Origin of the sequence: Paenibacillus sp. V4I3, assembly GCF_030817215.1 — a bacterium.
Classification (GTDB): Bacteria; Bacillota; Bacilli; order Paenibacillales; family NBRC-103111; genus Paenibacillus_E.
Window position 1 is genome coordinate 490,858 of record NZ_JAUSZA010000001.1, and the last position, 57,671, is coordinate 548,528.

Annotated in this window: 54 protein-coding genes, 2 pseudogenes and 1 riboswitch (2 of these 57 only partly in view); of the genes and pseudogenes, 25 read left to right on the forward strand and 31 right to left on the reverse strand. The window is 47.0% G+C overall.

Features of this window, described 5'->3' with window-relative positions; translation table 11 throughout:
- From QFZ77_RS02335 to QFZ77_RS02345, 3 genes are all read right to left on the reverse strand, one after another.
- Positions 1–404 carry the 5' portion of a response regulator transcription factor gene (locus QFZ77_RS02335; protein ID WP_047678898.1) on the reverse strand. It extends 280 nt beyond the left edge of the window, so only the first 404 of its 684 coding nucleotides appear in the window; the start codon lies at positions 402–404; its stop codon lies beyond the left edge, outside the window.
- Positions 405–569: 165 nt separating this feature from the next.
- Positions 570–1,466 (reverse strand): glycosyltransferase family 2 protein, encoded by an 897-nt coding sequence (locus tag QFZ77_RS02340; protein ID WP_307435604.1) that lies wholly within the window; start codon positions 1,464–1,466, stop codon positions 570–572.
- 29 nt (positions 1,467–1,495) lie between these two features.
- Positions 1,496–3,532 carry a glycosyltransferase family 39 protein gene (locus QFZ77_RS02345; RefSeq protein ID WP_307435607.1) on the reverse strand — a complete coding sequence of 679 codons (2,037 nt, stop codon included), beginning with the start codon at positions 3,530–3,532 and terminating at the stop codon, positions 1,496–1,498.
- A 259-nt stretch (positions 3,533–3,791) separates the two neighbouring features.
- Here QFZ77_RS02345 and QFZ77_RS02350 point away from each other — a divergent pair, with 259 nt between their 5' ends.
- On the forward strand, positions 3,792–4,688 hold the full coding sequence (locus tag QFZ77_RS02350; protein ID WP_307435609.1) for an FAD:protein FMN transferase: 897 nt from the start codon (positions 3,792–3,794) through the stop codon (positions 4,686–4,688).
- Between the two features lie 330 nt (positions 4,689–5,018).
- Here the strand turns inward: QFZ77_RS02350 and mnmH are convergent, their stop codons facing one another.
- Positions 5,019–6,068, reverse strand: coding sequence for a tRNA 2-selenouridine(34) synthase MnmH (gene mnmH, locus QFZ77_RS02355; RefSeq protein WP_307435612.1), 1,050 nt, complete (start codon positions 6,066–6,068; stop codon positions 5,019–5,021).
- 186 nt (positions 6,069–6,254) lie between these two features.
- On the opposite strand from mnmH, the gene QFZ77_RS02360 reads away from it, so the two are divergent.
- Positions 6,255–7,331, forward strand: coding sequence for a permease (locus QFZ77_RS02360; RefSeq protein ID WP_307435614.1), 1,077 nt, complete (start codon positions 6,255–6,257; stop codon positions 7,329–7,331).
- Positions 7,332–7,385: 54 nt separating this feature from the next.
- Entirely contained in the window at positions 7,386–8,645 is a 1,260-nt protein-coding gene (locus tag QFZ77_RS02365) for a BaiN/RdsA family NAD(P)/FAD-dependent oxidoreductase (RefSeq protein ID WP_307435616.1), read from the forward strand.
- Between the two features lie 53 nt (positions 8,646–8,698).
- Here the strand turns inward: QFZ77_RS02365 and QFZ77_RS02370 are convergent, their stop codons facing one another.
- The 4 genes from QFZ77_RS02370 to QFZ77_RS02385 all read right to left on the reverse strand — a co-directional run bounded on the left by QFZ77_RS02370 (position 8,699) and on the right by QFZ77_RS02385 (position 13,250).
- Positions 8,699–10,054, reverse strand: a complete 1,356-nt coding sequence (locus tag QFZ77_RS02370; RefSeq protein WP_307435619.1) for a dicarboxylate/amino acid:cation symporter — start codon at positions 10,052–10,054, stop codon at positions 8,699–8,701.
- A gap of 177 nt (positions 10,055–10,231) precedes the next feature.
- Positions 10,232–11,020 carry a hypothetical protein gene (locus tag QFZ77_RS02375; RefSeq protein WP_307435622.1) on the reverse strand — a complete coding sequence of 263 codons (789 nt, stop codon included), beginning with the start codon at positions 11,018–11,020 and terminating at the stop codon, positions 10,232–10,234.
- An 875-nt stretch (positions 11,021–11,895) separates the two neighbouring features.
- Positions 11,896–12,378, reverse strand: a complete 483-nt coding sequence (locus QFZ77_RS02380; RefSeq protein WP_307435625.1) for a hypothetical protein — start codon at positions 12,376–12,378, stop codon at positions 11,896–11,898.
- Positions 12,378–13,250: an inositol monophosphatase family protein gene (locus tag QFZ77_RS02385; RefSeq protein WP_307435628.1), complete on the reverse strand. Its 873-nt coding sequence runs from the start codon at positions 13,248–13,250 to the stop codon at positions 12,378–12,380. The genes QFZ77_RS02380 and QFZ77_RS02385 overlap by 1 nt, the downstream gene beginning before the upstream one ends.
- Before the next feature lie 168 nt (positions 13,251–13,418).
- Here QFZ77_RS02385 and QFZ77_RS02390 point away from each other — a divergent pair, with 168 nt between their 5' ends.
- Positions 13,419–14,384 (forward strand): aldolase catalytic domain-containing protein, encoded by a 966-nt coding sequence (locus QFZ77_RS02390; RefSeq protein ID WP_307435631.1) that lies wholly within the window; start codon positions 13,419–13,421, stop codon positions 14,382–14,384.
- 97 nt (positions 14,385–14,481) lie between these two features.
- Here QFZ77_RS02390 and QFZ77_RS02395 read toward each other — a convergent pair whose 3' ends face one another.
- Positions 14,482–14,805, reverse strand: coding sequence for a hypothetical protein (locus tag QFZ77_RS02395; RefSeq protein WP_307435633.1), 324 nt, complete (start codon positions 14,803–14,805; stop codon positions 14,482–14,484).
- 203 nt (positions 14,806–15,008) lie between these two features.
- Between QFZ77_RS02395 and QFZ77_RS02400 the strand changes: the two genes are divergently transcribed.
- The 3 genes from QFZ77_RS02400 to QFZ77_RS02410 all read left to right on the forward strand — a co-directional run bounded on the left by QFZ77_RS02400 (position 15,009) and on the right by QFZ77_RS02410 (position 17,881).
- Complete coding sequence (locus tag QFZ77_RS02400; RefSeq protein WP_307435636.1) at positions 15,009–15,773, forward strand: response regulator transcription factor; 765 nt, start codon at positions 15,009–15,011, stop codon at positions 15,771–15,773.
- On the forward strand, positions 15,770–17,137 hold the full coding sequence (locus QFZ77_RS02405; protein WP_307435639.1) for a sensor histidine kinase: 1,368 nt from the start codon (positions 15,770–15,772) through the stop codon (positions 17,135–17,137). Before QFZ77_RS02400 ends, QFZ77_RS02405 begins: the two co-directional genes overlap by 4 nt.
- Positions 17,138–17,362: 225 nt before the next feature.
- Positions 17,363–17,881: a C40 family peptidase gene (locus QFZ77_RS02410; protein WP_307435642.1), complete on the forward strand. Its 519-nt coding sequence runs from the start codon at positions 17,363–17,365 to the stop codon at positions 17,879–17,881.
- A 95-nt stretch (positions 17,882–17,976) separates the two neighbouring features.
- Here the strand turns inward: QFZ77_RS02410 and QFZ77_RS02415 are convergent, their stop codons facing one another.
- Positions 17,977–18,429 carry an Hsp20/alpha crystallin family protein gene (locus tag QFZ77_RS02415; RefSeq protein ID WP_307435645.1) on the reverse strand — a complete coding sequence of 151 codons (453 nt, stop codon included), beginning with the start codon at positions 18,427–18,429 and terminating at the stop codon, positions 17,977–17,979.
- Positions 18,430–18,559: 130 nt separating this feature from the next.
- Here QFZ77_RS02415 and QFZ77_RS02420 point away from each other — a divergent pair, with 130 nt between their 5' ends.
- From QFZ77_RS02420 to QFZ77_RS02440, 5 genes are all read left to right on the forward strand, one after another.
- On the forward strand, positions 18,560–18,784 hold the full coding sequence (locus QFZ77_RS02420; RefSeq protein WP_307435649.1) for a spore germination protein: 225 nt from the start codon (positions 18,560–18,562) through the stop codon (positions 18,782–18,784).
- Positions 18,785–18,824: 40 nt separating this feature from the next.
- Complete coding sequence (locus QFZ77_RS02425) at positions 18,825–19,034, forward strand: spore germination protein GerPB (RefSeq protein WP_307435652.1); 210 nt, start codon at positions 18,825–18,827, stop codon at positions 19,032–19,034.
- Between the two features lie 68 nt (positions 19,035–19,102).
- On the forward strand, positions 19,103–19,831 hold the full coding sequence (gene gerPC, locus QFZ77_RS02430; RefSeq protein WP_307435656.1) for a spore germination protein GerPC: 729 nt from the start codon (positions 19,103–19,105) through the stop codon (positions 19,829–19,831).
- Between the two features lie 3 nt (positions 19,832–19,834).
- Positions 19,835–20,017, forward strand: coding sequence for a spore gernimation protein GerPD (locus QFZ77_RS02435; protein ID WP_373462555.1), 183 nt, complete (start codon positions 19,835–19,837; stop codon positions 20,015–20,017).
- A gap of 3 nt (positions 20,018–20,020) precedes the next feature.
- Entirely contained in the window at positions 20,021–20,470 is a 450-nt protein-coding gene (locus tag QFZ77_RS02440; RefSeq protein WP_307435658.1) for a spore germination protein GerPE, read from the forward strand.
- A 421-nt stretch (positions 20,471–20,891) separates the two neighbouring features.
- On the opposite strand, the gene QFZ77_RS02445 is transcribed toward QFZ77_RS02440, so the two are convergent.
- Both QFZ77_RS02445 and QFZ77_RS02450 read right to left on the reverse strand, forming a co-directional pair.
- Positions 20,892–22,535 carry an S-layer homology domain-containing protein gene (locus QFZ77_RS02445; protein ID WP_307435661.1) on the reverse strand — a complete coding sequence of 548 codons (1,644 nt, stop codon included), beginning with the start codon at positions 22,533–22,535 and terminating at the stop codon, positions 20,892–20,894.
- Between the two features lie 130 nt (positions 22,536–22,665).
- A complete protein-coding gene (locus QFZ77_RS02450; RefSeq protein ID WP_307435664.1) occupies positions 22,666–23,577 on the reverse strand; it encodes a sensor domain-containing diguanylate cyclase in 912 nt (303 codons plus the stop codon).
- A 321-nt stretch (positions 23,578–23,898) separates the two neighbouring features.
- On the opposite strand from QFZ77_RS02450, the gene QFZ77_RS02455 reads away from it, so the two are divergent.
- The gene (locus tag QFZ77_RS02455; protein WP_056833708.1) at positions 23,899–24,600 is read left to right on the forward strand and encodes a response regulator transcription factor; all 702 of its coding nucleotides are present in this window, start codon (positions 23,899–23,901) and stop codon (positions 24,598–24,600) included.
- On the opposite strand, the gene QFZ77_RS02460 is transcribed toward QFZ77_RS02455, so the two are convergent.
- A complete protein-coding gene (locus tag QFZ77_RS02460; protein ID WP_307435671.1) occupies positions 24,597–25,334 on the reverse strand; it encodes a DUF554 domain-containing protein in 738 nt (245 codons plus the stop codon). The genes QFZ77_RS02455 and QFZ77_RS02460 overlap by 4 nt on opposite strands.
- Positions 25,335–25,457: 123 nt before the next feature.
- On the opposite strand from QFZ77_RS02460, the gene QFZ77_RS02465 reads away from it, so the two are divergent.
- From QFZ77_RS02465 to QFZ77_RS02485, 5 genes are all read left to right on the forward strand, one after another.
- The gene (locus QFZ77_RS02465) at positions 25,458–25,691 is read left to right on the forward strand and encodes a hypothetical protein (RefSeq protein WP_307435674.1); all 234 of its coding nucleotides are present in this window, start codon (positions 25,458–25,460) and stop codon (positions 25,689–25,691) included.
- 90 nt (positions 25,692–25,781) lie between these two features.
- On the forward strand, positions 25,782–26,423 hold the full coding sequence (locus tag QFZ77_RS02470) for a thiamine diphosphokinase (RefSeq protein ID WP_307435677.1): 642 nt from the start codon (positions 25,782–25,784) through the stop codon (positions 26,421–26,423).
- A gap of 107 nt (positions 26,424–26,530) precedes the next feature.
- Positions 26,531–26,803 (forward strand): helix-turn-helix domain-containing protein, encoded by a 273-nt coding sequence (locus tag QFZ77_RS02475; RefSeq protein WP_307435679.1) that lies wholly within the window; start codon positions 26,531–26,533, stop codon positions 26,801–26,803.
- 159 nt (positions 26,804–26,962) lie between these two features.
- Complete coding sequence (locus QFZ77_RS02480; protein ID WP_307435682.1) at positions 26,963–28,036, forward strand: polysaccharide deacetylase family protein; 1,074 nt, start codon at positions 26,963–26,965, stop codon at positions 28,034–28,036.
- Between the two features lie 93 nt (positions 28,037–28,129).
- Positions 28,130–28,579, forward strand: a complete 450-nt coding sequence (locus QFZ77_RS02485) for a PilZ domain-containing protein (RefSeq protein WP_307435685.1) — start codon at positions 28,130–28,132, stop codon at positions 28,577–28,579.
- Here the strand turns inward: QFZ77_RS02485 and QFZ77_RS02490 are convergent.
- The 4 genes and pseudogenes from QFZ77_RS02490 to QFZ77_RS02505 all read right to left on the reverse strand — a co-directional run bounded on the left by QFZ77_RS02490 (position 28,572) and on the right by QFZ77_RS02505 (position 31,434).
- Positions 28,572–29,063 carry a GAF domain-containing protein gene (locus QFZ77_RS02490; protein ID WP_307435688.1) on the reverse strand — a complete coding sequence of 164 codons (492 nt, stop codon included), beginning with the start codon at positions 29,061–29,063 and terminating at the stop codon, positions 28,572–28,574. The genes QFZ77_RS02485 and QFZ77_RS02490 overlap by 8 nt on opposite strands.
- Before the next feature lie 222 nt (positions 29,064–29,285).
- Positions 29,286–29,414 (reverse strand): annotated as a pseudogene (gene araD / locus QFZ77_RS02495) (L-ribulose-5-phosphate 4-epimerase); the annotation flags it as partial.
- 118 nt (positions 29,415–29,532) lie between these two features.
- Complete coding sequence (locus tag QFZ77_RS02500; RefSeq protein ID WP_307435692.1) at positions 29,533–30,762, reverse strand: S-layer homology domain-containing protein; 1,230 nt, start codon at positions 30,760–30,762, stop codon at positions 29,533–29,535.
- 222 nt (positions 30,763–30,984) lie between these two features.
- Positions 30,985–31,434 (reverse strand): hypothetical protein, encoded by a 450-nt coding sequence (locus tag QFZ77_RS02505; RefSeq protein ID WP_307435695.1) that lies wholly within the window; start codon positions 31,432–31,434, stop codon positions 30,985–30,987.
- A 410-nt stretch (positions 31,435–31,844) separates the two neighbouring features.
- On the opposite strand from QFZ77_RS02505, the gene QFZ77_RS02510 reads away from it, so the two are divergent.
- Positions 31,845–32,411, forward strand: coding sequence for an RNA polymerase sigma factor (locus QFZ77_RS02510; protein ID WP_029196193.1), 567 nt, complete (start codon positions 31,845–31,847; stop codon positions 32,409–32,411).
- Positions 32,398–33,720: a hypothetical protein gene (locus QFZ77_RS02515; protein WP_307435698.1), complete on the forward strand. Its 1,323-nt coding sequence runs from the start codon at positions 32,398–32,400 to the stop codon at positions 33,718–33,720. The genes QFZ77_RS02510 and QFZ77_RS02515 overlap by 14 nt, the downstream gene beginning before the upstream one ends.
- 28 nt (positions 33,721–33,748) lie before the next feature.
- On the opposite strand, the gene QFZ77_RS02520 is transcribed toward QFZ77_RS02515, so the two are convergent.
- The 9 genes from QFZ77_RS02520 to QFZ77_RS02560 form a co-directional block, all read right to left on the reverse strand.
- Complete coding sequence (locus QFZ77_RS02520) at positions 33,749–34,276, reverse strand: YfiT family bacillithiol transferase (protein WP_307435701.1); 528 nt, start codon at positions 34,274–34,276, stop codon at positions 33,749–33,751.
- Between the two features lie 192 nt (positions 34,277–34,468).
- Positions 34,469–36,604 (reverse strand): assimilatory nitrate reductase catalytic subunit NasC, encoded by a 2,136-nt coding sequence (gene nasC / locus QFZ77_RS02525; RefSeq protein WP_307435704.1) that lies wholly within the window; start codon positions 36,602–36,604, stop codon positions 34,469–34,471.
- 9 nt (positions 36,605–36,613) lie between these two features.
- Positions 36,614–38,992, reverse strand: coding sequence for a nitrite reductase large subunit NirB (nirB, locus tag QFZ77_RS02530; protein ID WP_307435707.1), 2,379 nt, complete (start codon positions 38,990–38,992; stop codon positions 36,614–36,616).
- 62 nt (positions 38,993–39,054) lie between these two features.
- Positions 39,055–40,233 carry an MFS transporter gene (locus tag QFZ77_RS02535; protein WP_307435710.1) on the reverse strand — a complete coding sequence of 393 codons (1,179 nt, stop codon included), beginning with the start codon at positions 40,231–40,233 and terminating at the stop codon, positions 39,055–39,057.
- Between the two features lie 20 nt (positions 40,234–40,253).
- Positions 40,254–40,586: a nitrite reductase small subunit NirD gene (gene nirD / locus QFZ77_RS02540; RefSeq protein WP_307435713.1), complete on the reverse strand. Its 333-nt coding sequence runs from the start codon at positions 40,584–40,586 to the stop codon at positions 40,254–40,256.
- Between the two features lie 14 nt (positions 40,587–40,600).
- Positions 40,601–43,033 (reverse strand): nitrite reductase large subunit NirB, encoded by a 2,433-nt coding sequence (nirB, locus tag QFZ77_RS02545; RefSeq protein ID WP_307435714.1) that lies wholly within the window; start codon positions 43,031–43,033, stop codon positions 40,601–40,603.
- 627 nt (positions 43,034–43,660) lie between these two features.
- Entirely contained in the window at positions 43,661–45,145 is a 1,485-nt protein-coding gene (locus QFZ77_RS02550) for an HD domain-containing phosphohydrolase (RefSeq protein ID WP_307435716.1), read from the reverse strand.
- A 166-nt stretch (positions 45,146–45,311) separates the two neighbouring features.
- Entirely contained in the window at positions 45,312–46,757 is a 1,446-nt protein-coding gene (locus QFZ77_RS02555; protein ID WP_307435720.1) for a flotillin family protein, read from the reverse strand.
- 37 nt (positions 46,758–46,794) lie between these two features.
- A complete protein-coding gene (locus tag QFZ77_RS02560) occupies positions 46,795–47,313 on the reverse strand; it encodes an NfeD family membrane protein (RefSeq protein WP_307435724.1) in 519 nt (172 codons plus the stop codon).
- A gap of 199 nt (positions 47,314–47,512) precedes the next feature.
- On the opposite strand from QFZ77_RS02560, the gene QFZ77_RS02565 reads away from it, so the two are divergent.
- From QFZ77_RS02565 to QFZ77_RS02575, 3 genes are all read left to right on the forward strand, one after another.
- Complete coding sequence (locus tag QFZ77_RS02565) at positions 47,513–49,078, forward strand: copper amine oxidase N-terminal domain-containing protein (RefSeq protein ID WP_307435726.1); 1,566 nt, start codon at positions 47,513–47,515, stop codon at positions 49,076–49,078.
- 123 nt (positions 49,079–49,201) lie between these two features.
- Positions 49,202–49,543: a hypothetical protein gene (locus QFZ77_RS02570; RefSeq protein ID WP_307435729.1), complete on the forward strand. Its 342-nt coding sequence runs from the start codon at positions 49,202–49,204 to the stop codon at positions 49,541–49,543.
- A gap of 176 nt (positions 49,544–49,719) precedes the next feature.
- Positions 49,720–51,318 (forward strand): copper amine oxidase N-terminal domain-containing protein, encoded by a 1,599-nt coding sequence (locus tag QFZ77_RS02575; RefSeq protein WP_307435733.1) that lies wholly within the window; start codon positions 49,720–49,722, stop codon positions 51,316–51,318.
- Positions 51,319–51,383: 65 nt separating this feature from the next.
- Here QFZ77_RS02575 and QFZ77_RS02580 read toward each other — a convergent pair whose 3' ends face one another.
- Positions 51,384–52,739, reverse strand: coding sequence for an 8-oxoguanine deaminase (locus QFZ77_RS02580; protein WP_307435735.1), 1,356 nt, complete (start codon positions 52,737–52,739; stop codon positions 51,384–51,386).
- Positions 52,740–52,801: 62 nt separating this feature from the next.
- Positions 52,802–52,898: riboswitch (purine riboswitch) on the reverse strand.
- Positions 52,899–53,124: 226 nt separating this feature from the next.
- On the opposite strand from QFZ77_RS02580, the gene QFZ77_RS02585 reads away from it, so the two are divergent.
- Both QFZ77_RS02585 and QFZ77_RS02590 read left to right on the forward strand, forming a co-directional pair.
- Entirely contained in the window at positions 53,125–53,325 is a 201-nt protein-coding gene (locus QFZ77_RS02585; protein ID WP_029196201.1) for a cold-shock protein, read from the forward strand.
- Positions 53,326–53,390: 65 nt separating this feature from the next.
- Positions 53,391–53,591, forward strand: a complete 201-nt coding sequence (locus QFZ77_RS02590) for a cold-shock protein (RefSeq protein ID WP_082562262.1) — start codon at positions 53,391–53,393, stop codon at positions 53,589–53,591.
- A 97-nt stretch (positions 53,592–53,688) separates the two neighbouring features.
- On the opposite strand, the gene QFZ77_RS02595 is transcribed toward QFZ77_RS02590, so the two are convergent.
- From QFZ77_RS02595 to QFZ77_RS02610, 4 genes and pseudogenes are all read right to left on the reverse strand, one after another.
- Positions 53,689–54,537 carry an SDR family oxidoreductase gene (locus tag QFZ77_RS02595; protein ID WP_307435743.1) on the reverse strand — a complete coding sequence of 283 codons (849 nt, stop codon included), beginning with the start codon at positions 54,535–54,537 and terminating at the stop codon, positions 53,689–53,691.
- A pseudogene (gene uxuA / locus QFZ77_RS02600) lies at positions 54,513–55,609 on the reverse strand (mannonate dehydratase). Before uxuA ends, QFZ77_RS02595 begins: the two are co-directional and overlap by 25 nt.
- Positions 55,606–56,637, reverse strand: coding sequence for a zinc-binding alcohol dehydrogenase family protein (locus QFZ77_RS02605; RefSeq protein WP_373462556.1), 1,032 nt, complete (start codon positions 56,635–56,637; stop codon positions 55,606–55,608). Before QFZ77_RS02605 ends, uxuA begins: the two are co-directional and overlap by 4 nt.
- Before the next feature lie 31 nt (positions 56,638–56,668).
- Positions 56,669–57,671: the 3' portion of a TRAP transporter large permease gene (locus QFZ77_RS02610; RefSeq protein WP_307435752.1), read on the reverse strand. 842 nt of this gene lie beyond the right edge of the window; the window shows 1,003 of its 1,845 coding nt (coding positions 843–1,845); its start codon lies off the right edge, out of view; the stop codon is at positions 56,669–56,671.

Genomic DNA, 57,671 nt, shown 5'->3' on the forward strand with positions numbered 1-57,671 from the left:
CCAATGATCACTTCACCGAACAAGTTCGGGAAATGATTACGAATCCGCGCATAGATACGGGCAAGCAGCTCCTCAAAGCTGAACGGCTTAATCATATAATCATCGGCCCCAAGCGTGAGTCCTTTGACCCGGTCATCGACTTCATCCTTAGCCGTCAGCATGATAACAGCGACATTTTCCGTCTTCTTAATCATTCGACAAACCTCGAATCCGTCCATCCCCGGCATCATCACATCCAGAATAGCGATATGCGGCTGAAACTTATTGCATGCTGTAATCGCACTAATCCCGTCCTGTGCCGTCATTACTTCAAACCCTTCATTCGTCAAACCTAACTCCAGAAATTCTAGAATATGAGGCTCGTCATCGACAAGCAGAATTTTGATACCTTTTAATTGGCGCATAGTTTTAGTCCCCCCGAAGTTCATTGTACACGTTTTCTACAGTCAGTATCCCATATCCTCCCTAAAAGCAATCTGAGCGGTTGCTGAAAGGTTGCTGAATGTTCGACTTCCAAACGAATAAGCCGGACCCTGAGCGGACCCGACTTTGTATCCCTGCCTATTTCATTACACGACTCGCCTCCGCAGCAATCCAATGTATTCACCGACTAGACCAAGAATGATCAGGATAAAGCCGCTGAAGAAGAGCTGCATAATGGCAATTCCATTCCAGCCAGCCACAGCGCTTTCTGTGAATAGTTTGAGATAAATGATGACCACTAAGTAAGCAAGCCCCGAAATAGAAAGCATACCTCCAAGATAGTTAGCCAACTTCAATGGTTTGATCGAAAAAGAAGTGATACCGTCCATGGACAGCTTGAGCATTTTCTTTAGTGGATACTTGGTTTCCCCAGCGACGCGCTCATCTCGCACATATTCGATGGCTGTTTGGCGGAAGCCGACCCAAGAAACAAGGCCGCGGACGAAGCGGTTTTTCTCCGTTAACCGGCTCAATTCATCGCAAACTTTGCGATCCATGAGGCGGAAATCGCCTGTATCCACAGGGATGGCAATATCCGTAGATGCCTGTAAGATGCGGTAGAACAAATGCGCCGTCTGCTTCTTGAAGAAGGTCTCACCCTTGCGCTGCGTACGCTTGGCGTAGACGACGTCATAGCCCTCTTTCCATTTCGCAATCATCTCTAGGATGAGTTCTGGCGGATCTTGGAGATCGGCATCAATGACGATGACCGCATTTCCGCTTGCATAATCCATGCCCGCTGTAATGGCGATTTGATGACCGAAGTTACGGGAGAAATTAATGAGTTTTACGCGTTCGTCTGTTTCACTGATGCCTTGGATGATCTCGGCTGTATGGTCGCGACTTCCGTCGTTGACGAACAACAGCTCATATGAAGCGTCGGTTCGATTCATCACTTGCTTCAACCGCTGATACGTTTCTTGAATAACAGCTTCCTCATTGAACACAGGAATGACAACAGAATATCGTACATACTCAGTCATAGTGTTTCCTCCTTCATTTTTGCTTTGAATTATAGGGAATCAACATTGATTTCGTAGAGCGTTCCGGAGCCATTCAAGCCACCGCCCATAGGTCCGCCTTGTCCGTCTCGACCGTCTCGACCATCTTGACCATCTCGGCCTTGCGGCGTTTGTGTAGTCTCCGACTGGTACTCACTCTTCGGAACTTCGGTACTGTGCTCTTTGATCCATGCCGTTAATTCCGAACTGGTACCACCGCCGCCACCAAAACCGCCAGAAGAGATCAGGAAGTATTTAATTTCTTTGTTCTGAACCATTTCTTTCAGCTTATCTACCGTGAGAATGGGGTCGGAGCCTGAAAAGCCGCCCATCGCCATCACCGCTTTGCCGGTTTGTATAATATAAGAAGAAGCTTCTGTCGCTCTAGAGACAGCGAACAAATACTGCTCTCCTGTGTTGTTTTTGGTCACGTAATCTAACAATTGCGTATTCACTTCGCCTGGTCCCCCCATACGGGAACCGCCCATTCCTGAGCCTTGCTTCAAGCTCGGTCCAGCTTCAGGAAGCATGCTGTTTCCGCCATAAAGGAGCGGTGTCGCAGCCCAATACAGAGGCGCTTGAAGCAGGGCCAACAATCCGAGAATTGCTGCCGTATGAGCGAGCTTTTCTTTCTTAGCAGCGAGCACAAGGATCAGGGCTGCAGCCGCTCCGGCCACGCCTACACCGATTGCCCATCCAACGCCAATTTGACCATTATAAGGCGTGATAATATACAGTTCGAAAGCTGTCGTCACCGCGATTGCTGCGGGTAACAGCCACATTTTCCAAAAAGCTTTATCACGGTAAAGGTTCCAAACCTCGGTCCAACCAGCTCCCACTAAAGCCGAGATCGGCGCTGCCAACATAATCAAATAATACTGATGGAAAAAGCCTGCAACACTGAAGAACGCCGCTGCTGGGAGCAGCCATGCTAACCAGAAAAGAGTTTCAAACTGTTTGGCAGTCATCGGTTTTTTTCTGCGAATACCTATTAACAGCGCGAGAACGCCGAAAGCTGCGAAAGGAATGAGCCAGCTGATTTGACCGGAAAGTGCCGATTGGAACAATCGCAGAGGTCCTGCCGTTCCGGTATTGAATGCACCACCGCCAGCGCCTCTACCACCTGGAGCTCCGCCAGTTCCACCGCCATCCGGGAATCCTCCGGAAACGCCCTGACCGTCCTGCATCGCGCCGGAACCATCCGTTCTGCTGCCGTCTTGGGTTAAATTATCGCCACTTGCTGCATTCATTCCATCTTGGGTGCTGCCATCTCCTTGCGGCATTTGACCACCGTCCGGTCTAGCGCCACCTCCGCCCCCACCTGGCCCTTGATTACCCGTCAAACGGGATACACCGTTATAACCAAAGGCAAGCTCCAGCACAGAGTTCGTCTGACTGCTTCCCATATAGGGACGTTTGTCCGCCGGGATCGAATCTACGATGACTGCCCATGATAACGATAGGGCGATAAGTGCAGCCGAAGCGCCTGTAAGTACCTTCAGCTTGCTTTTCCAGTTCACTTTACTAGCAAATAAGTAGAACAAATAGAAAGCCGGAATGACCATGTAGGCTTGAAGCATTTTCATATTAAAAGCCACACCAATCATGCCAAAAGCCGCTACAATCCACCCCCACTTGCTGCCGCGAATACCGCGAAACAGCATCCATGTCGCTAGTACGAGCGTGAAAACCAGCATACTGTCCACATTATTCGTACGGCTAACCGCCGCGGCGATCGGGGTACAAGCAAAGGCAAGAGCGGCCAATCGGGCTGACATTTTGCCAAATGTAGGTTTAATAAGGAAGTACATCAAAAGCACCGAACCAACACCCGCCAACGCTTGAGGCAAAATTACACTCCAACCATGCACCCCGAATACATAAGCGCTTATCGTCTGAATCCAAAACGTAACCGGCGGCTTATCCACCGTCACATATCCGGCCGGATCGAAGGAAGCAAAGAAAAAGTTATGAAAGCTTTGCAGCATACTCGTTACAGCCGCGGTGTAATACCCATTCACTGTCTGGTCCTGCCAAATGTTAAACATGTTCAGAAAACCCGCTAATAATGCTATCGCTACGAGGATATAATCGATTTTTCTGCTTTTTGGTGTATCCAGCTGAATGCGCACTGAGCGTTTCTTGAAAGCATTCTGAGACATTGCTGAATAAGCCAGATCGCAGCGTTATAGGCTAGCGTCTAGCTTGATTTTTCAGTAATCTTTCAGCCAATTATCAATTGAATCTCAGTTAACGCTTCTATAATAGGTTCATAACTACAGGACACGAAAGAAAAGAGGAAACCTTATGGAGCGTATCACACAGTACTTGCATCAGTTTCATTTCCAAACCAGGGAGTCTAATATCGAGATGCTGCTCCACTGTGAAGAGAAAGATAGTACTCTCATTAAGAAGCTGGCCATGGATTGGTTTCGAAGTGTGGAAAAGCGTTTCAGCCCTAATCTCGCCGACAGTGAAATCAGCCTACTGAATACCTTAGCCGGTGAAAATTGTATGGTCTCTTCTACGATGTTAGAGGTGCTTTTTCTAGCTGAGGCTTATCAAGAAATAACGAATGGGAACTATATTCCTCTCCTGCAAAAAGGTGCGCCTATGGGCCTTGAGAAAGCTGCCACATTAGAGTGGGAAGTAGATCCGGCTATGAAATCAATTAAGCTTCCCACTCATACAAACATTGATTTAAGAGGGATCGAAAAAAGCTGGTCTATTAAACGGTTAGCTGAATATATGCAAAAGAACATGTCGCTTGATCAAGGCCTAATCTTAGCTGGAGGGGATATCACGGTATGGGGCCGCAGCTCTCAGAAACTTGCCCCTTGGGTCATCGGCATTCAAAACCCTTGGAACGCGAACGCCAAACTGGGCGCCATCGCCATACCGGAGGGCTCCCTTTCCACTTACAGTCCATTTGAGGATAAAACGTCGTCCACCCCCGGCAGCGATGTCGTCCAGTGCACCGTTGCTGGCCAAGATATGGTTGAGTGCCAAGTGTGGGCAAGAATACTCTGTACTCTCGGCATCGAAGAAGGGCTTGCAGTGCTTGCCAAGCACACCACCGTTTGCGAAGCTGTTGTGCTCTCTACGAACCAGGAGCTGCACTACTTTGGAAGAGAAGCATCTCTTAATAGAAGATGGCTGGACATGCACATTGACCATCATCACTATCAGGACGTGGCGTCTTGAGGTATTACGAGTAAACACACGTCCCTGCCATTATTTTTTTCGATTCCGCCCTTTGTCCACATTTAAATGCACTTTATCCACAGAACCCTTACAATTTATTCACAAAATAGTCTGTTTTATCAACATGTTATCCACAACCTGTGTGCATCTTTATTTTAATTTCTTGTTAAAACCCATATAAGCTCAGAATATCCGCTGCAGCAGATGCAGCGTAACGAACAACAAAGAGCTCGAACATTGATTATGACAACATAGAGCGTCATAATCGATGTTCGAGCATGTCCGTTCGCAATATCCGAAATCAACGCATCAATTGAAGAATACGTTTCATTAAACCTTTAAACACTCTGCTTCTACCGATTTTAGATATTCCTTTACAGCCATAACGGCATCTTCGATCGTATTTGCTTTAATATTAATTATTTCTTGTTCATATTTATTCATAGCATGTTCATAGCGTGGATCATAGTAGTGCTCTAACAGGAGGCTAACAGCATGCTCAAATTGTTCTTCCTTAAGAGCTATTTCGATACTTTTGGCGATCGGGGTGTGGATCCGATCCTTTATATGACTATAAGCTTGAAGCAATTCTTGCTTGTTTTCCCAAGGTCGGTAATCCTCAATAATATGACGAGCACGTTCATCAATGGGCATTTCAATAAATAGTTGTGTACCGGAATCCTTTTTGCTAACAATGAATTCTGGAATGACTGCTTTTCCAATTCGTTTGCTTTCTCCCTCTATCAGAATATAGGGTGAATCCTCCAATTTCAGAAGGTTAGTGACAAGAAGGGCTTCGAATGTTTTCTGATTGTTTGCTTGGAGCCCGACATGTCCGAAAATGGATCCCCGATGCCCAGCCATTGCTTCTAAGTCCAATACCGGGTATCCATCTTTCTGGAGGCGCCTTAGAATAGCTGTTTTTCCAGCTCCGGTATTACCAGAAATTACACATACCCGAGGTTTGAAATCCATCTTCTCAAGTGTATCGACTACCCATTTACGATAGGCACGAAAGCCTCCTGTTAAGCGGTAAGTCCGGATGCCCATTAATGATAGAACTGTCGCAGTCGTTTTACTACGCATTCCGCCGCGCCAACAGAAAACTGCCTTTTGCTCTTTTATCTGCTCAAAAGTCTTCACAAAAGCCGGCAATTTTGCCGACACGATTTCAAGCCCTCTATCCTTGGCGACCTGAACACTAACTTGCTTATAGTTAGTACCAATTTCTGCACGTTCGACATCATCAAATAATGGGATATTAAGGCTTCCTGGAATTGTAGAGTCCTGATACTCCGAGGGTGAACGAACGTCTATCATCACAATCTCTTTCTTGTCCCTAAGGGATAACAACTCTTCTATGGTGATATCTTGAAACAATGGGGTTTCGCTCCTTTAAATTACGACCATACTTCTAGGATGTTCTTCCGTCGTTTCGCCGATAAGACTGGCTTCGACCCCAGCAAGGTTCAGTTTACGCAAAAAAATATGTGTCATTCTCATTTTCTAGATATGTTATAATGATAACCTATTTAACTTGTCAAAATCTAATGTCTGGAGAATAAAATGACACATACCAGTAATTCACCACCTCACGTAGAACCAATCAACAAAAGGGTTGTACTATATGTTATCGTTTTTTTAATAATCGCTATTGTTGGCTTAACGTACGTGAAATGGTGGCCTTACTATCATAAAGCATTCGATGCTGCAACTAAACATTCTATAGGATCGTCCATAATTTCCGGTAAAAATCCTACAGCCCCCTCCCCTTCTTGGCAAGCTGCATGGGATTATGCGCTGACTTACTACAAATCAGTTTGGAAGGCAGCGGTATTAGGCATTATCCTTGGTTCATTGTTACAGGTACTTCTACCGTCTACTTGGCTTCTGAGGGTGCTTGGTAAAACTTCTTTCAGAAGTACTCTAATCGGAGGATTTTCCTCCATACCAGGTATGATGTGCACATGCTGTGCAGCGCCTCTTGCAGTAGGATTACGTAAAAAGAATGTATCCGTAGGCGCAAGCCTAGCTTTTTGGCTTGGAAACCCAACCATTAACCCGGCAACCTTGGTGTTTATGACCTTTGTTTTGTCTTGGAAGTTCACCTTAATCCGACTCGTATTTGGTTTAATATTAACCTTTGGTGTAAGCTATTACGCCAACCTATTTGCTGGAAAGACGAAACTTCCAGAGAATCTAACTGTTAAACCAGAGGAAATAACAGAAGAACAAGCTGGCTCATTCCTACAAAGATGGTTGAAAAGTATTTGGTCGATGATTCTTCATATTGTTCCAGCCTACATCATCGCTGTACTTTTATTAGGAGCAAGCAGAGCTTGGTTATTTCCTGCAGTCGGGGAAACTGCCGGAAATAGTATTCTTCTTATTATCGGTTTTGCTATTGCAGGTATGCTATTCGTAATCCCTACCGCGGCAGAGATACCGATTATCCAATCTTTAATGACCTTTGGCCTTGGGACAGGTCCCGCAGCTGCATTATTGCTTACACTGCCTTCCGTCAGTTTGCCTTCTCTGCTAATGATTTCGAAATCATTTCCTAAGAAAGTCATTCTGTTTGTTATCGTTTCAGTAGTAGCGCTTGGTATATTAAGCGGCATAGTCGGTGTTATTTTTCTTTAAGACGCCTTGCATGCTATGATGGTGTCAAAATATGCGATCTAGGGGCTTTATTGAATGACATATGATGTAATTGTAATTGGCGGCGGTTCCGCTGGGCTCATGGCCAGCATTGCCGCGAGTATGGATGGCGCGAAGGTGCTTTTGGTGGATAAAGGGGACAAACTGGGGCGAAAGCTCGGGATATCAGGCGGCGGCAGATGCAACGTAACGAACAACAAAGACATGGATGAATTAATCAAGCATATTCCGGGTAACGGGCGCTTCTTATACAGTGCTTTAACCCATTTTAGTAATAAGGACATCATTGATTTCTTTGAAAATCTCGGCATCCGCCTGAAGGAAGAGGACAACGGCCGCATGTTTCCCATCAGCGACAAGGCCAAAACCGTCGTAGACGCGTTGATCGGCCAAGTTCGCAGACAGGGTGTCGAGATCCGGACGAATAGTCCGGTCAAGCAGGTCTTGTATAAGGACGGCAGCGTCCAAGGCGTTCGTCTGCACTCCGGCGAAACGATGAACAGCAGAGCTGTCATCATTGCTTCCGGCGGATGCTCTGTGCCGCATACCGGCTCGACAGGAGACGGTTATGCTTGGGCCGAAGCTGGTGGGCACACCATCACGCAGCTCTTTCCGACCGAGGTTCCGTTAACCTCGAAGGAAGCTTTTATCCGCAGCCGTGAGCTGCAAGGACTTTCCTTGCGGGACGTGACACTCAGCGTGTGGAACGCCAAAGGGAAGTCAATTATTTCCCATCGCGGCGATATGCTGTTTACTCATTTTGGCTTGTCAGGGCCGATTGCGCTGCGCTGCAGTCAATTCGTAGTAAAAGAGCTCAACAAGTCAGAGCGCAAGGAAGTACTCTTAACCGTTGACCTCTTCCCGGATCAAAGCACAGACGAAGTTTACAATCAAAGCATGGCTCTTGTCAAAGCTGACGCCAAGAAAGCGATCAAAAACGTGCTTAAGACTCTTTTGTCCGATCGATTAATCCCCATAATGCTAGAGAAGTCTGGCTTAGATGACCAACTTACCTACGACAACATCCCAAAGCAAAAATGGCTCGAGCTCTGCAAACTGATGAAAGCCTTCCCTGTTATCGTCAAAGGAACACTCTCTATAGAGGAAGCCTTCGTTACAGGCGGCGGCGTTCAGCTTAAGGAAATCGATCCTAGCACGATGCAGTCGAAGCTGGTGAATGGGCTTTATTTCTGCGGTGAAATCCTCGATATTCACGGCTATACGGGCGGTTATAATATTACCGCGGCATTTTCTACTGGCTATATGGCTGGCAAAAATGCTGCTCAGCAGGCATAAAAAAGAAGGACCCGCATCCAATGATGCAGGTCCTTCTTCCTTTTGTTCATCGATTAAGCGGTAGCCAATTCGAGGTCGTCTTCTTCGTCTCGATCAAATGCTGCACGATCAAATTCTCCCTCAGACTCAGCCACAAGCAATGCCGTAACTGTTGTTCCTGTAGCATTAACCGCTGTTCGGCCCATGTCGATCAGTGCCTCAACCCCAAGCACAAGACCCATACCTTCCAAAGGCAAGCCTAATGCTGTAAGTACAACTGTTGTCGAAATCGCAGCTGGACCTGGAACGCCGGCCACACCAATGGAAGAAACAACACTAACCAAGATAAGAATAAGGTATTCAGGAACGCCAAGCGGAAGATTGTAAACCTTCGCTACGAAAATGGCCACAACCGCCGGCCAAACCCCGCCGCAGCCGTTGAAATTCATCGTTGCCCCTAGCGGTGCCACGAAGCTTGCAATACGCGGTGATACACGAAGGCGCTTCGTGATTACTTCCAAATTCACAGGCAGCGTTGCATAGCTGCTTCGTGTTGTGAATGCGACAGCAATTGTAGGATAAGCCTTTTTGAAGAATTTGATTGGGTTTACTTTTGCCACGAAAAGAACCAAACCACCGAAGATCAACACGAAGTGAATAATCAAAGCTACATAAGAAGTTAAGATAATTTTAGCCAGAGGAGCAAGTGTATCCAAACCATATTTGGCAGCCATCGCTGCGATTAACGCGTACACCCCATAAGGTGTCAGACGGATAACATATTTAACTACTTGGTGGATCACAGCTGTTGCTGATGTAATAAATGATTTAACTGCTGCTACACTTTCCGGCTTTTTCGAGCCGACATGTACAATCGCTACAGCAACAAAAATCGCGAAGATCAGAACCGGTACAACTTTCCCAGTCGCCATATCGTTAATTGGATTGGAAGGTACCAAGTCCAGAATAACCTGTGAAAACGTAGGGATTTCTCTTGCTTTAAAATCTTTCGGTACAGCCTGTGCAATTCCGTTACCCGGATCAATCACCAAGGCGACAACCAAACCGATCAACGCCGCGATTCCTGTTGTTAGCAAGAACCAACCAATCGTTTTCAAACCCAGTTTACGCAGCTGACCTAGACTGGATAACGATGAAATACTGTTTATGACTAGAATAAGTACTAATGGCATAACGAGCATTTTGATCAAATTTACATAGATCGTTCCGATCGTACTCACACTTTTAAATTGGAGCCCCAGTTGATTAAAAGCTACCCCTGCTACTAAACCAAGTCCTAAACCAATGAAAACACGGTTACCAAAACTAACTCTTTTTTTCGCCAATAAGACGAGGACCCCGATAATGATAATTGATACGACTAAGCTGACCCAGTTGGATTGAAATGCGGTCACTAAATTGTTATTCATTAGAATCATCTCCTTAATTCCCATGATGTTACTCGGTTTTATGGGATAAGAATATGACATTAGATGGAACATGTCAATGGTTAATTTTCAAAAAAGACGAAAAAACCGAACTATACCCCGGAAAAACTGAGATTTAATACGGCTTTTAGACGTTTAATTTATATTGTAAAATGAAATTCACATCGTATGCTGGTCATGCACAATTGCAACTAGATACCACTGAGTGCCTGAGTTTTCGTAAACAAGCCGCAGACTGGTCCAATCCATCCCCTGAAACTGCGGATCTAGACCGGGATAATGATACTCCACCGTAATCGCTGAAGTCGTCGGATATACACTAAACACATTATTAATCATATTCCCTTTGCCAAGAATAATGTTATAGCTGATTTGTGGTGCGGCTGCAAAATCTTCGTTATATACGAATTTATCCCAATAGTCGGGAAAAGTGAGATCAATGGGGTCACCTGAACCATCGTAGTCGCCCCAGTGTGTAGTGCTGGTATTTGCCCAAAGGGCTGCAAGCCCGCTGCCTAGAACCTGGATGTCACTCGACACATGAATATAGGAGTACGGTGAGAATTGTACACCTTTCTTCGGATGGATTAGCTCTGCGAGCTTTTTCAGATCCTGCTCCTTCAGCGCTTGTATCGTTTCTTTGGCTCGGCTTTCGATTGCTTTTTTCGCGTCGGCTTCTTTGGCGAACGAAGTTGGACTTGGTTTGATACTAGGCGTAGCAGTGGGGAGAGGCGCCTGTATAGTTGGAGCTGGCGTGAGTGCTGGTGTTGGGGAGATTGGCATCGATGGTGTTGGAGCTGGAGATGCTGTTGGTGGTACCATTGATGTCGGTTGTTGGCTGCTGCTGCTTGTGCTTGTGCCTGTGCCACCTTTTGTTTGCTCACCCACACATCCAGTCATCACACTCATTATTGCTGCCACCAAAACCATCTCCATCATGCGTCTCATCCGACTCACTCCTCCACAAATTTACTTCCTTATCTCACCAGACGCAGTAATGAGGGTAAAGGTTACGCATTCTGAGGTATCTACAATAAAAAGGCGTATGCCTAGAAAGAAGTGAACGAAGTAAAAGAAGTGAAAGAAGTAAATAAGCTAAAATAATCGGCTTACTCAGTCCTTGGGCGAGAGTGTTTGCAAGGTTGATGCAAAGCAAGTTAATTCCCTAGACGAAGATGTGTAACATTCGATTGCTTATCCGTGTAATGTTGTAGTTCGTAGACTGTCGATTCATTCTTCCAATCTTGTTCTAGATTGAGGTGTCTTAAATAAGGATCAATCGTCAACTATGCTGGGTTGAGGTTGCTGGATGAATGAATGATGTTGTAGAAAGTGCAACTGTATAAAATATAACATTGGTAGCCACTATAGCCCATTTGCCCTCACGAAAGCTGAATGACTCTAAAATCAAATTTTGGAAAAGCAATTCCAGCCATAAGTGGCTCTATATCCTATAAGAAGGCTAAATTGTTATACAGCATACAACATCCTTAGCTTGCCTTCCTATTCCGCATTTCTATTTTCTCCAAAAAAAGCACTAACCCAGTTCGGGTTAGTGCTTGGGAACGTCCACGGATGAGTGGACACGCGGGATTGTGAAGGTAGGTGAAGCTGGTCCGCCTATAAGGATGATTTTCATCCTTATGGCAGAGCGCTCGGCCGCGGGCGCGAGGTAGCGATGTTTTTCATCGCTATGGCTATGCTTTCGCGCGCCTCACGCCAGCTCGTCCCTCTCACTCTCCCGCCTCGCTACACAAGCCCGCCCACTCGCGCGGAATTCGCTCACTCTAGCGCAGCTTCCGCGCCGCTTCCCCCGCTCCATTTCACAACCGGATACCAGCGCTGAAATGGTTGTAATCGTCAGTGGACGGGTCAAAAGCCGCCTCTTCCTCGCTCGGCACTGCGTCGGTTACGGACGATGCGTTCGCCTCAGCGTAGCTCTCGGACCAATCCTCATTCACGGTATGGGCCGGAATGCGGATGGAACCCTCCAGATCGTATGCCATGCTGTATATCGCTGGCTCTGACTCAGCCTGCGGACGATCTACTAAGCGCCCGCCGTGCGACTGCGCAATTTCTAGCGCAGACGTTATCTCCTGTGCATCAAGATGGATGTGCACCGTGGACATCTCTCCACCCAGTAATTCCGGCTTGTAGCCGAGCTCGTCCAGCGTATCAAGCGCAAGAAGCGCATCCCGCTCCTTATCAAATTCAAAAAATATAGGAACAAAGCTCTTCATCGCATAGCATCCTTTCTTCCTCAACATGCAAAGTATGCCATTATCATCTGCATATTGTTCCCACATTATTCTACTCTGATGGCTTCTTGCACGAATGCCAGCAGCTCCGAATGATATTCTGGCACTGCAGCCACCAAATACACCGCCTGTGCCATCTCTTTCCCCCCTACTGAGCTTGTACTTACACCTGCATTTGCACTCGTACCCGAGCCCCCAAGCATAGCTACCGGATTACCCTCGAAATCCGTCACCTTCACGCCGGCCTCCTGTGCAAGCAGCAAGCCCGCATACAAATCCTCACCTTCGGAGTTGTACAGCACGACACCGTGCAGGTCGCCCCTCGCGAGCATCGCCCAGGTCAATGACGGTGCCCACATGCGCAGCACTCTTTTAACCGAATGCTCTAGATGATGCCTTAGCCCTAAGGCTCTATGATCGTTCTTGCCAACCCCATGGCCTTGAATCCATGAAATCGTGGACTTGACCAACGGACCTTTCGGCTTCGCCTCAAGCTTAATATCCTCCTGCCAAGCACCTTCGTCCTTAACAGCAACATAATTTAGACCCAAAGCCGAATCACGGATTACCCCTAGGACAATTTGTCCCTGATAGCTCAAAGAGATGCAAACCCCATAAAGCGGTATGCCCAAGGCAAAATTATTCGTTCCATCCAGTGGATCGACATGCCATACCCAATCGCTGGCAGCCCCTCCTTCACCTGCTTCTTCACTATATATACGATGACTCGGAAATACCGCCAGGATGTCCTCCACAATCAAACGATCCGCCTGCACATCCACTTCGGTGACCAAATCGCCTCGATCATCCTTATGCTGAATGGTCAGCTTACCTCCGAAACGCTCTCTTGCTAGTTCTCCTGCTTTCGTTGCCGCTTTAACAGCAACCTCACTTGCTAATGACCACTCGTTACGATTCATTCACTTAGGCTCCCTCAAGTAATCTAGTACTCCTTCACATATTTTACCATATCCTCCCTGCGAAAGTTGTCGCAAACGCAGACTGCTGCATTGACAAGCAGCCTCTACATAAGTGATAATATAGCAAAATCAGAAGCGATATAAGCAGTCGAAAGGGGCAATACGAGTATGGTTAAGCATCATCAACATAAGATTTTGGATTGTACGATTCGGGACGGCGGTTTGGTGAACGATTGGGATTTTAGCGTGGAATTTGTCCAAGACATGTATCGCGGCCTAAGTGCAGCCGGTGTAGAATATATGGAAATTGGTTATAAAAACTCGGAAAAGCTGCTTAAAGGCGGAGCATCCGGTCCTTGGAGATTCTTGAATGAATCCTTCCTTCGTGACGTTATTACTAAAAAGACTGATACGAAACTATCTGCTCTTGTAGATATCGGCCGTGTCGATGAGAATGACATTTTACCTCGTGAAGACAGCTTACTTGACCTGATCCGCGTTGCTTGTTACATCAAAGACGTTGATAAAGGCCTTGAGCTTGTTGAAAAATTCAATAACATGGGCTACGAAACGTCACTTAACATTATGGCGCTTTCCCACGTAATGGAAAATGAACTGGTCGAAGCTTTTGAAGAAATCAATAAAAGCCCTGTTGACGTTGTCTATATCGTAGACTCCTATGGCAGCATGGATCATAAAGACATTGACTACCTCGTAACGAAGTTCCAACGTCTGCTTCCTGAGAAAGAACTTGGCTTACATATGCACAACAACCTGCAGCTTGCTTTCGCAAACACAATTGCCGGTGCTTCCAAAGGCGTGACTTTCCTTGATTCCTCCGTTTATGGAATGGGCCGCGCAGCAGGGAACTGTACGACGGAACTACTTCTTAGCTATTTAAAAGGAGCACGTTACGACATTCGTCCCGTACTTGAAATTATCGAGAAACACATGATTACTATGCGTCAAAAATGGGATTGGGGCTACCTCATTCCTTACATGATCGTTGGAGCGCTTGATGAGCATCCGCGTACGGCTATGGCTCAACTTAGCTCAGATGAAAGAAATAACTTTGTAGATTTCTACGACCGTTTGACTTCCGTAGAGACAGCTCCAATTGTTCATAAAAACTAATAATCTCAATTGAAAAAGACCCCTTATTGACAGTTCTCGAAAGGCTTCGGCCTTCTGACTATCGATAAGGGGTTTCTCATATGCCCTAACCTTAAGATTATTTGATGATTTTGGCTGATACGACGTAGTCTTCTGCATACGCACGGTCAATAAGGAAGATGAAATCCTCTTCGTCTCGGCGATACGGGTTTTTTTTGCGGAACACTTCAATATACTCACTCTCAATTAACTCGGTACAATTCTCGTCTGCGTAGATCAATCCGTCTTCTAAACGTTTTAGCGCCTCAACCATAACCTCCCGCGATTTGAGCTCCCCTTGAATCTCCACATAGACTCTTGCGGTAGCATCGTGGTCTTGCAGTAAAATCGCTACTTTCTGGTTGGATTTGATGCGCACCTTCTTTTTCGGAGATATACTCATCTGTCCTACTCCTTCATTAGTCTTCTATGAGTTATTTTATGTCACAAAGGATGAACGCGGACTAGGCTAATGAACGCTAACGAGATATTCCCCCAAAGACTGGGCTTTTCACATATGTATGTAAATGTTCTGAAGAGAGAAAATAAAGAACGAATCGACACCGCTGACCATCAGAGAGCCGTTAGGAGTGAAATCTATCCGCCATGAGCCGCATATTGCTAATTGAGGACGAAGAACGCATCGCCAGGGTGCTTCAGCTGGAGCTGGAGCATGAAGGCTATGAGGTACATACAAGAGCAGATGGGCGCTCTGGACTGAATGCAGCCTTAAACGAGTCGGAGGACTGGGAGCTTATCTTGCTTGACGTCATGCTGCCAGAGTTGAGCGGTCTTGAGGTGCTTCGCCGCATACGGCAGGTAAACGCTGCCCTTCCCATTATCCTGCTGACGGCACGCGATGCTGTCCCAGACCGAGTCAGCGGACTTGACCAAGGCGCTAACGACTATGTAACGAAACCTTTTGCCACGATCGAGCTGCTCGCCCGCATTCGCAGTCTACTTCGCCAAAGAAGCTTGCAGGACCAGTCAGCAGAGCAGCCTCATTTGCTGAAAGTGGATGATCTGAGCATGGATTTAAAGAGTAGAGCCGTTACCCGAGAAGGTACACCGATCGAATTAACCCCTACGGAGTTTGATTTATTGCGCTTTCTTATTCAGCACCAGGACGAAGTGAAGTCGCGGGAGCAGATCATTTCTGAGGTTTGGGGATATGATTTCGTAGGAGATACGAACGTAGTTGACGTGTATATCCGATATTTGCGGCAAAAAGTGGACAAGCCCTTTTCCTCCAAGCTCATTCAGACGATACGCGGTATCGGCTATTTGTTGAAGGTTGAGCCTTCTTCAAGCAAAGAGACGGATGATTCATCTGGTGAATCTGTCCCCAAAGACGGGCAGACGCCCTCATGAGCCTTAAGCTGAAAATCACATTGTGGGTTTCTGCAGGGCTGATGTTGATCCTTTTTTTCAGCTTTACTTTTGTCTACTATATGTTCATTCGGGTTACGACCAAGGGCGAAGTGGAGCTGCTGAAAGAGAAAGCCCGCACCTTGATTCTGAAGGATTTACCTAGCCATCCTGAGTTTTGGCAGAATAATTCGCAGATGGAAGAGCTCCTCATTCCGCAAGAAATGGTGCGGTATATTGCTCCTGATTCGAAGGTTGTTTACCAAATATATTCCGACCCCAAGCTGCTCCGCTTTTCTGCCAATTATGTAGACAAAGAAACGGTCATCTTAGAAACAGCGCCCGAAGGAATTTTTATATTCGTGAAAACGCCTGTGTTCAAAGAAGGGCATCAGGTTGCTATTTTAGAAATTGGACGCAACCTGAGGAGGTTGGGCGAATACTCCCGCATGCTCATCTCTATTCTTTTATTAACTTCCACAGGTGCGCTGATACTAGCTCTCCTTGGGGGTTATTTCTACACGAATGTGCTCTTTCGTCCGCTTCAGCAATTAGTTACCATTATGCAAAACATTGAGAAAAGCGGCTCATTTAGGCACATCCCCATGCCCGAAAAGCTCACGAATGATGAGTTAACGATGCTTGGCGCAACATTTAATAGAATGATTGATAGGCTGCAGGAAATGTTTCAAAAGCAGGAGCAATTCCTTGCGGATGCCTCACACGAGCTGCGTACGCCGCTCACGATCATTGAGAGCTACGCTAGCTTACTGCGAAGATGGGCTTTCCGGGATGATAAGCTGCGTGAAGAAGCACTCGAAGCCATCATCTCCGAATCAGCCCAGCTGAAGATTCTCACACAAAATCTGCTTTCCCTTACAGATACGGAGCGAGAAGACTGTGAACAAAAGAGCACCTTCGACCTCCTTCCAATTGCCAGGCAAACCGCAGCCTCGCTTAGAGTCACCTCTGGCAGAGAGATTGAGGTGCAGATTGAGCAAGACCTAAAAGAGCTTCATATGAACGGAGATCCTTATAAGATCAGGCAGCTTCTCATTATTTTGCTAGATAACGCGCTCAAATACAGCCAGCAAATGGTCGTGTTGAAAATCGGCGTCACAGAGAACAAGCAGGTTACCATCGAAGTCATTGATCAAGGCATTGGCATCGCAGAAAGTGACTTACCGCACCTTTTTGACCGCTTCTATCGGACGGATAAAGCAAGGAATCGCAAGCAAGGCGGAGTGGGTCTGGGACTAGCTATTGCGGAGCATATCGTTCAGAAGCATGAAGGGACCATTCAGCTCAAAAGCTGCTTAGGTCAAGGAACTAGCGCATTGATTACGCTGCCAAAAACGTGTCAATAAAAACATTATAATGGGATTCTCATCATATTCTCAGAATCCGCCTTAACACCTTTCATACCAATGGTCACAGGGTTGCAAGGTAAATGTTAGGTGGAATTTCATCTGGTATACTTGGGCTTAAGTGGACGAACACCCCACAAGTTAGCTCAGTAGAAGAGTCATGCAAATCAAGCTTTCTAATGAAAGCTCAGCATAGGCTTACAAAACTCTAAGGAGGCAAACCAGATGAAAAACCAACAACAAACGTGGTACAAGAAACTAGTCGTAGCGGCATTGACCGTTTCCATAGGACTTTCAGCAGGTATGGTGAGTGTGCCTCATCAAGCAGGAGCAGCAGAGGCTATTGATGCGTCAATCACAGCAACTTCTCGTGCCAGTCAAGTGATTTCGATCGGTAAAAACTATTTGGGAAGACCTTATCAATTCGGTGCAAAAGCGGGTCAAACGCGAACATTTGACTGCTCTTCCTTCACACAATACGTGTTCAAACGGGTTGGTGTAAACCTGCCGCGAACCTCTAAACAGCAATCCCATGTCGGAAGCTATGTATCCAGAAGCAACCTTCGCGCAGGCGATCTCGTGTTCTTCTCTATTCCGGGCAAACCCGGTGTCATTAACCATGTAGCCATTTATATGGGTAACGGCAACCTGCTTCAAACATACGGTGCAGGCGGAGTCCGTATTACTAACATTCACAGCGGAACTTGGTCGTCTCGTTACATGACTGCTCGCCGGGTCCTATAGTCCAACAAGGATAACCCTCAGCCATAATGGCTTGAGGGTTTTTGTTTTTCACCTTGGAGTCTGCAAGTCAAAGTGTATTCCGCCCTCCTGACTCGCTAATAACGGATGTACGCCTCAACATAGTTCTCCCTTAAACCTCGCTTGCGCACCTTGATCTGCAGCAGACGTTGTTTGTAGCTCACTCTAGCCGTCCTTGGTTGCACAAGGGTCGGAAGCTTGATGATTCGGTTCTTACCGCTTAGAAAGCCAGTCAGCTTGATTTGATTGGATTTTACAAACACCTGCAACGCTCTTGGATCTTCATCTTTGGCAATCTTCACCTTAATAATTACGTGCTCATGTGTCTCAAAGATTTCTGAGCCCGCATATCCAGAAAGATTGGCATCCAAACCCGGCATCGCTTTTTTCAGCATGTCCTGTACATATCCCTCGGCCCACGTCATATTATCTAGAAAGGTCTGCCCTTTTTCACCGAAAGGCAGCTTTTGCCCAAGGAACTTCTCAACATGCTCCCACTTTAGCCAAGGATGACGATTAAACCCGCTCAAGCCTATCACCTCATTTTCACTAGCAGTATATGTGCCTACTCCCTGATGTGACACCCAAATGAAAAACAGGGCACCTCTAGGCGAATACCCTCATATACTATAGTTGTGATAAGCGCAAGGGGGATCGACTATGCCGTCTATCGTAGGGAATGTCAAAATCATTAGCGTGGGGTCGGGCTCCGTCGTCCACTTCGGCGATTCCTTTATCATCGCACCTAACAGCTCCTCCAAAACTTTTGCCGGGGCAGGCTCATTTAATACCGGGGATTTCCCTCGCATCTATAATGCCTATAGCACCACCGTAACCAACGATTCCGACCTTATCGAGAACAATGCCAGTGGAGTAATCATTTAATTCCATTCATTTATTAACCTGAGCGAGGTGTTCATCCAAAATGAACTTGACCATCCATCAGACCATTATGATTCAGCATTTAAAAGTGGACTCAGTGGCTAACTCCTCCGTTCTGCAAATTGGCACCGCCGGATCTATCCGATCATTGTCCAATCTTTACAATACAGGCGGATTCGTTGAATCCGCTCCAGAGCTTGGATCAAGCGCAATTAACCCAGTCTCTTTGGTTCCTTTACCAGCGCCAACTTGATATAGACATTGTTCCTAGAAGTCACGAGGTTACAACGGATTGAAGCCGGAAGGAGGTGCCTTTCCTAGATGCATAATTGTATTACTTGGCAGCAATGGGCCCAGCAGGTCTCCGCCTATATTGAAATGCAGAAACAGCGAATCGATAAGCTCGAACAAACCGTAACCAAACTGCAAACGGACCTCAACGCCTTGAAAGATCAGAAGCGCGTCCACATCGATAAAATTGAATATAATTTCGATCAACTCAAAGTCGAAAAGCTAGACGGAACATTAACAATCGGTATCAGTCCCAGCTCGCTTGACAATATCGATGACCTCTCTGTAAATGGTGCCCCGATGGGCAAATATGCTGGAGCTGATGCGAATGCATTTTTTCAGGGGCAAGGGCAGGGGCAAGGGATAAGTTCATGGCAAGGAATAGGGCAGAGACCACAAGGACAAGGGACGGGGGATCAAGGGCAAGATCAGGGGAAAGGAAGTACCTCTGGTTTTGGCATTCAGCAGGAGATCTCCAGCGGGATAGAACAATATTTGCAGTATGGTGTTCATGCCGATATGCAAAATTTGGAGAACAAATATCAGTATCCACTGGACGAGGATTACAAAGCCCTCATTATCGATGATATCCGTAAACAGTTAGACACACGTATTCAGCATTATGTCAATCAGTACCGCGGCGTTGGTTTCAAAGAACCGATGGAGGCCGTTACAACCAGCATCTTTGAGAAAACAAAACAAGACATAATCAGTGCAATTGAGAGTTACATATCCAGTTTACCAAGGAAGGAAGGCTAAAATATGCTGAACTTACATGTAGAAAACAAGCAACTTTTCGTAGGTGATGTGCGAATCATCGGGGTAGCCAGTTCTTCAATATTTCTCATTGGCGATACAGAAGTCATTTCATTGTCCTCCATGTTCGACACGCCCCCCGAATCGATCATCATTTCTCCATTCGTACCACTTCCAGCGGAGGAATGACCCATGGTTCGCCTATCCATCGTCGGCAATGTCTATATGAACGACTTAGGCTCGGGCAGTGTCATGCATGTTGGCGATAACATCAACACAGCCCTAAAAACAAGAGTCTTCGCTGTCCAGCGCGAAGTTCCCTTCTATTATGGGAATGAGGGAAGCTTCAAGGCTTATCCCTTTTATCAAAGACCCTTTCCCATCCCCCAGCCACCAGAACCCTTCACAATGTGTGTGGATAACTTAGGCTCATTTATTCGTGTACAGAACATCCGTATTCTAGGCGTTTCCTCATCCGCTCTGCTGCAGATCGGCTGTAATCGTATCACCAGTGCTGAAACCCATGTCAAAAATATCCGCCAATTTGTCACAGATAAACCCGGCCCCAAAGAAAAGACAACCTTCGTCAAACTGGGCAAAGAAGAAGGCATCGGTTTCTTCGAAGCAACTCCCAAACGATAACTTAGGAGACTGTCGATTCATTCAACCAAACTTGTTCTACATTGAGGTGTCTTAGATCGGAATCCATCGTTGCCGGATGAATGAAATCCAAATTCTAGGTTGCTCGGTTGAATGATGTTGTAGAAAGTGCAACAATTGCTGCCTAGATCCCTCCTCTTTCCCATCAATGTTGCATTATGTACAACAATTGGGCCCTATTCAGGCGATTTTGCCACAAATGGGTTCAAAATGTTGTACGAACTGCAACTTCAAGTTGCAAAATAGCCTTTAGGTGTCGGATTGTTGTAGAAATTACAACATTGGTAACCACTGCTATCTGCTTCTTTTCTGGTCCTGACGGTTCAGCTACGGATAAGCAAAACAAAGAACCGCACCCCACTCGGCAAGCCGGAGTAGGGTGCGGTTCTCTGCTAGAGCCAGCTCACTTCGTGAGCAGCGGCTGGGCGCGGCTGAGCAGCGCCGCCATCTCCCCGCGCGTCAGTGACGCGCGCGGGCGGAACGTGCCGTCCGCGAAGCCGTCGACAAGGCCATTGCTGCTCATCGCAGCAATGGCCCCTGCCGACCAGCTACCTGCCGGCACGTCGGTGAAGCCCTTCGCAGCGGCTCCCCCGCCAGCCTGCGAAGTCAACTGCAAAGCGCGGGACAGCAGCACACTCATCTGCTCCCGCGTCATGATCTGATCCGGCGCGAAGCGATCGCTGCTGATCCCTTGGATCAGCCCGCTCTGCTTCGCGAGCCGGATATCCTGCCACGCCCAGTGGGTGGCAGGGACATCACTGAACGAGGCGCTGAGCACTGATGACGCCTCGCCTTTCAAGCCCAGCACGCGCACGATAATCGTCGCGGCTTCCGCTCTCGTGAGCGCCGCGTCCGGCGCGAACCGGTCAGAGGCTATGCCGAGCATCCAGCCTCGGTTCGCAGCGGTAAGCACGTCAGCTAGCGCCCAATGCTTCTGCATGTCGGCGAAGTAAAACCCATCGGACCATAGGCTGTAATAGTCCCATGTATCAGTCGTCTCCTGATTCAAGCTCCAGCTTCCAGTCCCCTTCAAGTTATACTTGCCTACCAATTTCAGCTTTTCTTTGAGCGACTGTTCGTTCTCGAACCACACTGTGTAGTCGCCGGGGCCTAGCTTATTGCCATATACGCTAGACGCTGCATCGGTTGGACTTATCGTGAAAGTAGCCACAGGTGATTGGCTAGCAGCATCATACCGCACAGTCCCTTTATAAGTATCAATTAGCTTCATTAGCGTCTGAGCGGATACACCTGAGCCATTAGCGGCAGCATTTTGATTCCAGTACCGCCCGTAGAACGGAACACCAAGAACTATTTTATCGGCTGGTGCTTGCGCTACTGCGTATCGAATGGATTTCTCCACAAAGGGTAAACTTGCCACAGGTCCCGGGGTCGGATCTCCAGGATAGCTTTCATCATAAGCCATGATCATCAAGTAATCACTCACCGCGGCTAACGCCTTGTAATCATACAAAGCAATCCAGCTATTCGTCGCCCCTGTAGGATTGGCTGCTACAGCGACTGATACTTCCATCCCGCTCGGGAGTTTATCGCGCAGCATTTTGACCATATCCGTATATTTATCCCGGAAAGCGGCATCTACATTCTCGATATCCATATTGATGCCGTCCAACTTATGGTCTTCGATTGCCTCAACAATTTGATTTACAAGCGCTTCTCGATTATCAATGGCTTTCTCACCAAGTGTCCTATCGAAATCATTACTAAAAAAAGGGACAACCCTCTTCCCTCGCTGGTGCATGTCAGTAATGAACGAGTCCTGTAGAGAATCAGATAGTTGCAAACTACCATCTACATTGATATGAAAGTAGCTAGGCGAGACGACATCGAGTGTTTGACCGCTTTTATCCACTTGCGAGGTATAGGAATTTGAATTGCCAAAGAAGAGATAAGACATCGTAAATTTCCCTTGAGACGAGCTAGCTTCAGCCTTAACACTAGGTTCTGAACTTGTTGCTATTGTCAAAAGCCCCGCCGCGGCTACTATAATCACGAATTTGCTCCATCGATTTTTGGTTTTATTCATCGGCACCCCCCCATTTCTAGCATCTAGCTACTTCCTCTATTCTGCTAGAAAGAAATTGAATGTGCCACGGTAAATATTGGGCATACCAAAAAACCGTTACTTTAGAGCATTCAGCTCCGAGTAACGGTTTCTAATAAAACTGGTAGTGGTTACGGCCTTTGCCCTTCACTTTATATAGGGCAATATCTACTTCTTTCATCATACTAGTCGCATCGGTTTCTTCCGAGCGATACATTGTTATCCCCATACTGACTGTTGCGCGAAACTGCTGCCCCTGGATGTCCCATGGCTGTTCAAAACACTGAATGATGCGCTGGGCGACACTTTCCACATGTTCCTTACAATCCACCGCGGGTAATAAAATGGTGAACTCGTCGCCTCCCATGCGGGCGAACATATCAACCTCACGGAGACATCCTTTGATGCGGTGTGTGAAATCCTGCAAGAATGCATCTCCTACATCATGACCCATCGTATCATTAATCACTTTGAAATCATCTATGTCTAAGTATAAAAGTCCAAACGGTCTCTTCGTTCGATTAGCTTGCAAAAGCATTTGCTGCAGATGCTCCTTAAACATTCGCCGATTAGGCAAACCTGTCAGAGGATCATGAAAAGCCATGGCGATAAGACGGCTCTCTTGATTTTTGCGCAGCGTGATATCTGTAAGAACGAAAGAAATCTCGGCTAGAACACCCTCATCATTTCGAATTGGAATCGCTGTACACTCGAACCAGATGATATTCTTACTAACACCTCTCGCTCGAAATTCTAGCTTACTGCTGCTGCAAGTTTGCAAGGTTTTGATAAACATTTTATGTAAATCCATACCATATTCAGAATCGATAAAATCCACCATTTGCTGAAAGTCACTAGGTATAAATCCTATTACCTCACTAAAACTCTTCGAGGCGTAGGTCAATTTTCCATAAACATCAAAAATGCTAAACAGATCCCATGCCTGCTCGATGAATTGGCGTACGAATCTATCCTTCTGTAACGATGAATGTTTGGCAATATCCGAATCAGCCTTATGACTCATTACTTCGCAGCCCCTCTCGTGCTTTCTACATAGAGACTTAGGTAGATTAGCATGGGAACATAAAGATTCAATTAAGTTCATCCAAACTTTTCGTCAATCGAAGTCGAAATATGACTATTTTCATACACTTTTCACATTTATCGGGATATAGAGGCAGATCAAAGTACCTACTTCGGAGTAAGAACCGTACCAAATCTCTTTATCTGTCAATAAAAGGATAGAAATGTCTAGGAGAATCGTTCTATAATGAAGGTAACATGTTAGAGCGGGAACACCGTTCTTTCTACCACAGCTGTTCCGTTACTGAGGAGGATTTCTAGTATGGCAGGAGAAACTATTTTAGTCGTTGATGACGAGCAAGAAATTGTCCAATTGATTCAACTCTACCTAGCGCGGGAAGGCTATAAAGTCATCAGCGCCAATAACGGTCACGATGTATTTGAGATCGTGAAGGAACACAAGCCCGATCTTATTATTCTGGACATTCTATTGCCAGGACTTGATGGTATAGAAGTTTGCCGACAGCTTCGCAAAACGAGCAATACGCCGATCCTGTTCATCTCCTGTAAGAGCGAGGATATCGATATTATTCTCGGATTAAGCATGGGCGGCGATGATTATATGACGAAGCCTTTCAGCCCTAGTCAGCTCGTCGCTAGAGTCAAAGCTCATTTACGTCGAAATTCCATTCGAGAGCAGCATCAGGATGATCCTCAGTTGGTGAAATTCCCTGGCCTCGAAATCGATCTGGTCAGCCACATCGTTCGCGTGAATGGACAGACCATCTCGTTATCGGCCAAAGAATTCGATTTACTTTCCTTAATGGCTAAAACCCCTAATCGGGTGTACAAAATCGAGCACCTGTTTGAACTTATATGGAGCCTGGACAGCATGGGCGATCCACGAACACTCATTGTACATATTAGTAACCTGCGTAAGAAAATTGAATCTAACCCAGCAGAGCCTCGCTACATTATTACGGTTCGTGGTGTCGGATACAAATTTAACGGTTCGGCCGTTTAGAACAGTCGGCTAAACCATACGGTGAAATAATGCTGCAGAGGAACCGCTGCTGCCCCTATGACAAGTGCTGGAAGCATGTTGGCTACATTCATTTTTTTAATTTGGAGAATGTTGAGGCCTACGCCGATAACCAGGACGCCACCCACAGCTGTAATTTGGACGATCATAGCATCTAGGGACGCCTGGCTAAATGCCATCGCAATAAACGTCGCTGCCAGAGCGATGACCCCTTGCATCACGAACACGGACACAGCCGAGAAGATCACACCTATCCCAAGGGTAGATGCGAAGATAATGGATAAGAATCCGTCCAGCAATGATTTGGTATATAAAATATCATGATTATGCCTAAGGCCGCCATCGAGCGGACCCAGAATCGCCATAGCTCCAATGCAATAAACCAAGGTGCATGTCACGAAGCCTTCCGAGATACTGCTTGTAGGATGTGCAGAAGAATCTTTGCGCAGCAGCGCCTGCAACCAGTCACCTAGCTGCCCAAGTCTGTACTCGATTCGCAGCAACTCTCCAATGATACCTCCAATAACTACACTCATAATGACCAGTACGATTTGATTCGACTTTAATGCCATAGTAATGCCCAGCACAGTAATGGCGAGCCCAAGGCCCTGCATAACTGTGCTTTTTATGCCTTCCGAGATGCGGGGCAGCATCATTCCTAATAATCCCCCAATAATAATGGCGATTGCATTCACAATCGTCCCCCATAAAGCCATGCTGATTCATTCCCTTTCTGCCTTCTAGTCTGTGACAACCTTCTCATTCTACATGATTCTACTCATAATTTCCTCCATCGTTGGAAATGGTATGAATAAGCAACAGGAAAGGAGGAATACAGCATGTCTAATGACAAATCGATGGATCCCATGACTGGCGACACGGTTGAGACGGACGGTATTTATGCCAATGAAGCAGGACGAGAGGTTACGCTCAAGCGCGGCGACGAGTTTCCCGCCGATCTTACTTTGGGTCGAACGACTTGGGAATTGAAGGGCTTCGCCGATGAAGCCGTAATTGATCATGACCAGTCTGAGCTTAACCCTATGCGCAAGCGCGTGGACGCGAGAACCTAATCATAGAACCGGGCTGTGATTCATGCAGCTCGGTTTTTGCCTGCGTATGATATACTAAGGGGATGATATCCAAGCGTTGGGGGAACAAGCATGAACGGAAAACGAATTATCATTGTAACTGGAGGGACACTCGGGGATTGGGCCCTTGGAGACATTCATGAAGATGACGTTCTCGTAGGGTCGGACCGTGGTGCCCTTTATCTGATTCAACATGGCTATACGCCGCATATTTCACTCGGTGATTTCGATTCTGTCACTCCCGAAGAGTTGAGCCGTATTCGCTCTTCCAGTCTCACTTTCATCGATTGCGATCCGGTCTTCAAGGATTTAACCGATACCGAAATGGCCTTTAACTGGGCACTGGCTCAGCAGCCAGATCATATCGTCCTGCTTGGCGCGCTCGGCACACGCTTTGATCACTCGTTAGCCAATGTACATCTGCTTCGCAAAGGCACAGAGCAAGGCGTCTCTTGTTCCATCGTCGATGCCAACAATCAAATCATTGTCATTAACCAATCCGCTCGTATATTACGGGGGAGTTATACACATATATCCTTGCTGCCGCTTAGCTTGGAAGTAACCGGCATCACGCTGCACGGTTTCCAATATCCGCTTCAACAAGCGACTCTTCAGATTGGACAGTCCCTTGGAATTAGTAATGTACTTAAGGACTCGGAAGGGCTCATCGAACTCCAAACAGGCTTATTACTTGTTATTCAAAGTAAAGATTAAGCAAAAAATTTTAAAATTAGACAATCTCATGTGAATCCTATAGTGGATAACTCTGTTACAATAAACTGTATGCCATAAATTAATTAAGATATTGAGGTCGTTCAAGCATGCAGCATGTACAAGAGAATCCGGTAAAGAACCTTCACCATAAGAGTGTGCAATCCGTCATAACCCAATTTGCAGCATTACATGTACTTACGAACCGAGAAGCCGAAATTATAGGTCTTATCGCGCTCCATGGCTACAGTAACAAAGAAATAGCTGATCATTGCAACATTAGCGAAAAAACAGTTAAAGTCCATATTGATAAAATTATGGATAAAGTCGGGACTCGATCGATGCGCAAGCTTCTAGCTGCCATCATCAGCAACGCGGTTTAACACACGCGCCAAAAACTGCTATTCGAACTGGAGACAGTTTGGATAGCCGTTTTTTTATATTAGGGAATCTATCTAACCGGCTAAACTAGGTATATTTCTCCCAACCTTTGCTTACAAATAGAGTAATAGATTATTCCTCTAGAAATGGTTGGTGTGCCTATGAACTACCAAAGAAAGAGAATCCTTATTTATTCGGTACTAGCCGGTCTATTTACTATACTTCTCCTACTCGTATCCATTGGCCTTAGCTCCTCGGGATACCGGTTATGGGGATCTTCAGCAGCTCCAGCGTTGGTCGATTATCAGGTCGATGCTCAAATCGACGAATCTCCATCCCAAGCTCCGGTCGAGGTCTATACCTTTGTCGAGGACAAGCCCGTTCCAAGCTTAGAAATAACGCCAGATCTTCCTCTCATAGAGGAACCCAAATTGCCTGCGGCCTCCACTGTTACATTGGATACTTACGTTCCCGTTCCCGCTCCTGTTCTCGCTGCCACTCCCTCGGCTGCTTCCGAAATTAAGGGGACTATCCAATCTACAACAAAACCAGCACCTATGCCGTCCAAAATCAGCATCCCCGTCCTCAACTACCACAGTGTCACGATTGACCCAGGGAATGTTGTCGTTATTTCCCCAGCCAAGCTCGAAGAGCAGCTGGCGTATCTTCACAACCATGGTTTCACCCCAGTCTCTCTCACTACTTTTATTAGCCTTATCGAAGGAAAAGGCGTCGAGGCGGCTCCAGAGAAACCAGTGCTGCTAACTTTTGATGACGGATACATCGATAATTATGAGCAAGCGATGCCTCTACTTACCAAATATTCCTTCCCAGCTACCCTCTTTATTTCACCAGGTACGAGCGATCAGGAAGGTTACCTGAACTGGGAACAGATCAAGAAGATGCAAGAAGCCGGCTGGGACATTCAACCTCATGGGATGACACACCCTCATCTCCCTCAGCTTTCCGCGGATCAACAAGCCTACGAAATCTTGGAAGCCAGAAAGCAAATCGAGGAAAAGCTCGGAACCAAAGCTGATGTGTATTGCTACCCTTATGGCGAATATAACAAAACGACGTTGAAGCTTCTTAAGGATCATGGATTTCGTTATGCTTTTACGATTGAACAAGGCTATGCGACAAACCAGCAGTCCCCTTATCTGCTCAAAAGACTTTTTATCAACGGAGAAGAAAGCCTGAAATCATTTATTCGCAAGCTTTCTACACACGATTAGGTAGCATTATTTTCAAATTCATCAAATGAAAGGCAGTTCAAATTAATCATCAATATAGTATAATGGACCTATCAACCATGAGGAGCAGTAAGTATGTCACAAGCAAATAAGCGCTCCAGCTTCCGACTCAATCTTCAAATTCCTTTATCAGCCTTGTTCAAAATCATTGGTATCAAAAACAAGGCAGCTGACACCAAACATTCTAAGATTATGATAAGAGATATTAGCTCAGGCGGTATACGTATTCACACCCCATTGAATCTTCCTATCGATATGAGTTTACTGCTGGAGTTCACTTTTCATCTTTTTCATCAAGAGATCAAAGTATTGGGTGTCCTCACACGAAAAACGATGCTGAAGCCATCCCTCTATGAATATGGGATTGAGTTCAGCATCGCAGATCCAATTATGGAACAGCAGCTTACCAGTCATCTGATCTTATTAGGTGCTCGTTTAAAACATAACAACATGCTGGCTAGCTGCAGCTTCTGTTCCGATGAAGATATGGCAGATATTTTCTCTGCCACCTATGATATTACATAGCAGCTGCAAGCTTTTGTACAAATTGTTCCAAGTACTGCTGATCGATGTCATCAAATCGGCTCTTGATAGGACTATCAATATCCAGCACCCCGATGAGCTCATTTCCTACAAGGATCGGTACTACGATCTCCGATTGTGATGCCGCGTCGCAGGCAATGTGTCCTGGAAATGCATGCACATCTGGAACAAGTAGCGTTGCCCGACGTTCAGCTGATGTACCGCAAACGCCTTTGCCCAGTGGAATTCGTACACAAGCCGGAAGTCCTTGGAACGGCCCCAGCACGAGCTCCTTCTTGTCACTTGTCTCATCTAATAAATAAAAACCTACCCAATTCACATCACTCAGAAATTGTCCGAGCAGTGCAGCGGCGTTAGCCAAATTCGCAATGCGATTAGGTTCGTCATGTATCAAAGCTTCAACTTGCTGAATCAGCAAGGCATAATTATGTTCTCTTGTTCCCTCATAACTTGATTTCGTAAACATCTCTCGTCATCCCTCTTCCCCAAATCATTTACCTGTTTATCATACCAAAAAATAACCTTCCTTCCCAAATGTAAAAAAAGGGCTGGTTGGTTCACACCACTGCGATAAGCTCAAAGCAAAAAGGACAGTCGGCATCGTATGCCAACTGCCCTTTTTTATCTGTTGCTCCGCATCAACCTTGACAACCACCCACGTCCCCAAAGGACGTGCAGTCGCTTATCCTTACTGCCCGTAATAAGCGTTCGCGCCGTGCTTCCTTAGGAAGTGTCGATCCAGCAGCTTTTGGTCCATTGGCTCTACCGAGGGGTTCAAGTTGTAAGTACGGTAGGCAATCTTCGCGACCTCTTCCAGTTATGTACATATGATTTCATATTATACACTTGTATGTACATGTTATCCAGATATCCGTGATATAAAGTTTTTTACAAACGACTTGTATGTACAGCTTCTAAACACTTTATATGTATATTTAGGAATGAATAATTGAAAAAATAATCGTTTTCCCATCTGGTTCTAACCGAGTTTCAACAGAGTAGCTCCCGATTTGTTTCGTTGTGGTTTCGAGAACACCTTTAGCCGCTGCGCGTTCACAAGCATCAGTAAACTGGCGATAGAAGATGTCTGCGTCATAGCCAAAAAGGAAATCCGTGAACTTCCGAATGCTCTCCGTATTGCGGGCTAGTGTCCCGTTTTCTAGGTGCACAGTCACTCCGTAGGTTATAAACTGCGGATCTAACCATAAGGACACTTCATTGCTGTTGCGTACCTCGGTGGTCGCACCGCTCATCGCCAGCCCTTTAGCCTCGGCATCTCGGAATAAGCGCAGCGTTGTTTCTTCAAGGTCATAATTTGCACCTCGCAGCTTGCCCGCTTCCTCCATCACATCGTAGGCTTGCAGCATGCGCTGATTGGGGAATACCAACTTCTTATAGCTGCCATCCTTCGTCGGCACAACTTTGATGAACGCTTCACTTCCGCTGTTCACACTGATGCGCTTCGACTTCGTCTGCAAACGAGCAATGATTTGCAGCGCTTCAGCCCGGGTAACCGTTCGTCCAACGCCGAAGTAACCGTTCGGGTAGCCTTCCATAATTCCCTTCGTCATGGCCTCGCCGATAAATTTCTGCTGTCTGGCCGTCGCACTTTGAAGATCACCGAATTGTGAAGCTGCTTTGAGACTGTACACTTCATCTTCCAAATACTCGGTTTCCTTGAGTAAATAGTACAGAATTTCGGCCACATCTTCGCGTTTTAGCATTGCCTTGTAGTCACTGAACTGACCTTTGCTTATAAAATGAAGATCACTGGCCAAATCCAAATAAGGTTTTGCCCAATATCCGACCGTGTTCGGTTTGAACGTGAAATCCCGATAATCCTGGTGCAAAATACTTTGGTTGCTCGCGCTAAGCGTTTGCAGAAAGCTCGGTTTCCATTTGCGCTCGCCATTCGGATATTTATCTGTAAAAGCGAGCAATACGATTTTCACAAATTGATCAGCAGTCACAGAATCATCTGGTCGAAAAGTCCCATCAGGAAAGCCATCCAGTAACCCCTGCTGCACCATCTGACTAATCGTCTGCTCCGCCCAATGGCCACGAACGTCCGTCATACCAGCTGCTTCACTCTTCCCTTGTACGACACCTATTGTCATTACGCAACATACCGTTGCAATTGCAAGCCATTTATTGAGCTGTAACATCTTATTACTCTCCGCTTCTCCATGAGTTTTTGGCATCGTTTACACCAGTCTTTAGGATAAGCCTTCTACAATGCTTTGAGAACAGGCTTAAAGCCTAGTGATCCAAGGTGCCAAGAACTATCCACCAATGGGACTATAGCCATAGGGATAGGTATGAAAAAGGACCGTGCTTCTACACATGTAGAAAACACAGTCCTTGCCTTCCAATGAAAAACGGCTCATTTAGCCGACCTTTTTCCCAGCACCCACGGTTATAACTGAATTATAATAGCGCAGCCAATCTGTTATGTACAACATTTTGGTCAGGAAATCTGGCGCATTACCCTGCAGACTCGCATACTTTTCCTGCTGCAGCAGTTTATGCATTTCCCAGCTTTTCACAAATATAGCTTTAATGAAAGCTTCCTCCGTTTGGGGCTTATGTAGATCCGTTCCGCGCGAGAGTTCGATTTCCTCGATAATAACGCCTCGATAATAAGGATGTACGTTCACTAATTGTCCCATATCAATGTAAGCGAGACCTGTAAATTCGAAAGGCAGCCAAATTAAATTCGTCTTCCTGTCTTCCAGTTTAACTGTATAAGCTAAGCCCAAGTTCAGAGCAATCGGCTGCGGAAAGTTCTTAATTTGACCAGACCGCAAATGATCCACTATATGCTCAACGAAATTCATGGTGTTCTCCCTCTCCGAAGGACCTGATCTTGCATCCAGTGTCCTTTCTTCATATTGCGCGTTAATGCCTTCTATTGTCAAGACACCTCATGAACAAGCATACTTTCTCATCCTCTTTAAATATGTGGTGCTCTTACACTTTGAACCAAATCAGCTTGATTACTGTATAGTATGCCTACCATGCTTTTTAAAGATAAGGCAATCTTTTCGTTGGTCATATTATCCGTTTGTTCATTTCTCTCCCTTAAAGCAAATCTCCTCCAGATTTCGAGCTATAGCCATTTTTCAAATTACACATAGAAGTCCGACTCATCTGCCAGTTCACTCACGAATCCTATAAGGCATGTTTTTTTTTTATAAAAATACGAACTTTTTTGTACTTGTAACGTCTAATTCAGAGAGGTGAGAGAATGGAGACGACCGGTGTCCATGTATTTGATTACTTAAAGTACGTATCTGAAACAACGGATCAGAAAGTGATTCTTCGTAATATAATGGAAACTTATGGGAATGACGTATGGAATTATGCATTTAGCATTTGCCGTAATTCAGATTTAGCAGATGACATTACGCAGGATGCTTTCTTAAAAGTATATCGCAATCTTACTACATTCCGCGGTGAAGCTTCGGTCAAAACCTGGCTGCTTACCATTACACGTAATACCGCATATGACTACTTACGTAAAGCATTTTGGCGCAAAGTTACACTTGTTGGCTTCATTCAATCTGCAGGCACATCACAATCGGCAGAAACAGAAGCGATGGAGAAATTATATGCTAGTGATATATGGAAAAAAGTGATATCTCTGTCCCCAAAATACAGAGAAATTTTAATTTTGCATGCCCATTATCAGCTCTCAACGAAAGAAATGGCTGCCATCCTTAACATCTCGGAGGGAACCGTTAAATCCCGACTTCACCACGCCAGACTCAAGGTGATCAGTTTGAAGGAGCGTGAAGCGCTTGAAAACTCCTGATCCGGATGATTTACATAAGCAATTGGAATCAGGACCGCTTAAGCAATCTGGCTTTACTTCCAAGCTTCAGGGTGAGATCGAGGAAGCCATTGAGCGGAAGGAACGAGCGAAGCCGAAGGTAAAGCCCCTACTCTGTTTCGCCGGACTCGGTGCAATAGCTGCTGCGTTACTGATCTTCCCATGGCGTACAATTCATACTCAAAGTGATGCAGCTCCTGCAATGGATGCTTCTGTTACGACGGCAGCGTCCACTAGTTCGTCCCCTGCCCCAATAAGCACCGCACTGCTTATTGGGCTAAGGACCGAGCGTGAATCTAACAATACGGAGGCGCAGCATGCTTTAGGACCCATTCGTTACAGTACCTATCGAACAATGCTTATCGCACCAGTTCGCGGCCAACTGCAGAAGACGTCCGAGGGCACGGGAATTCTCATGCCTTATAAGCAAAATTTTTGGAAAATCGATTCCTTAGTTCACAAAACAAAAACAGACGAGTTCCACTATTTATCTGCTCATTTAGCTGATCAGCCCGTGAAACCAGAAGTGTTCCCCGATCAAGCTGATGAACAGTTAAATCGTGTGGAGACCCTGTTATTCGCTGGGAATCAATATGTTTCCATCAGTGAGTCAGAGGAGGCTTGGCGAGGTAATGCCCCTTATCAAGCGGAACGCATCTGGGTTCGTACCCTCCCACAATTAAAAGAAGGGCATACTGTGCAGTTCTATAACAAACCGGTGGACAAGAACCATGTTTCGATCACCGATTTATATGGCAGCAGCAGTAGCAGTAGCAACATCCTTGCAAATGTACCGACCAGCTCTACCAAATTGCTTGGTGAGATTACAGGCCAAAGCTGGACCGTTCAGCGTGAACCAGGCCGCTGGGTCGGCAAGGTCGCCGAGACGCCGCGAATTAGCGCAGTGACGCCTGATAACTACGTCCTGCACGACTTCCCGCGCGAGCTGCCTGATAAAGTCATCAATCACGATGATCTTTGCTGCTCATGGAGCACCATTCAGTCTTCGTGGCCGCTAGCGACTGATGCGTTAACATCGCCGATGAATGATATGATCGTCATCTTCGAGAACGGCAAGCTCAAGTTCTACCCTTACGGGCAAGCGCCAGGGAATGATCCACAACTAACCTTGGACCTTCAGCCCGGCGAGAAGCTCGTTATGGCGCAGTGGGCAACCGATCACTACGTACAAGAGTGGATCGATAAAGTCGGCCGTTATTTGAGTGATGATACGGCTGAATCAAGCATCAGTGACGAAATGGATAATGGTAGAGTCGAAAAAACCCGCTAAGTCCTGTGACTTAACGGGTTTTCGTTGTTTACCAGCCCCTGCGAGCGCGCAAGCTCGTGATGTGGGCAATATGATGATTACCATGCCATGCGTAATTGCCAACGTTCCAATCCAGTCGAATCGTCTTCCCTGACTCAGGATGCACGAATGCACGTGCAAACTGCTCATGCTGCATATCGTGCAGAACAATCATCCAGCGGCTGTGCAATGCATCAAGCAAGGTAAGCGATAGCTCCACCGGAGCAGACTTGCCATCGCTAAGCTCAGCCCAGCGCTCCTCGTAATAAGGTCTGATCGTCGGCTCTTCCTCCGTCAATGCCAGCTTAAACCTCGTGTAGCTGTTCATATGGCTGTCTGCGACGTGATGAACGACTTGCCGCAGCGTCCACCCTCCTGGGCGGTAAGGCGTATCCAGCTGCTCGTCAGATAGCCCAGTAACCGCCTCACGCAGCTTACTTGGCGTCGACTTGATGTCAGCCATCCACTCTTGCAGCTGCTCCCCTGAAATTTCACCTTCGTGTACAAACAATCCAATAGGGTAGCGCAAATCATCCATATGACCAAACCTCCAGCATCTTTTCCTCTATTATAGCGGAGTTTTGCTAGGCTGCCCATCTGCGCTCATCCTATCCCGATCATCTCCCACTCGGAGAAGACGGCCGTTGCTGCTAAAAGCTTGGGTTGAAACGAGATAAAACCGACCCTTAGTGGAGGCTAACAAAGCTCCAACAGGATCGGTTTCATGATATTAAGCATATTCCGAAACTAACGAACTCACCTTTACTGCACAAACTTTAAAACCTGGCATTTTACAGGTCGGATCGAGCGCGTCATGTGTAATTTTATTGACGTTCTGCGTATCACCCCAATGCATCGGAACGAATATGGTGTCTTCCCGAATGTCGCTGCTGAACCTGCTGCGTACATAAATCGTGCCGCGTCTGGATTCCAACTTGACGAGAGTAGCATCTTCGATGCGGTACTTCTTGGCCGTCTTCGGATGAATCTCCATGAAAGACTCCACGTCATGCGCCGCCAAAGAATGACTTCTTCTTGTCTGCACGCCAGTCAAATAATGCGTAAGCACACGACCGGTTGTGAGGTATAGCGGATACTCCTCACTGACTTGCTCTTTCGGCAGATGATTCTCCACAGAAGTCAGCAGAGCTTTGCCTTCCGGAAGCGGAAATGACGATTCAAACAACCGCTTCGCACCGGGATGCTCCAGCTCCGGACATGGCCAGTACACCCCCTCTTCCTTCCGTAAGCGGTCATACGTAATGCCATAGTAGTCTGCTGCACCGCCTCGACTGGCTAAGCGAAGCTCATCAAAAATGTCTTCGACGTCTGCGAAGTTGAAGTATTGACCTTTGCCCAGCCTATCTGCCAAATCACAGAGAATCTGCCAGTCATGCTTCGCTTCACCCGGCGCAGGCCGGCCGGCTTCCCTCAGCAGCACGCGTCCTTCGAGGTTGGTCAGTGTTCCTGCGTTCTCCAGATAAGCGGAAACCGGTAAAATCAGATCCGCGAGCAATGCTGTCTCTGACATAAGGAAGTCGGCTACGACAAGGAAATCGAGCTTCTTCAGCCCTTCTTCGACGAAGTTAGCGTTCGGATTGGAGACGAGCGGATTGGAGCCCATAACGAACAAGGCGCGAATCTCCTGCTCGTAGACTTTCTCCATCATCTCGTATGCGGAGACGCCTTTGCCAGGCAGATCACCCGGATCAATCCCCCAAACACTCGCAACATAAGCGCGATCCTCAGGGTTCTCTATCAGGCGATAGCCCGGAAGCTGGTCAGCCTTCTGTCCATGCTCTCTTCCGCCCTGGCCGTTCCCTTGACCGGTGACAGCGCCGTAGCCGCAGCCCGGTTTGCCGATTTTCCCTGTCAGCAGAACAAGGTTTAGGAAGTTGCGAACCGCCATATGCCCGTCTGTTTGCTGCTCAACGCCTCTCGCTGTGAACACCATGCCTGTGGCCGCTTTACCGTAAGCCAGCGCCGCCTTGCGGATCAACTCAGCAGATACGCCGGTTAACTCAGCAATTTCACCCAGATCAAGCGATTCCAAGTGAGATTGCAGTTCCGCAAAGCCTTTGGTACGCTGTTGGACGAAATCTCGATCAATCAACCCTTCTTCAAGCAGGATCTTGAGCATACCGTTAGCCAATGTCGCATCCATACCCGGCTTCACTCTCAAATGCAGATCCGCGATACGGGTTGTACCGGTTTCCCTCGGGTCGATCGCTATGATGAAGGAGCCCTTCTCTTTTGCTCTTGTAAAATACGGCATAAGTGTCGGCTGACACTCCGCAATATTCGTCCCTGCCAGTATCATGCAATCGGCCATTTCAATGTCCGACAGCTGATTTGTCAGACCACGGTCGATGCCAAATACTTTGACACCAGCCGAAGCCGCTGCCGACATACAAAACCTGCCGTTATAATCAATATATTTCGTCTGCAGTGCAACACGAGCGAATTTACCCAACAAATAAGCAGATTCATTCGTCAGAGAGCCCCCTCCGTAAAGGCCAACTGTATGATTGCCATACTGACCACGAAGCTCAGTAAACTTGCTGACGATTTGATCATATGCGTCCTCCCACGATATACGGACGAATTGACCATCCTTCTTCATCATCGGATGCAGAATGCGCTCTCCTGTAAGTACGTGCTGGTAAGCATTCATGCCTTTTATACAAAGTCGCCCTTCCGAAGCCGCATTCGGTTTCGGAACGACCGAATAAGTCGGACGCCCCTCTGCGGCGCCTCGTTCTTCGATCACCTGCATTTTACACTGTACGCTGCAGAAAGGGCATTGAGTATCCATCACACGAAGAGAACCAGTACCACCTTGTTCTTGTTCTAATAATTGACTCATACGCTCAGCTCACCTTATCAAAGCAGCCGTCGGCTGCGGATTTACTTGCTTCTGTTTCGTAACCTGGAGCTCCACATTCATTCTCGCGATCAGTTCAGCACGAAACAGGAGATTGAACAATCCTTCTCGCAGCTGTGTAATGCCTATGCGTTCGATCCACTGTGCTGTCGTTTCACCGTAATTTGCCTCTTCGCGATACCATTGGAGGAAAGCCGCCGACAGCTCTAGAACCGCGTCTTCTGAAGATTCCATACACAGCAGCTCTCCTTGACGGAGCTTTGCTCCCCCGCTGCCGCCAACGTAGATTTCCCAGCCACCCGGCACGCCAACAACGCCAAGATCCTTGACAAGCGTCCCCGCGCGGTGCAGAGGGCTTGCTGAGACAGCTGCGCTCACGACAGCCGGCATTTGCAGGCGCTCCAATCTGTATTCGAGGCTGGCGCCCAGCCCGATGGAGTCCTGCAGAGCGCTTGGATCGTATCCGATACCAGTGCATGTCGCAACGGAAGCGATGGTTTTGCCATAGGCCGGAGTCGCTGCATCCGGCTGTCCAAGCTCCGAACCGACGGAGCTTACATACCCTGCATCGATGCCCAGGAGATCCAGATGCGCGCCGCCGGTCAGCTTCACCAGCGGAATGTTGTACTTGTCGACCACATCCGCGATTCGCCTTAGCTGCTCAGCGCTCGTAACGCCGCCGTACATACGGGGCCGGGCAACGTATGTGCCGTTGGCGAGCAAGCTCGCCGCTGGAGCCGCCGGAGCCGCCCCAGCACCCGCGTCGTCTGTTACTGCGCCAAGCGCTTGGCCGACGTAGTATTGCAAGGCCGGACGACACACTGCGCAGCCGTCCGCCTTGTTCCAACCCAGCGCGTTCATCGCTTCGCGCACCGTGGCAAACCCTGCGCTGCCCACAGCCGCGCGCAGCTCGTCATGGCTGTGCGTTGTACAGCCGCAAACCGTCTCCTTCGGCGCTGCCGGCGCATCCTTGCTCTGCAGCGCCAGCTGCAGCATCGCGGATACGAGCGGCTTACAGCCGCCGCATGTGCTCGATGCGCGCGTGCAAGCGCGAACGTCTTCGACACTTTCGCAGCCATTCTCGCGAACCGCATCCATGATCGCGCCCTTCGTTACACCATTACAGGAGCATACGGTCGCGTTAGGAGACAGCGATGCCGCATACGCTTCATCCGCACCTCCTCCTGCTGCTTCTTCCTCCAGCACGGACACTTCCGCTTGCTGCTTGATGTAACCAAGCAGCTTGTTGCCCTCGCTGCTGTCTCCGAACAATACCGCTCCGACAATTTTGTTGTCGCGAATGGCAATTTTTTTATACGTGTTATGAACGCCGTTAATCTCTTTGAGTGAAGTAGTAATCTCGGAATCACGAATTTCTCCGGCCGAAAACACCTCAACCCCGGATACCTTCAGCTGAGAATACAAAATTGAGCCTGAATAGCCTTCGGTATCAACGCCGCAAATTCTCTTCGCCAGCACTTTGCCCTGATCATATAACGGTGCTACGAGACCGTATACCATTCCACGGTGCTCCGCACACTCCCCAACAGCATACACGTTAGGCACATTCGTCTCCATGAAATCATTAACAACAATCGCCCGATTCGTCTCCACGCCGCTGTCTGCCGCAAGCTTGATGTTCGGACGCACACCTACCGCAATAACGATAAGATCGGCCTCCACTTTGCTTCCATCCTTGAACTGCAGACCTTCCACCCGTTTTTTACCGATAATTTTTTCCGTCTGCTTTTCAAGCAGAAAGCGCATGCCCTGCTTTTCTAGCTCCTTACGCAGCATATTCGCCGACGTCGGAGTCAGCTGACGCTCCATTAAATAATTGAAAATATGCACTACATGGACTTCCATGCCCAAATTAAGCAGACCGCGCGCCGCTTCCAAACCAAGCAGACCGCCTCCGATAACGACGGCTTTTTTATATGATTTAGAAGCTTCCAGCATTTTGTTGCAATCGTTAATATCCCGGAAAGCTGTCACGCCCGGTTTATCCGCCCCCGGCAGCGGAAGCATGAACGGCAACGAACCAGTGGCGAGGATGAGTTGATCGTACTCAACAGTACGCCCCTTTTCACTGATTACCTGCCGCTTTGCCGTATCGATGCTGACAACCGGATCACCTGCATACAGTGTTATGCCGTTATCTTCATACCATTGCCAATCATTAATGGTAATATCATTTACCGTTGTGTCGCCCTGAAGCACCTTGGACAGCATGATGCGGTTATAGTTCGGGTGCGGCTCGCCGCCGAAAATCGTAATCTCGAAACGATCGGGAGCTAGCCCCAGAATTTCTTCCACGCAGCGTACTCCGGCCATACCGTTACCGATTAAGACAAGTTTTTGTTTCCCCATATATGCTTGACCTCCACGTTTCCATGCTGAAGTTCCATCCCCGCCAAAGGGATCTTCTCTACTTAAACTGCTGTCGCGCCCTGTTTGTTGATCACCATACGTTTAGTCGCATGATTCATATATAGACAACCGCATGCAAAGAGCATAAGCATGACGAACCCAAGTGTATATGCGCCTGATAAATCTTTAATAATGCCGAGTACGATCGGCGGAAAAAAACCGCCGACACCGCCTGCGGCGCCAACGATACCCGTTACCGCACCCGTATTGCCTGAAGAAACCTCCGGAACCATTTTAAACACAGCCCCATTCCCTACTCCGAGTAAAGCAGCTGCGACCAGACAGCTCGCACTGAACCCGGCAAATTGATGCAAGGACGCCGACATGGCGAGCGAGGTAATGATGATACCCCCAAACACAACCACCAGAACTCTGCGTGAACCGATACGGTCCGCCAAATATCCGCCTAAGGGGCGAATGAGCGTGGCAATAACAACAAATCCAGCCGTTTTCACGCCCGCTTCCGTTGCCGACAACTGAAATAAATCTTTGAGAAATGTTGGCAAGTAGACGCTGAAAGCCACGAAACCTCCGAATGTCAGAAAATAAAAAATAGATAAATACCACGTCGATGGTTCTTTAAGCACAACCATTGATTGTTTGAACGTCTTCACCTTGGACGGTGCAGGTAAATCCTTCGTTCCGATCCAAAAGAGCGCCGTTACGATCACAATCATGATCGCTAGGCTCCAAAACACCCATTGCAAACCGTAAATGTTAAAGACAAAGGGCAAAGCGTAACTCGCCGCCGCTCCGCCCAAATTGCCGAGTCCGGCTAATCCAAGCACGAAACCCTGTCTCTCCGGCGGGAACCATCTGGATACATACGTCAGGGAAATGGCAAAAGTCGTCCCAGCCATCCCGATAAACAGTGCACACAGCAGCAGCAGCCAATAAGAATGGACCCATCCTGCTAGCAGCAGAGGAATCACAAGAAACAGCATCGTTGATGCAAATACTCGCTTACCGCCGAAGCGATCCGTATAAATCCCCATCGGGATTCGCAGGATAGATCCTAGCAAAACCGGCGTGGCGATCAGCACACTTTTTTGAATAGTACTGAGATGAAACAGTTCCTGAATTTGTCCGGCAATCGGGGAAAATACACTCCAGATGACGAAGGAAGCCATCATAGCCATTGTTGATAACCCTAGCGCAAGGGCGGATCCATTTGGTCGCATAATTACGGCACTCTCCTCGGCTAGGATGCCAAGATACTTTCCTCTGCAATATGCAGATACATATCTCCGCTCTCATCCACTTCCACCTGGAAGCTAGTTACACAGCCTTCGTCCGGCGCTTGGACGACTCCGTCGTGCAAATCGATCTTCCAATCGTGCAGCGGGCAAAATACGTGATGATCACACACGATGCCTTCGGAAAGCTTACCCGCTTTGTGCGGGCAGCTATTCTCAATGGCTTTGATCGCACCGTCCGAAAGCTTGAACATCGCTATTTCTAAGGCGCCGATCCGAACCACCCTTGATCTTTTTTCCGCAATTTCTGAAATGTTCCCAACGTGAACCCGTTTCATATGCTTCATCCCCTCTATTTCAAAATAGACTCTGCCGACTGTTCTTCTATCGGAACGAACGTCTTGCGCAGCTCTTGCTGTTCAATGATTTCTTTCCAAGGATCTTTCATCAGATCGAGCGACTTCTCAATGCGCTCTATTAGAGCGGCGCGATCTTCTTTATTCTCCAGTGCAGCTTTGATCGTATCTAAACCGACACGTTCTACCCACTCTGCAGTCCGTTCGTTGTACTTCCCTGTTTCGCGATAGTACTGCAAGTAAGCACCGGACCATTCCAGTACTTCTTCTTCGGTTTTCACTTTGCACAGTAAATCGGTTCCGCGAAGCTTTGTTCCTCCGTTACCGCCGACATGCAGCTCCCAGCCTCCGTCAATCGCCACAACGCCAAAATCCTTGATCGTGGCTTCCGCGCAGTTCCGAGGACAACCCGATACAGCCATTTTAACTTTCGCCGGCGTGCCCAAACGCTCAAACTTCTTCTCCAGCTGAATACCCATGCCGATAGCATCTTGCGTTCCGAAGCGGCAAAACGTTGAGCCTACACACGTTTTCACTGTACGCAGCGACTTACCATATGCATAGCCTGAAGGCATATCGAGATCAGCCCACATGCCTGGCAAGTCTTCCTTCTTCACGCCGAGCAAGTCGATACGCTGACCACCTGTCACTTTCACGAGCGGCACTTCGTATTTCTCTGCGATTTCTGCGATTTTTTTCAAATCCTTCGGCGTTGTTACACCTCCGTACATTCTCGGAACGACCGAGTATGTGCCATCCTTCTGGATGTTCGCGTGATTGCGTTCGTTCACAAAACGGGACTCTCTTTCGTCCTCATGCTCTTCCGGCCAAACCATGGCAAGATAATAGTTGAGCGCCGGGCGACATTTGGAGCAGCCTTCTGTATTCGACCATTCCAGTACATTCATGACTTCCTTCGATGTCGTCAATCTCATACCGCGGATCGCTTCCACCACTTCATCACGTCCGAGTGTCGTACAGCCGCATATGCCTTCTTTCACGGTTTTCACACCGTCTGCGCCGAGTACGTATGTGAGCACATCAGCTACAAGAGGCTTACAGCCGCCGCAGGAACCGGATGCTTTGGTACATGCTTTTATCTCATTGAGGCTGGAACAGCCTTTCTCTTGAATAGCCTGAACGATCGCTCCTTTGGAGACGCCGTTACAGCCGCAAACAATTTCGTCATCACTCATTGATGCAACCAAATCTAGGCCGGATTTCGCTTTACCTCCACCTTCACCGAGCAGAACCGTCTTTTCTTTGCCTGTTACATCTTCTCCGTTACGAATCATCGCAAACAGGCGAGAGCCGTCACTGATGTCACCGAACAAAACAGCACCGATGACTTTGCCGTCTCTAATGACAACCTTCTTATAAATACCTTCGAAGTCGTCCTGCACGCGTACAGCACGGGTATCAGGTTTATCCGCATATTCACCTGCCGAGAACACGTCAACGCCCGATACTTTCAGCTTGGTCGATACGACGGAGCCTTGATAACCTGCGGTCTCTATGCCTGCGAGCCGTTTGGCAAGAACCCCGCCTTGCTCGTAGAGCGGAGCGACTAAGCCGTACGCTACACCGCGATGTTCGGCACATTCGCCGACGGAATAGATGTTAGGCACGTTCGTTTCGAGAAGGTCATTGACGACAATACCTCGATTGATCTCAATCCCGCTGCCTTTGGCAAGCGCAATGTTAGGGCGAATCCCTACGGCCATGACCACGAGGTCCGCTTCAACTTCCGATCCATCGGTAAAACGAAGTCCCGTAACACGTTTTTTCCCGAGAATCGATTCGCTGTTTTTCTTTAACAGGAACTTCATGCCTTGGCGTTCCAATTCTTGCTGCAGCAAGAGAGAAGCTGTTCTGTCGAGCTGCAGATTCATCAAGTATTCGTTAATGTGTACAACCGATACTTCCATATTCAGATTTAGCAGGCCACGCGCTGCCTCCAGACCGAGAAGCCCGCCGCCAATCACGACCGCCTTCTTGTATTTCTTAGCGGTTTCGATCATCGTCTCGCAATCTTTGATATCTCGGAAGGCGATGACGCCTTCTTTGTCCGCTCCAGGCAGCGGAAGCATGAAAGGCAGCGATCCAGTAGCGATGATCAGTTCATCGTAAGGGACGCTGACACCCCCGTCCGATCTAACGAGCTTGCGTTCCGTATCAATTTTGTTAACCGTATGCCCCGTATATAAGGTGATGTGATTTTCTTCGTACCAAGACCAATCATTGATAACAATGTCCTTCATATCGGCATCGCCGGCCAAAACCGATGAGAGCAGGATGCGATTATAGTTCGGGTGCGGTTCGCTTCCGAAGATTGTAATTTCGTAGCGGTTGGGCGCAAGCTTTAGCATTTGCTCAATACAACTGACTCCAGCCATTCCGTTTCCTACCATAACAATTTTTTTCTTCATTATGATTCACGCTCCTGTATCGGTTGTATTGTGACATTCAATGTTAGTTAATGTATGAATTCTTTTATTTCCGTTACATCCTGTATTTTTGCGTCAAATTATCTAACATACGAACAATTACTAATAATGTACCTCATAAATTCGTATTTTTCAACAAAAATTTGTAGTTTTACTTAGCGAAACAAACAAATACTTTTTAATTTAACGAACATTTTGATCGATTTAGTGATTTATTGTTCGGTTTTATAAATAAATTATAGTTATATTATGGAATATACGAACAATGAGCTAATTCTATGTGTTATCGAAAACGCTTTAATGTTATATTAAATAACATATCGGCATTATGCTGGACATTCACCTATTTCAAATTGCTATCTATACATCCAAAGTACCCCAACATATTATCCTCATGATTTTGTCAACTACATGAGAAGGCAAAAAAGGACCTCTCAGCTGACACTTCCGCACAATAGGCCTGGGTTTAGATCTGAGAAGGCCGAATCGGGCTTCTCAGCGGGGTTTTGCTGACGCCAGCGTTGCGAGAGTGCAATAGCTATTGTGGTAACAGAAAAAGGTCTCACAACCCGCAGTACCTGCGGCTGTGAGACCTTTCCTTCATACATTTTAAACCTTATAAACATCAATGAATCTTTGAGCGAATCGGGGATCCCACTGGGTCCCCTTTCCCTCAGCGAGAATGGCCAGCGCCTTCTCAATCGGCATCCCTTTCCGATAAGGACGATCGGAGGTCATGGCATCGAAGGCATCGGCTACCGCAATGATGCGGCCGAACTCGGGGATATCCAGGCCCTTCAGGCCATCCGGATACCCGCCGCCATCATAGCGCTCATGATGAGAGCGCACGCCTGGAAGCAGAGGCGCCATAGCTTCAGCGGGCTCGATTTGCTTCAAAATCAATTCGCCGAGCACAGGGTGCAGCTTGATTTGCTCGAACTCCTCGTCGGTGAGCCGACTTTCCTTCAGCAGCACGTCGTCGCGCACACCAATTTTGCCGATATCATGCAGCAGGGCCGTCTTGTTCAGTAGATCGAGCTCCTGCTCGTTCAAATCTACAGCTCGTCCAATCAACAAGGAATACTTGGCGACACGCGTCGAATGACCTGCAGTATAAGCATCCCGGGCATCGAGTGCAGCTGCTAATGTGGAATAGTAGCTCTGCAGCAGTTGGTTGTTCATCTTTTCACGCGTTTCAAGTCCCTTTACCATGTGGTTGAAACCAGCGACTAGCCGCGAAAATTCATCTGAATATAAATCTGAGGCTCTTACCTGCAGATCGCCGGATTGAACTTCTTTCATTGCCCTATATAAATCTCCAATTGGCTGTTGGATGTCTCTTGCCAGCATGCGCGCCCCTAAGGAGGAAAAACCGACTCCAAGCAGCAGAATAATACCCGCCCATTTCCAATAATCGACCGTCATCTCCGAGGACTGTGAAATCAAGCGAATTTGAGTTGCTAGACTAAACAAAAAGAGCGGCATAGTTCCAATTAGGAATGCGCTTAGCTGAAACTTTCGTTGAATCGAAACGATTACTCTCCCATCCAAGGAAACATCTTCACCGTATATACGTTGTCCCAATTCCCGAATATGTATGAGCACCGGCCTGATGGCCTGAGCTGTCGTGAAGAACTCTAGTAAAGCATGCATGCTCGCCACAAGCACTGCACCAATACCGGCAAGTCCAATGTAAAAAACCGGAAGAGATAACCAACCTCTCGCAATCCCGATGCTAGCCATCGTCATAGCAGGGATCGATAAGCCAAGAAAGTGCGGTCCCATGATCCGCATCACGGAAAGCGCCGGAAATCGATGCGTTTGCAAATAGGCTTCTCGGATGGTTGCCAGATCTGGAGCCTCCTGCTCCAGCATCTCGCGAATCGGCTTCATGTGCCTACGAAACACCACGATTTCTGCAAGCATCATCACGCAAAGCGAGGTGATCATAACGAAGAATACGCGCACCATTTCCGCATTCGAAATCGTTAGTGTTGTAGAAATGATGACTCCGCCAACCACAACAACAGCGATCCCAGAGCCCATGATATAATTTAGCAATAAATTCCGTAGAAACTTTCTGTATACCTGCACGATGTAGGGTCCTCATTTCTTTGAAGCTATCGATCACTACGCTGAAATCTAGCGTTTTTCTCATTGTATAGCAATTCAACCAATTGCGCTTTAAATGTAAAACATTTTAACAAAAAAAATCCTCAGCCTGGAAGCTGAGGACACTTATTCACATTACTCATTCACGTTATTCCGATTCCTTATTCAAAATAAGTTCATTATCCTTGCCTAGAAATGCACGCGCAAGATCTGTCACGCTTTTACCTGTTAGCGTCTGTGTAATTTCCGGCACTTGCGCGATCATTTTGGCAATATCGCCTGTAATCCGATTCACGCCTGACGTTGTTCCATCTTGTGAGATCACCGTAATTTTATCTACATTACTCAGCGGGGCTGCAATTTTCTCAGCTAATTCCGGCAGTATGCGAAGAATCTCCACCGTAACCGCCGCCTGCGTGTACTGCTTGTAAGCCTCCGCTTTCTTCTCCAGCGCTTCAGCCTCCGCAAGCCCCGCCAAGCGGACGACCTCCGCATTCGCTTTCCCTTTGGCGAGCTCCGCTTCGGCCGTCGCTTCACCGCGTTTTCTCGTCGACTCGGCATCTGCCTCGGCTTCGAGAATTTGCCTCTGTTTATTGACTTCGGCGCGCATAATGGCTGCTAGCTTCTCCGCTTCAGCCGGCTTAATGACCGACGCTTCGAGCTCTTTCTCCTTCAGCTCAACTTCTATCTGGCGAACTGTCTTGTTCGCCTCCGCTTCCATCTGCCGGATCTTCACCTGTTCCGTTACGAGCGACTGTTGAATCTGCTTCTGCTTCAATTCATAAGCCAAATCCGCTTCAGCCTGCCGGCTCGTCGTTTCCTGCTTGAACTCCGCTTCCTTCATGCTGAGCTCTTTGCGGTACTGCGCTTCCTTCGCCGAAGCAGCGCTCTCCGCCTCAATCTTTAACTGATGGGCTTCCGCTCGACGAATCGCGGATTCCTTCTCCGTATCTGCCTGACGAATTTGGATATCCCGCTCCACTTCAGCTCTGGCAATACTCGCACTTTTGCGGATACGTTCCACTTCCGGCACGCCCAGGTTCTCAATGTATCCTTGATCATCAGCCACTCGTTTGAGCACAAAGGAGATGAGGCTCAGACCCATCTTATCCAAATCCTCCGAACACGTTTCCCTCATCTTGCTGTTGAGTTCATCCGGATTCTTCAGAATAGATTCAACTGGCAGCTGCCCAACCAACCCGCGAAGATGCCCTTCTACCGAATGCAAAATCATCATTTCCCGCTCCAGCAGTGTGTGGTCAAGAAACTGCTCCGAGGCTGTGCCGATCGCAACTGGATCACTTTGAATCTTGATTTGTGCCACCGCCTCAATCTTGAGTCTTATCCCCTGTTGGGAAAACATAGGTTGATCCGGCTTCACATCGAAGCTCATGAGCATCATGGAGATCGTTTTAAAGCTTTGAAAACCAGGGATGACGAACGTCCCTCCGCCTTGTACGACCCTTTTACCACCTAAACCATACACAATCATGGCTTCGTTCGGCGGTACTTTCTTGTACGCTCTCACAATGGAAGCCAGTAAGATAAAAACGACAACTACAATGGCAACAACCGTATACAAAATCCCCAACATAAACGCATAACCTCCCAGTAGTTAATTGCAGCTGCTATTATTGGTTAAACCTTGTTACCGTCGCAATCCCTTTATTCATGTGCAAAACGACGACCTTCGTCCCTTTCGGAATGGATTCCCCATTCTCAGAACGAACACTGATGGAACGCGTAGTGCCATGCATTACAAACATCATTTCGCCCGTACCCTTCCCATTAATCGGCACAGACAGCTTCCCTAACTGACCACTTAGATCAAAATCGCTCTCTTTCATGCTGTGGTCATGCTTATAAATAACTTTGACGTAGAGAAGGAAGAAGAGCCATCCTACGAAGAGACCAGCACCGATTGCGATAAGCAGAATGAGCAGAACACTCGTCATCCCAACTTGATTCAGCATATACCCAATCCCGCCAAACACTGTCAAACTAGCTAAAATGGAAGATAAGTTAAAAAAAGACGGTCCACCATGGGCATGGGCAGCCCCGTTATCCGCATGGAAATCGCCACCAAAAAACGTAATAAGAACCGTAAGTACAAGGCCTACAAAGAAACATATGGCAAACAACGTCATCATAGACAATTACCTCCTAAGAGTTTTGCTTTAGCAAATTTACCTTGTACGCATTACGCCTCATAAATATAGACGAATTTGGTAATAAAAGGTTTCGCTCAAAAAAATTTACTTCTAACAGCGAATCCTTCGGCTTTTTTTCGCGTATAATCATTGGACGTCTTTTTACTATTTTTATTAAACCTAAGGAGTAGATTATCACATGTACAAAAAGAAATTGACTTGGTGGATCTCCGCCGCAGTGGTTCTAATGATGTTTACTTTATCAGGCTGCCAGGCTGTGCAAGGTTTAGACCTTGCTGGGGCTATTCAGAATGACTGGGCCGTGAAGTCCTCAGAATCCAAAGGTACCTTGCAACTCGAGTTTGTGCCCGGCGACACTTCTATGCTATCCACTGATGAGCAGAAGGCACTAACCGCTCTGCAAAACGTGAAAATCGAACTCACCAATGTGAAAACACAAGATGCACAGCACCTTTCGGCAGATGGTACGATTACATATAGTAAAGGCACTATTCCTTTCAAACTTGCAACCGAGGGCACCAAGTTCATTTTGAGTGTCGAGGGCGCGAAGAAACCAATTGTTTTCGATGTCTTAGGAGGTTCTAATTTAGCGTTTACTAAGCTGTTACCCACAGCCGTGCAAGAACAGTTCGGCAACAAAATTGCAGATATTAAATCCGCGATTATTGGACTTATTTTAGCTAATACGCCTAATCCGTCGAACATATCCGTCACACCTGTCACGGACAAAGTGAATGGTGAGTCCCTATCTCTGCAAAAAGCGCATATCGAGCTTAGCGGCACTGAACTGGCTTCCCTTCTCAAAAAGCTGCTGAGTAATGTTCTTGCTGATGAAGCTGGATTGAAAGAACTAATCAGCCAATTGTACGATGCCCTTTCACCCATTATTGAGGAGCAAATCAAGGGCGGATCTACCGACTTTTCTTTAAAGATTTTAAGTAATAAACAGTTAGCTGTTGGACTTGTCTACCCGCCTGTTCAAGATTTCCTGAAGAAAACAGCGGCGTCCTTGGATAAAATGATTGCCGGAGATGCCTCCAACGAGCCGGGCATTCTGCCGATTCAGGATCTATTTAACAGCAAATCAACCCTTCAAGCAGATGTTTACACAGATGCTGATAAGCAAGTCCGCAAGCAAAGCCTTGCACTGAATGTCCCTCTTACAAATACGAGCTCAGGCGTTACTGCTCTCAAGCTGTCTTATGTAAGTGAGACGTGGAATATTAATAAGCCGGTCACGGCGAATACCATCAACGTTTCTGGCGGTGCGCTAAATGTAGGTTTAGAAGCTTCTTCTATCTACAGCTTATTGAATAACCTTGATAGGCAGTCTCTCATTTACAAGCTGCTTAAGGATGATTTGAAAGTAACGAAAAAAGAAGTCAATCTGAAGTTGAACGAAGGTGCTTCCGGGGCTGAATCCGATACCCCACAGCCTTTTATTAATTCAGATAACAAAACGATGGTGCCTGTGAGATTTATTTCTGAAAAGCTTGGCGCTGAGGTTGGCTGGAACGGAGATCTTCAACAAGTTACCATCAAAGACCTGTTGTCAGGTGCAACGATCATCCTGAAACTAGACAGTAAGATCGCAAGTGTGAACGGTGCTTCTGTGGAGTTGGAAAGTGCGGCTACGCTCCATAACGGATCCACTTTCGTGCCAATTCGATTCATCGCGGAGCAGCTCGGCGGCAAAGTTTCCTTCAATGACGATACACGTGTAGTTACGATTAAACGCGACTAACCTGATTGAATTAGATGCGAGTGGTCGATAGCACCTTTTTTGGGCGGCTGAATAGTCTAGTAGTGAACCTAGGCAAAAAGCCTTGCTGCTAAGTGCAGCCGCACGAAAAAGGAGCGAAACCATATGTATACGAATCCACCGTATCACCCTGGTCATCATGGTCATCAAGGGCCTCATGTTCTCTTTCAGGCAGATCCGAATTGGCAGCACATGCTAAAGCAGAAAAGAGATACAATCTTAGGTGCACTCCATCCGCATATCGGTCGCACCATTCGCGTCACAACGTTAGAAGGACATACACATGAAGGTGTTTTGGTTAACGTGGATGGACACCATGCTTACCTTCAAATAAATCCGCATGGGCATCCTCATGGTCAGCATAGACCCATCTATACGCCAGCTCAATACAACCAAATCATGACGCTTGTCCTCTTCGAATTATTGGTTATTGTACTGCTTTCCTAAGACAAAGCTCGTTCTCATCGGGTCATTAAGACCTCTGAGAAGCGAGCTTTTCTATTCGTTTATGTTAAACCATTGTAAAATTTTTCTAATCAAAGCGCATCTTTCCCTCTTTTTCTGCGTATAATCTATCACTGCTATTTATTACTAGCTATTATATCTAAGGAGTAGATTTGTAGATGCAAAGAAAAAGATTTACTTGGTGGATTTCCACTGCATTAGTTATTATGCTTTTGGCGTTAACGGGGTGTCAGGCTGTTCAAGGGCTAGATTTGGGGCAAGCTATTCAAAATAGTGCCTCCATTCAATCTGCCGAGTCCAAAGGCTCACTTCAAATGGACATCATCACAGGTAACACCGACGGCTTGTCCGCTGATGAAAAACGGTTGATTGACGTCTTGCATCATGTAAATTTAGAGTTGAAAAGCGTTAAAATGCAAGATAAGCAGCACATCTCTGTAGAAGGTGCTCTTACTTACAGCAAGGGATCTATCCCCTTCCAGATCAACGTAAATGGGACCAAATTTACTATACAGATCGAAGGGGCTAAGAAACCGCTTTTCTTTGATCTGATGGCGGCGCAAGCTGGTTTAGCTGGCTCATCTTCTGCAGCGCTATCTTCCGACATGCAGCAGCAGTTACTCAAGAAAGCAGAAGAATTATGGCCTGCATTGCTCAAGTTCTTCTTAACCAATGCTCCTAATCCGGAACATTTCTCCGTAGCTTCCGTGTCCGAGCCTGTGAATAGTGAAACACTTTCCATGCAAAAGGCCCACATAGAGATTAAAGGCAATGAGCTCGTAGGCCTTCTGAAAGCATTTCTAACGAACATCCTCGCCGATGAAAAGGGAATGAAGGAATTGATTGGTCAGCTCTACGACGCATTGGTGCCTATTATTAAAGAAGAAATGAAAGCTTTCCCCTCTAAGAGTGGGTTCAGTTCTGAATTGCCAGACCTTATGATGGCTTACCTTGATAACAAGACGTTAGCTGTTGAGTTTGTTTACACAACCATTCAGCAATTTCTTAAGAAAGCTCTCGACGAGTGGGATAAGAACATGGAGGACACACTTTCTTCCGTATCCGACTCTCAAGTGAAGGCATTACTGAGTGATAAAACCGTACTTAAGACCGACTTTTTCATCGATAACGATAAACAGATTCGCAAAGTAAATGCAGAGTTTACACTCCCCATCACAGAGGTTAGCGCGGGAGTCAGTGCCCTTAAATTTACTTACACCAGTGAAATATGGAATATCAATAAGCCTGTTACAGCTAGTGTAATTGATACCTCTGGCGGGGTATTGAACCTGAGCGAGGTAACAGCCAACAACGATTCCTTCCTAACCTATTTCAACAAAGATTCTAAGTTCTATTCATTTCTGAGAGAAGATTTGAAAATAGCAAAAAAAGACATTCATTTGCTGATGAGTCAGGGCGATGACGACTACAAGTTCGATTCCTCCCATCCTTTTATCAATGAGGATCAAGTGTCCATGGTGCCCGTTCGATTCATTTCGGAGAGGCTTGGCGCGCAAGTGAAGTGGAACGCAGACTCCAAGCAAATCACAGTGAAAGACGAACTTAACGACAAGACGATTGTTCTGACACTTAACAGTAAAACAACGAGTGTTAACGGATCATCTGTTCAATTGGACAGCGCCCCGATCCTGAAGAATGGCTCCACTTTCGTACCTCTTCGTTTTATCGCCGAGCAGCTTGGCTGTAAGGTTGGTTTTGATAATAAAACAGGTAGTGTAACCATTACAAGAGAATAGCCTTCGCCTAAGCCAAAAGCTCGCCCTCATTCGGTCTATATGACCGGTGTGAGAGCGAGCTTTTCTCATGGCTGGATGAATCTTTCGAACGAATCCTGACATTCTCTCGCTAATTTCTCCTCATCAGCTCCAACCAGTCTGCCGTTCTCGACGACAACTTTCCCATTCACAATCGTATAATCAACCGGACGCTTGAGTCCTACTGTACCTAGCCATGACTTCGGATCAGTCAAAGTCCCTACAGCGTCAATTTGATCAACACGCACCATGAACAAGTCTGCTATCTTACCAATCTCCAGCGACCCGATGTCGCTTCTTCCTAGTATTTCCGCACCGCCTCTGGTTGCTACCTTCAAGAGATCATAACCGGTCGGCGCCTGACTGCTAGACTGAAGTCTATGCAAGAGATACGAGACTCGGAGTTCCTCTAGCAGATTCGAGCCATCGTTTGAGGCGCTCCCATCAACGGCTAAGCCCAAGGGAATCCCCATAGCAAGCATCTCGGGAACCCTAGCTATGCCGGACGAAAGCTTCATATTCGAAATAGGGCAATGCGCAATTCCTGTTTTGGTATGTGCAAGCAGCTTCATTTCGTCATCGTTAAAATGTATCCCATGCGCATACCATACATCGGGGCCTAACCAGCCCAGACTTTCCATGTAGGCCAAAGGCCTCATGCCGAAACGTTCGAGCGTGTAGGCTTCCTCGTTCTTCGTCTCAGCTAGATGCGTGTGCAGCCGCACACCCTTCGACCTGGCGAGCTTCGCTGATTCCAGCAGGATATCCGCGGATACACTGAACGGTGAACACGGAGCGAGCACTACCTGCCGCATGGAGCCTGCGCTGGCATCGTGATAGAGATCAATTAGCCTCTCACTATCGGCTAGAATTGTATCTATGTCCTGAACAACGCTCATGGGAGGCAGCCCTCCCTGATCCTTGCCAAGCGTCATGGATCCTCTCGAAGCAACGAAACGGATACCAAGGCGCTCCGCGGCTTCGAACTGTTTATCTACAAAATGGGAACTATTTTGCTGTGGAAACACATAATGATGGTCGAAAACGGTCGTACAACCGTTCTTCATCAGATCAGCAATCCCTGTAAGCGAGCTATGGTACACGGCGTCCGGCGTAATCCCTTTCCAAATTTCGTAGAGATAACGCAGCCAGTCGAATAACTCCAGCTTCTGCACCTGCGGCAGATTGCGCGTGAACGTTTGATACAAATGATGATGCACGTTAATGAGACCGGGATACACGAACATCTGCGACGCATCAATCACCTGGTCTGCCTCGTACAGGTCCTTCCCCATCTTCACTATCCGATTATCTTCAATCAGGATATTCGCCAGTTCCAGCACACGATCCTCTGCATCCACCGTTACAATTGCTTTTGCATTGCGAATCAACAATGAACCCATCCTTTTCTTCCTCCTCAACGTAAATGAGGAAACCAAAAAAATCCTAACAACAAACACAATATATGAGCATATATTGTGTTCGTAGTTAGGATTTAGGTTCCCAGTAGAGCCCCCGAACCGAATTATCGAGGTTATACGAACTATGAAGTTGTGTCTTGCAGCTTACAATTAGCCCCAGTATAGAGCAGAGAATGGCGGTTAGTCAATATTTATCGACGCAACGACTTTGTGATAAATTTTTCGATAAATGAATTTTTAGTAAAAATGGAATAAGCTCCCCTATAAATGGATATATTATCAAAGCTGCGTTAACAAGCTATCGGGATCTACGTGGTCTTCGGAAACAGGGCGCAGGCACAAATTATTTTTGGAGGTTTTTGTATACATGGAAACAGGCACGGTTAAATGGTTTAATGCAGAAAAAGGTTTTGGTTTCATTGAAATGGAAGGCGGCAAGGATGTCTTCGTTCACTTCAGCGCTATTACTGGGGAAGGCTTCAAAAGCTTGGATGAAGGCCAAAGCGTACAGTTTGAAGTTGTTCAAGGTAACCGCGGACCGCAAGCTGAAAATGTAGTCAAGCTGTAGTCCTTCACCACATATTGCTTTAACTGCTTGCGAGTCTGAGTCTACTATGACAAGGAGGAGTTCGATTGTACTTTTCAAAGAAATCGTTGGAACCTGTCCCCGAGGAGCAAACCAGCATCTGGACCTGCAGCACAGAACAGTGCTCATGCTGGATGAGAGATAACTTTTCATTCGCTGATAGTCCTGCATGTCCAATTTGCAATTCATCCATGGTCAAGGATTTAAAGATGCTCCCAACCTTATCGAACACAAGCAGCAGGCGATGAATGCAAGAAGGTAGCAATTGATTTCACGAGAAACCCTTGCGCCTCCGAATGGAGGCGTTTAGGGGTTTTTGTTGTTGTTACGTTTCGAGCGAACGTATCACACTCCAGAATAAGACATAAATCCGCCATCTACCGGAATCGTGATTCCTGTAACAAAGCCAGACATATTTTCATCTGCTAACCAAAGCAAGGTTCCGAGGAGATCCTCGGAATTGCCGAATCTCCTCATAGGGGTATGAGATAATATCTTTTGAGATCTTTCCGTTAGGGAACCGTCTTCATTTGTTAACAAACGTCTGTTTTGCTCGGTCAGGAAAAAGCCTGGAGCAATTGCATTCACCCTAATACCTGCCTCCGCCATATGCACGGCCAGCCATTGAGTGAAATTTTCAATACCCGCCTTGGCCGAACTGTATGCGGGAACCTTCGTCATCGGACTTGGCGCACTCATGGAAGACATGTTTATGACAATAGCTCCTTCTTTGCCCAGCATCTTTCTCGTGAACACCTGTGTCGGGATAAGCGTACCCAGGATGTTTAGGTTAAACACATAGTTGAAACCTTCTTCCGTCAAATCAAAAAAGGTTGTTATTTCTTTGTTTGTAAGATCATCCATTTTAAACGTTTCGTTCGTTGTGATTCCTTTCGGATGATTTCCACCCGCACCGTTGATTAGGATATCGCATGTTCCGAGCGTTTCGGAGACGATCTTCTCCGCATCTTTGACGTTGTCAGCATGAAGAACATCGCAAGCGACAGCTATTGCTTCACCGCCCATGTTTCTGATCTTGTTAGCGACCGCTTCTCCCTTTTCCGCCGTTCGATTCAGGATGGCCACCTTTACCCCTTGCCTTCCAAGCTCTACAGCCATTGCTCCGCAAAGGACTCCGCCTCCGCCAGTAACAACGGCTACCTTACCTTTTAAATTTTCATTAATCGATAACATGTGCTTCCTCCCGTCTAGACCGCTCCAAAGAATCCCAGATTCCCCATAAGTACATGATTCCGAGTGCTCTGTCGTATAACCCGTAACCTGGTCTGCATGCTTCGTCGAAAATATGTCTTCCATGATCCGGTCGTGCATACCCCGTAAAGCCAATTTCGTGATAAGCTTTCACAATTTCGCAAATGTCTACGGTCCCGTCCTGCGCTCGGTGGGAGGTTTCGATGAAATCTCCATTTTCGTAAACTCTTACGTTCCTTATATGTGCAAAAGGAATGCGGTCTCCGAATTCTCTGACCATCGCAGGTATATTGTTGGCCGGGTTTGCTCCCAAAGAACCGCTGCAAAGCGTGAGCCCGTTATACGGGCTATCTACCATTCTAAGCAGTCTTCGAAAATTATTGGCATTCGTCATAATTCTCGGCAATCCAAAAATAGACCACGGCGGATCATCCGGGTGAATGGCCATTTTGATATCATAATCTTCAGCCACTGGAATGATTTGCTCCAAGAAGTACTGGAGATTCTCCCACAACTTCTCTTCATCTATCCCTTTATATGCTTCAAAAAGCTCTGAAAGATACTTTAATCTCTCCGGTTCCCATCCTGGCATCGTGAAGTTTGGATTTCCCGCAATTTTAGAAACGAGCTCCATGGGGTCCATATCGTCTACCTTGGCCTTTTCATAGAAAAGAGCTGTTGAACCGTCCTCTAGTTCTTTGTACAGGTCCGTTCGCACCCAATCAAACACAGGCATGAAATTATAGCAAATCACCTTCACGCCAACCTGAGCTAGATTTCTTATCGTTTGTTTATAATTTTCAATGTAACGGTCTCTCGTAGGGAGCCCTTGCTTAATATCCTCATGGATATTTACGCTCTCAACGACCTCAATGTGAAAGCCGTACTGACCGGCCTGCTTCTTCACTTCGTGAATTCTCTCCACCGGCCATACTTCTCCCGCCGGGATATCGTGCAGAGCCCATACGATGCCTTCAACACCTGGAATTTGCTTAATGTGCCGCGGGGGAATTGGGTCGTTACCCTCCCCGTACCAGCGAAATACCATTCTCACTTCTGCATCCCTCCGACTTCCAGAACTACTTTACGAACCTCATTCGGACTTGTTTCAATAAGCTTAATCGCTTGATGAATATCCTCTAGCGCAAAGCGATGCGTTACAAAGGAATCGACCTTCATATTGCCACTGTTAAACCATTCGATGACCTCGATAAACTTATCCGACTGCAAACGGGATCCTACAACGGTCAATTCTTTCTTAGTAATGTGAAGCTGAGCAATTTGGGAAGGTGCATCGCTGAAGCCGAGTACTACGACTCTTCCGGCAACGGAAGTAATTTCAACCGCTTGCTCAAATGTCTTGACTGTACAAACTGCATCGATCGTCACGTTAGGGCCCAGACCGTTCGTAATACGTTCGATTTCTACGTTCACATTATCCTTCAGGGGATTTAAAACATAATCGGCGCCGAGTGACCTAGCGTAGTCAAGCTTATCGTCGCTTAAATCCGAAATAATGCACACTGCTCCTTTAATCTTCGCTACTTGCATGGAGCACAATCCTATCGGACCTGCGCCCATAATAAACACGATATCTCCAGCTCTAACATCACCCCGCCAGTTGGCCTGAGCACCAATCGTAAACGGCTCAACCAAAACCGCTTCGTGCCAATCAAGCCGGCTGTCTACTTTATGCACAATCTTCTCAGGAAGGACGATATATTCTTGATAAGCCCCATCCTTATGTACCCCGTAAACCTCGAGTTGTGTACATACATTTTTACGGCCGGACTTGCAAGCATAGCAGGTCCCGCACCATTGGATGGGCTCCATAACGACCTTATCCCCAACTGCTAATCGTTCCACATTCGAGCCGATTTCAGCTATTTCTCCCACCATTTCGTGGCCGATCACGCGCGGATATGTTGCAACCGGCGACGTACCGTGATAAATATGCATATCGGATCCACAAATGCCAACCAATCGAACTTTAATCAGCACCTCGTCTCCTCGGTTTATATGGGGCATATCCTTCTCAATAATTTCGATCTTCCCCGGAGTTACGACTTGTATGGCTTTCAATGTTGCTCACTCCACTCTATATATCTAATTTCTAATTTAAATGCATTATTTTAGGTACAATGAGGCTAAACCATGGTATGAAAGCTACCAGAAGCAAGCCGATGAACAACACAATCAGGTACGGCACCATTGCTCGGGAGGTATCCTCCACTTTGGTACCGCTCACGGAACAAGTAATATAAAGTCCAATCCCTATAGGCGGGGAGAAGGCTCCCAATCCCATGGCAATTATCAGAACGATGCCATACTGAAGGGGATCAATACCGAATTGTGGCGCAATGGGAACCAGAAGAGGAGCAAAAACCAGCAGCGCAGGTATTCCTTCCAACAAGGCACCCATAATAATCAATATGATGACAGTAGCGAACATGAATATTAAACTGGAATTCCCAGCCATATTAATCATAAATTGGGCAATCTTTTGCGGCAAACTTGCCGCCGTTAAAGTCCAGGAAAAAGCGCTGGCGGCACTAGTAATGAAAAGAAGCATACCGGCTTTGACGGATGTATCCACCATGATTTTCCACAGTTTACTCCAGGTCAGTTCTTTGTAAAATAAACCTGCTGCAAGCAAGGAGTAAACAACTGCGAAGCTTGAAACCTCAGTGGGCGTAGCAATGCCAGTGACGATCCCGCCGATCAGTAAAACAGGAACCAGCAAGGCCGGAATGGCAATCACCCCACGCTTGCCGACCTCAGATAGACGCACACCTTTCGTTCCCGGATATTTGTTAGACAAGCGTGCTTTGATATAAATAGCTATCATTAAACAAACGGCAATCATCGCAGCTGGCAAAAGCCCTGCCATAAACAGAGAGCCTACAGAAATCGTCGTGATTGATCCCACAATCAGCATCGGCAGACTGGGAGGGATCGTTTCCCCCATTACCGTTGCGGAGGCCAAAACGGCAGCACCTTCGTTTGGTTCATACCCGTTATCTTTCAGCATTGGGTTCAAAGTTGAACCAACGGCTGCCACGTCGGCTGCCTTGGATCCGGAAAGACCAGCAAAAATATACATGGTGACGACCATC

Excerpts from the sequence above, each read along its gene's own strand:
- QFZ77_RS02340 (WP_307435604.1), bottom strand. The coding sequence starts at position 1,466 with ATGACTGAGTATGTACGATATTCTGTTGTCATTCCTGTGTTCAATGAG.
- QFZ77_RS02345 (WP_307435607.1), bottom strand. The coding sequence starts at position 3,532 with ATGTTTAACATTTGGCAGGACCAGACAGTGAATGGGTATTACACCGCG.
- QFZ77_RS02350 (WP_307435609.1), top strand. The coding sequence starts at position 3,792 with ATGGAGCGTATCACACAGTACTTGCATCAGTTTCATTTCCAAACCAGG.
- QFZ77_RS02360 (WP_307435614.1), top strand. The coding sequence starts at position 6,255 with ATGACACATACCAGTAATTCACCACCTCACGTAGAACCAATCAACAAA.
- QFZ77_RS02365 (WP_307435616.1), top strand. The coding sequence starts at position 7,386 with ATGACATATGATGTAATTGTAATTGGCGGCGGTTCCGCTGGGCTCATG.
- QFZ77_RS02370 (WP_307435619.1), bottom strand. The coding sequence starts at position 10,054 with ATGAATAACAATTTAGTGACCGCATTTCAATCCAACTGGGTCAGCTTA.
- QFZ77_RS02375 (WP_307435622.1), bottom strand. The coding sequence starts at position 11,020 with ATGAGACGCATGATGGAGATGGTTTTGGTGGCAGCAATAATGAGTGTG.
- QFZ77_RS02380 (WP_307435625.1), bottom strand. The coding sequence starts at position 12,378 with ATGTGGGAACAATATGCAGATGATAATGGCATACTTTGCATGTTGAGG.
- QFZ77_RS02385 (WP_307435628.1), bottom strand. The coding sequence starts at position 13,250 with ATGAATCGTAACGAGTGGTCATTAGCAAGTGAGGTTGCTGTTAAAGCG.
- QFZ77_RS02390 (WP_307435631.1), top strand. The coding sequence starts at position 13,419 with ATGGTTAAGCATCATCAACATAAGATTTTGGATTGTACGATTCGGGAC.
- QFZ77_RS02395 (WP_307435633.1), bottom strand. The coding sequence starts at position 14,805 with ATGAGTATATCTCCGAAAAAGAAGGTGCGCATCAAATCCAACCAGAAA.
- QFZ77_RS02400 (WP_307435636.1), top strand. The coding sequence starts at position 15,009 with ATGAGCCGCATATTGCTAATTGAGGACGAAGAACGCATCGCCAGGGTG.
- QFZ77_RS02405 (WP_307435639.1), top strand. The coding sequence starts at position 15,770 with ATGAGCCTTAAGCTGAAAATCACATTGTGGGTTTCTGCAGGGCTGATG.
- QFZ77_RS02410 (WP_307435642.1), top strand. The coding sequence starts at position 17,363 with ATGAAAAACCAACAACAAACGTGGTACAAGAAACTAGTCGTAGCGGCA.
- QFZ77_RS02420 (WP_307435649.1), top strand. The coding sequence starts at position 18,560 with ATGCCGTCTATCGTAGGGAATGTCAAAATCATTAGCGTGGGGTCGGGC.
- QFZ77_RS02425 (WP_307435652.1), top strand. The coding sequence starts at position 18,825 with ATGAACTTGACCATCCATCAGACCATTATGATTCAGCATTTAAAAGTG.
- gerPC (WP_307435656.1), top strand. The coding sequence starts at position 19,103 with ATGCATAATTGTATTACTTGGCAGCAATGGGCCCAGCAGGTCTCCGCC.
- QFZ77_RS02435 (WP_373462555.1), top strand. The coding sequence starts at position 19,835 with ATGCTGAACTTACATGTAGAAAACAAGCAACTTTTCGTAGGTGATGTG.
- QFZ77_RS02440 (WP_307435658.1), top strand. The coding sequence starts at position 20,021 with ATGGTTCGCCTATCCATCGTCGGCAATGTCTATATGAACGACTTAGGC.
- QFZ77_RS02445 (WP_307435661.1), bottom strand. The coding sequence starts at position 22,535 with ATGAATAAAACCAAAAATCGATGGAGCAAATTCGTGATTATAGTAGCC.
- QFZ77_RS02450 (WP_307435664.1), bottom strand. The coding sequence starts at position 23,577 with ATGAGTCATAAGGCTGATTCGGATATTGCCAAACATTCATCGTTACAG.
- QFZ77_RS02455 (WP_056833708.1), top strand. The coding sequence starts at position 23,899 with ATGGCAGGAGAAACTATTTTAGTCGTTGATGACGAGCAAGAAATTGTC.
- QFZ77_RS02460 (WP_307435671.1), bottom strand. The coding sequence starts at position 25,334 with ATGGCTTTATGGGGGACGATTGTGAATGCAATCGCCATTATTATTGGG.
- QFZ77_RS02465 (WP_307435674.1), top strand. The coding sequence starts at position 25,458 with ATGTCTAATGACAAATCGATGGATCCCATGACTGGCGACACGGTTGAG.
- QFZ77_RS02470 (WP_307435677.1), top strand. The coding sequence starts at position 25,782 with ATGAACGGAAAACGAATTATCATTGTAACTGGAGGGACACTCGGGGAT.
- QFZ77_RS02475 (WP_307435679.1), top strand. The coding sequence starts at position 26,531 with ATGCAGCATGTACAAGAGAATCCGGTAAAGAACCTTCACCATAAGAGT.
- QFZ77_RS02480 (WP_307435682.1), top strand. The coding sequence starts at position 26,963 with ATGAACTACCAAAGAAAGAGAATCCTTATTTATTCGGTACTAGCCGGT.
- QFZ77_RS02485 (WP_307435685.1), top strand. The coding sequence starts at position 28,130 with ATGTCACAAGCAAATAAGCGCTCCAGCTTCCGACTCAATCTTCAAATT.
- QFZ77_RS02490 (WP_307435688.1), bottom strand. The coding sequence starts at position 29,063 with ATGTTTACGAAATCAAGTTATGAGGGAACAAGAGAACATAATTATGCC.
- QFZ77_RS02500 (WP_307435692.1), bottom strand. The coding sequence starts at position 30,762 with ATGTTACAGCTCAATAAATGGCTTGCAATTGCAACGGTATGTTGCGTA.
- QFZ77_RS02505 (WP_307435695.1), bottom strand. The coding sequence starts at position 31,434 with ATGAATTTCGTTGAGCATATAGTGGATCATTTGCGGTCTGGTCAAATT.
- QFZ77_RS02510 (WP_029196193.1), top strand. The coding sequence starts at position 31,845 with ATGGAGACGACCGGTGTCCATGTATTTGATTACTTAAAGTACGTATCT.
- QFZ77_RS02520 (WP_307435701.1), bottom strand. The coding sequence starts at position 34,276 with ATGGATGATTTGCGCTACCCTATTGGATTGTTTGTACACGAAGGTGAA.
- nasC (WP_307435704.1), bottom strand. The coding sequence starts at position 36,604 with ATGAGTCAATTATTAGAACAAGAACAAGGTGGTACTGGTTCTCTTCGT.
- nirB (WP_307435707.1), bottom strand. The coding sequence starts at position 38,992 with ATGGGGAAACAAAAACTTGTCTTAATCGGTAACGGTATGGCCGGAGTA.
- QFZ77_RS02535 (WP_307435710.1), bottom strand. The coding sequence starts at position 40,233 with ATGCGACCAAATGGATCCGCCCTTGCGCTAGGGTTATCAACAATGGCT.
- nirD (WP_307435713.1), bottom strand. The coding sequence starts at position 40,586 with ATGAAACGGGTTCACGTTGGGAACATTTCAGAAATTGCGGAAAAAAGA.
- nirB (WP_307435714.1), bottom strand. The coding sequence starts at position 43,033 with ATGAAGAAAAAAATTGTTATGGTAGGAAACGGAATGGCTGGAGTCAGT.
- QFZ77_RS02555 (WP_307435720.1), bottom strand. The coding sequence starts at position 46,757 with ATGTTGGGGATTTTGTATACGGTTGTTGCCATTGTAGTTGTCGTTTTT.
- QFZ77_RS02560 (WP_307435724.1), bottom strand. The coding sequence starts at position 47,313 with ATGATGACGTTGTTTGCCATATGTTTCTTTGTAGGCCTTGTACTTACG.
- QFZ77_RS02565 (WP_307435726.1), top strand. The coding sequence starts at position 47,513 with ATGTACAAAAAGAAATTGACTTGGTGGATCTCCGCCGCAGTGGTTCTA.
- QFZ77_RS02570 (WP_307435729.1), top strand. The coding sequence starts at position 49,202 with ATGTATACGAATCCACCGTATCACCCTGGTCATCATGGTCATCAAGGG.
- QFZ77_RS02575 (WP_307435733.1), top strand. The coding sequence starts at position 49,720 with ATGCAAAGAAAAAGATTTACTTGGTGGATTTCCACTGCATTAGTTATT.
- QFZ77_RS02580 (WP_307435735.1), bottom strand. The coding sequence starts at position 52,739 with ATGGGTTCATTGTTGATTCGCAATGCAAAAGCAATTGTAACGGTGGAT.
- QFZ77_RS02585 (WP_029196201.1), top strand. The coding sequence starts at position 53,125 with ATGGAAACAGGCACGGTTAAATGGTTTAATGCAGAAAAAGGTTTTGGT.
- QFZ77_RS02595 (WP_307435743.1), bottom strand. The coding sequence starts at position 54,537 with ATGTTATCGATTAATGAAAATTTAAAAGGTAAGGTAGCCGTTGTTACT.